The sequence below is a fragment of the Streptomyces sp. NPDC004629 genome (assembly GCF_042873595.1).
Taxonomy (GTDB): Bacteria; Actinomycetota; Actinomycetes; order Streptomycetales; family Streptomycetaceae; genus Streptomyces.
In genome coordinates, this window is record NZ_JBIALO010000020.1 from 57,672 (window position 1) to 114,249 (window position 56,578).

46 protein-coding genes and 6 pseudogenes (2 of these 52 only partly in view) are annotated in these 56,578 nt (G+C 69.7%); 23 read left to right on the plus strand and 29 right to left on the minus strand.

Going from position 1 to position 56,578, the window contains the following annotated elements; all coding sequences use genetic code 11:
- Together ACFYTE_RS27705 and ACFYTE_RS27710 are read right to left on the minus strand one after the other, a co-directional pair.
- A protein-coding gene (locus tag ACFYTE_RS27705) for an ABC transporter ATP-binding protein (RefSeq protein WP_388715837.1) crosses the window boundary here: on the minus strand, window positions 1–11 show its 5' portion. Its footprint begins 964 nt before the window's first position; 11 of the gene's 975 nt are visible here — the first part of the coding sequence; it begins with the start codon at window positions 9–11; the stop codon falls past the left edge of the window.
- Between the two features lie 5 nt (window positions 12–16).
- Window positions 17–631: pseudogene (locus ACFYTE_RS27710) on the minus strand (ABC transporter permease); the annotation flags it as partial.
- Between the two features lie 352 nt (window positions 632–983).
- Here ACFYTE_RS27710 and ACFYTE_RS27715 point away from each other — a divergent pair.
- Complete coding sequence (locus ACFYTE_RS27715; RefSeq protein WP_388715841.1) at window positions 984–2,042, plus strand: phosphatase PAP2 family protein; 1,059 nt, start codon at window positions 984–986, stop codon at window positions 2,040–2,042.
- Here ACFYTE_RS27715 and ACFYTE_RS27720 read toward each other — a convergent pair.
- Entirely contained in the window at window positions 2,027–3,664 is a 1,638-nt protein-coding gene (locus tag ACFYTE_RS27720; protein WP_388716102.1) for a FadD7 family fatty acid--CoA ligase, read from the minus strand. The two genes, ACFYTE_RS27715 and ACFYTE_RS27720, sit on opposite strands and share 16 nt — an antisense overlap.
- Before the next feature lie 142 nt (window positions 3,665–3,806).
- Here ACFYTE_RS27720 and oxc point away from each other — a divergent pair, with 142 nt between their 5' ends.
- The 4 genes from oxc to ACFYTE_RS27740 all read left to right on the plus strand — a co-directional run bounded on the left by oxc (window position 3,807) and on the right by ACFYTE_RS27740 (window position 8,850).
- The gene (oxc, locus tag ACFYTE_RS27725; protein WP_388715844.1) at window positions 3,807–5,552 is read left to right on the plus strand and encodes an oxalyl-CoA decarboxylase; all 1,746 of its coding nucleotides are present in this window, start codon (window positions 3,807–3,809) and stop codon (window positions 5,550–5,552) included.
- A gap of 44 nt (window positions 5,553–5,596) precedes the next feature.
- Window positions 5,597–6,853 (plus strand): formyl-CoA transferase, encoded by a 1,257-nt coding sequence (gene frc, locus ACFYTE_RS27730; RefSeq protein ID WP_388715847.1) that lies wholly within the window; start codon window positions 5,597–5,599, stop codon window positions 6,851–6,853.
- A 537-nt stretch (window positions 6,854–7,390) separates the two neighbouring features.
- A complete protein-coding gene (locus tag ACFYTE_RS27735) occupies window positions 7,391–8,176 on the plus strand; it encodes a hypothetical protein (protein WP_388715850.1) in 786 nt (261 codons plus the stop codon).
- 56 nt (window positions 8,177–8,232) lie between these two features.
- Window positions 8,233–8,850: an HdeD family acid-resistance protein gene (locus ACFYTE_RS27740; RefSeq protein WP_388715853.1), complete on the plus strand. Its 618-nt coding sequence runs from the start codon at window positions 8,233–8,235 to the stop codon at window positions 8,848–8,850.
- 763 nt (window positions 8,851–9,613) lie between these two features.
- Here the strand turns inward: ACFYTE_RS27740 and ACFYTE_RS27745 are convergent.
- The 7 genes from ACFYTE_RS27745 to ACFYTE_RS27775 all read right to left on the minus strand — a co-directional run bounded on the left by ACFYTE_RS27745 (window position 9,614) and on the right by ACFYTE_RS27775 (window position 17,405).
- Complete coding sequence (locus tag ACFYTE_RS27745; protein ID WP_388715856.1) at window positions 9,614–9,898, minus strand: recombinase family protein; 285 nt, start codon at window positions 9,896–9,898, stop codon at window positions 9,614–9,616.
- 375 nt (window positions 9,899–10,273) lie between these two features.
- Window positions 10,274–11,287: a cytochrome d ubiquinol oxidase subunit II gene (locus ACFYTE_RS27750; protein ID WP_388715860.1), complete on the minus strand. Its 1,014-nt coding sequence runs from the start codon at window positions 11,285–11,287 to the stop codon at window positions 10,274–10,276.
- Between the two features lies 1 nt (window position 11,288).
- On the minus strand, window positions 11,289–12,731 hold the full coding sequence (locus ACFYTE_RS27755; RefSeq protein ID WP_388715863.1) for a cytochrome ubiquinol oxidase subunit I: 1,443 nt from the start codon (window positions 12,729–12,731) through the stop codon (window positions 11,289–11,291).
- 19 nt (window positions 12,732–12,750) lie between these two features.
- The gene (locus tag ACFYTE_RS27760; protein WP_388715866.1) at window positions 12,751–15,099 is read right to left on the minus strand and encodes an FdhF/YdeP family oxidoreductase; all 2,349 of its coding nucleotides are present in this window, start codon (window positions 15,097–15,099) and stop codon (window positions 12,751–12,753) included.
- Window positions 15,096–15,851: a YoaK family protein gene (locus ACFYTE_RS27765; protein ID WP_388715869.1), complete on the minus strand. Its 756-nt coding sequence runs from the start codon at window positions 15,849–15,851 to the stop codon at window positions 15,096–15,098. Before ACFYTE_RS27765 ends, ACFYTE_RS27760 begins: the two co-directional genes overlap by 4 nt.
- A gap of 49 nt (window positions 15,852–15,900) precedes the next feature.
- Window positions 15,901–16,506 (minus strand): Dps family protein, encoded by a 606-nt coding sequence (locus ACFYTE_RS27770; protein ID WP_388715872.1) that lies wholly within the window; start codon window positions 16,504–16,506, stop codon window positions 15,901–15,903.
- Window positions 16,507–16,571: 65 nt separating this feature from the next.
- A complete protein-coding gene (locus ACFYTE_RS27775) occupies window positions 16,572–17,405 on the minus strand; it encodes an alpha/beta fold hydrolase (RefSeq protein WP_388715875.1) in 834 nt (277 codons plus the stop codon).
- 343 nt (window positions 17,406–17,748) lie between these two features.
- Between ACFYTE_RS27775 and ACFYTE_RS27780 the strand changes: the two genes are divergently transcribed.
- Complete coding sequence (locus ACFYTE_RS27780; protein ID WP_388715878.1) at window positions 17,749–18,408, plus strand: response regulator; 660 nt, start codon at window positions 17,749–17,751, stop codon at window positions 18,406–18,408.
- On the opposite strand, the gene ACFYTE_RS27785 is transcribed toward ACFYTE_RS27780, so the two are convergent.
- Window positions 18,398–18,760, minus strand: coding sequence for a response regulator (locus ACFYTE_RS27785; RefSeq protein ID WP_388715881.1), 363 nt, complete (start codon window positions 18,758–18,760; stop codon window positions 18,398–18,400). The two genes, ACFYTE_RS27780 and ACFYTE_RS27785, sit on opposite strands and share 11 nt — an antisense overlap.
- 394 nt (window positions 18,761–19,154) lie before the next feature.
- Window positions 19,155–19,982 carry a formate dehydrogenase accessory sulfurtransferase FdhD gene (fdhD, locus tag ACFYTE_RS27790; RefSeq protein WP_388715883.1) on the minus strand — a complete coding sequence of 276 codons (828 nt, stop codon included), beginning with the start codon at window positions 19,980–19,982 and terminating at the stop codon, window positions 19,155–19,157.
- A gap of 489 nt (window positions 19,983–20,471) precedes the next feature.
- Between fdhD and ACFYTE_RS27795 the strand changes: the two genes are divergently transcribed.
- Window positions 20,472–21,989: an MFS transporter gene (locus ACFYTE_RS27795; protein WP_388715886.1), complete on the plus strand. Its 1,518-nt coding sequence runs from the start codon at window positions 20,472–20,474 to the stop codon at window positions 21,987–21,989.
- 304 nt (window positions 21,990–22,293) lie between these two features.
- On the opposite strand, the gene ACFYTE_RS27800 is transcribed toward ACFYTE_RS27795, so the two are convergent.
- Together ACFYTE_RS27800 and ftsH are read right to left on the minus strand one after the other, a co-directional pair.
- Entirely contained in the window at window positions 22,294–23,691 is a 1,398-nt protein-coding gene (locus ACFYTE_RS27800; protein WP_388715890.1) for a CHASE3 domain-containing protein, read from the minus strand.
- 208 nt (window positions 23,692–23,899) lie between these two features.
- On the minus strand, window positions 23,900–25,843 hold the full coding sequence (ftsH, locus tag ACFYTE_RS27805) for an ATP-dependent zinc metalloprotease FtsH (protein ID WP_388715893.1): 1,944 nt from the start codon (window positions 25,841–25,843) through the stop codon (window positions 23,900–23,902).
- Window positions 25,844–26,411: 568 nt separating this feature from the next.
- On the opposite strand from ftsH, the pseudogene ACFYTE_RS27810 reads away from it, so the two are divergent.
- The 6 genes and pseudogenes from ACFYTE_RS27810 to ACFYTE_RS27835 all read left to right on the plus strand — a co-directional run.
- Window positions 26,412–27,119 (plus strand): annotated as a pseudogene (locus ACFYTE_RS27810) (MFS transporter); the annotation flags it as partial.
- A 154-nt stretch (window positions 27,120–27,273) separates the two neighbouring features.
- On the plus strand, window positions 27,274–27,639 hold the full coding sequence (locus tag ACFYTE_RS27815; protein WP_388716110.1) for a hypothetical protein: 366 nt from the start codon (window positions 27,274–27,276) through the stop codon (window positions 27,637–27,639).
- A 27-nt stretch (window positions 27,640–27,666) separates the two neighbouring features.
- Window positions 27,667–27,841: pseudogene (locus tag ACFYTE_RS27820) on the plus strand (AAA family ATPase); the annotation flags it as partial.
- Window positions 27,842–28,043: 202 nt separating this feature from the next.
- Window positions 28,044–28,880: a PrsW family intramembrane metalloprotease gene (locus ACFYTE_RS27825; RefSeq protein WP_388715896.1), complete on the plus strand. Its 837-nt coding sequence runs from the start codon at window positions 28,044–28,046 to the stop codon at window positions 28,878–28,880.
- Window positions 28,881–29,189: 309 nt separating this feature from the next.
- Window positions 29,190–29,378, plus strand: a pseudogene (locus ACFYTE_RS27830) (hypothetical protein); the annotation flags it as partial.
- 56 nt (window positions 29,379–29,434) lie between these two features.
- Window positions 29,435–29,572, plus strand: a pseudogene (locus tag ACFYTE_RS27835) (ArsR family transcriptional regulator); the annotation flags it as partial.
- 356 nt (window positions 29,573–29,928) lie between these two features.
- Here the strand turns inward: ACFYTE_RS27835 and ACFYTE_RS27840 are convergent.
- The 4 genes from ACFYTE_RS27840 to ACFYTE_RS27855 all read right to left on the minus strand — a co-directional run bounded on the left by ACFYTE_RS27840 (window position 29,929) and on the right by ACFYTE_RS27855 (window position 32,637).
- Entirely contained in the window at window positions 29,929–30,384 is a 456-nt protein-coding gene (locus tag ACFYTE_RS27840) for a WhiB family transcriptional regulator (RefSeq protein ID WP_388716105.1), read from the minus strand.
- Window positions 30,385–30,720: 336 nt separating this feature from the next.
- Window positions 30,721–31,290 (minus strand): hypothetical protein, encoded by a 570-nt coding sequence (locus ACFYTE_RS27845; RefSeq protein ID WP_388715899.1) that lies wholly within the window; start codon window positions 31,288–31,290, stop codon window positions 30,721–30,723.
- 240 nt (window positions 31,291–31,530) lie between these two features.
- Window positions 31,531–31,935 (minus strand): SsgA family sporulation/cell division regulator, encoded by a 405-nt coding sequence (locus ACFYTE_RS27850; protein WP_388715902.1) that lies wholly within the window; start codon window positions 31,933–31,935, stop codon window positions 31,531–31,533.
- A 189-nt stretch (window positions 31,936–32,124) separates the two neighbouring features.
- Window positions 32,125–32,637 (minus strand): DUF308 domain-containing protein, encoded by a 513-nt coding sequence (locus ACFYTE_RS27855; protein WP_388715905.1) that lies wholly within the window; start codon window positions 32,635–32,637, stop codon window positions 32,125–32,127.
- 828 nt (window positions 32,638–33,465) lie between these two features.
- Here ACFYTE_RS27855 and ACFYTE_RS27860 point away from each other — a divergent pair.
- Window positions 33,466–36,318, plus strand: a complete 2,853-nt coding sequence (locus ACFYTE_RS27860; RefSeq protein ID WP_388715908.1) for an AAA family ATPase — start codon at window positions 33,466–33,468, stop codon at window positions 36,316–36,318.
- 93 nt (window positions 36,319–36,411) lie between these two features.
- Here the strand turns inward: ACFYTE_RS27860 and ACFYTE_RS27865 are convergent, their stop codons facing one another.
- Genes ACFYTE_RS27865 through ACFYTE_RS27875 form a run of 3 tightly spaced genes read right to left on the minus strand, consistent with a single transcriptional unit; the run spans window position 36,412 to window position 39,498 of the window.
- On the minus strand, window positions 36,412–37,794 hold the full coding sequence (locus tag ACFYTE_RS27865; protein WP_388715911.1) for an APC family permease: 1,383 nt from the start codon (window positions 37,792–37,794) through the stop codon (window positions 36,412–36,414).
- Entirely contained in the window at window positions 37,791–38,681 is an 891-nt protein-coding gene (locus tag ACFYTE_RS27870; protein ID WP_388715914.1) for a carbon-nitrogen hydrolase family protein, read from the minus strand. Before ACFYTE_RS27870 ends, ACFYTE_RS27865 begins: the two co-directional genes overlap by 4 nt.
- Before the next feature lie 58 nt (window positions 38,682–38,739).
- Window positions 38,740–39,498 carry a hypothetical protein gene (locus ACFYTE_RS27875; RefSeq protein ID WP_388715917.1) on the minus strand — a complete coding sequence of 253 codons (759 nt, stop codon included), beginning with the start codon at window positions 39,496–39,498 and terminating at the stop codon, window positions 38,740–38,742.
- Window positions 39,499–40,011: 513 nt separating this feature from the next.
- Here ACFYTE_RS27875 and ACFYTE_RS27880 point away from each other — a divergent pair.
- Complete coding sequence (locus tag ACFYTE_RS27880; protein ID WP_388715920.1) at window positions 40,012–40,908, plus strand: LysR family transcriptional regulator; 897 nt, start codon at window positions 40,012–40,014, stop codon at window positions 40,906–40,908.
- A 387-nt stretch (window positions 40,909–41,295) separates the two neighbouring features.
- On the opposite strand, the gene ACFYTE_RS27885 is transcribed toward ACFYTE_RS27880, so the two are convergent.
- Entirely contained in the window at window positions 41,296–42,243 is a 948-nt protein-coding gene (locus ACFYTE_RS27885) for a LysR family transcriptional regulator (protein WP_388715922.1), read from the minus strand.
- Between the two features lie 83 nt (window positions 42,244–42,326).
- Here ACFYTE_RS27885 and ACFYTE_RS27890 point away from each other — a divergent pair, with 83 nt between their 5' ends.
- The 5 genes and pseudogenes from ACFYTE_RS27890 (at window position 42,327) to ACFYTE_RS27910 (ending at window position 45,119) form a co-directional block, all read left to right on the plus strand.
- Complete coding sequence (locus ACFYTE_RS27890) at window positions 42,327–43,088, plus strand: sulfite exporter TauE/SafE family protein (protein ID WP_388715925.1); 762 nt, start codon at window positions 42,327–42,329, stop codon at window positions 43,086–43,088.
- A 57-nt stretch (window positions 43,089–43,145) separates the two neighbouring features.
- Window positions 43,146–43,688 carry a hypothetical protein gene (locus ACFYTE_RS27895; protein WP_388715928.1) on the plus strand — a complete coding sequence of 181 codons (543 nt, stop codon included), beginning with the start codon at window positions 43,146–43,148 and terminating at the stop codon, window positions 43,686–43,688.
- 80 nt (window positions 43,689–43,768) lie between these two features.
- Window positions 43,769–43,906 (plus strand): hypothetical protein, encoded by a 138-nt coding sequence (locus ACFYTE_RS27900; protein WP_388715931.1) that lies wholly within the window; start codon window positions 43,769–43,771, stop codon window positions 43,904–43,906.
- Between the two features lie 300 nt (window positions 43,907–44,206).
- A pseudogene (locus tag ACFYTE_RS27905) lies at window positions 44,207–44,479 on the plus strand (IS256 family transposase); the annotation flags it as partial.
- 256 nt (window positions 44,480–44,735) lie between these two features.
- Complete coding sequence (locus ACFYTE_RS27910) at window positions 44,736–45,119, plus strand: transposase (RefSeq protein ID WP_388715934.1); 384 nt, start codon at window positions 44,736–44,738, stop codon at window positions 45,117–45,119.
- A 110-nt stretch (window positions 45,120–45,229) separates the two neighbouring features.
- Here the strand turns inward: ACFYTE_RS27910 and ACFYTE_RS27915 are convergent, their stop codons facing one another.
- Entirely contained in the window at window positions 45,230–46,354 is a 1,125-nt protein-coding gene (locus ACFYTE_RS27915) for an FAD-dependent monooxygenase (protein ID WP_388715937.1), read from the minus strand.
- A gap of 102 nt (window positions 46,355–46,456) precedes the next feature.
- Between ACFYTE_RS27915 and ACFYTE_RS27920 the strand changes: the two genes are divergently transcribed.
- The 3 genes from ACFYTE_RS27920 (at window position 46,457) to ACFYTE_RS27930 (ending at window position 48,755) form a co-directional block, all read left to right on the plus strand.
- Window positions 46,457–47,083, plus strand: a complete 627-nt coding sequence (locus tag ACFYTE_RS27920) for a TetR/AcrR family transcriptional regulator (RefSeq protein ID WP_388715941.1) — start codon at window positions 46,457–46,459, stop codon at window positions 47,081–47,083.
- Between the two features lie 357 nt (window positions 47,084–47,440).
- On the plus strand, window positions 47,441–48,358 hold the full coding sequence (locus ACFYTE_RS27925; protein WP_388715944.1) for an endonuclease/exonuclease/phosphatase family protein: 918 nt from the start codon (window positions 47,441–47,443) through the stop codon (window positions 48,356–48,358).
- 115 nt (window positions 48,359–48,473) lie between these two features.
- Window positions 48,474–48,755 carry a hypothetical protein gene (locus tag ACFYTE_RS27930; RefSeq protein ID WP_388716113.1) on the plus strand — a complete coding sequence of 94 codons (282 nt, stop codon included), beginning with the start codon at window positions 48,474–48,476 and terminating at the stop codon, window positions 48,753–48,755.
- A 75-nt stretch (window positions 48,756–48,830) separates the two neighbouring features.
- Here ACFYTE_RS27930 and ACFYTE_RS27935 read toward each other — a convergent pair whose 3' ends face one another.
- The 6 genes in view from ACFYTE_RS27935 to ACFYTE_RS27960 are tightly spaced (at most 34 nt apart) and all read right to left on the minus strand, a layout consistent with a single transcriptional unit that may run on beyond the window.
- Window positions 48,831–50,087 carry a cytochrome P450 gene (locus ACFYTE_RS27935; protein ID WP_388715947.1) on the minus strand — a complete coding sequence of 419 codons (1,257 nt, stop codon included), beginning with the start codon at window positions 50,085–50,087 and terminating at the stop codon, window positions 48,831–48,833.
- Window positions 50,088–50,121: 34 nt separating this feature from the next.
- Complete coding sequence (locus tag ACFYTE_RS27940; RefSeq protein WP_388715950.1) at window positions 50,122–51,150, minus strand: C45 family autoproteolytic acyltransferase/hydolase; 1,029 nt, start codon at window positions 51,148–51,150, stop codon at window positions 50,122–50,124.
- A complete protein-coding gene (locus ACFYTE_RS27945) occupies window positions 51,147–51,743 on the minus strand; it encodes a GNAT family N-acetyltransferase (protein ID WP_388715953.1) in 597 nt (198 codons plus the stop codon). Before ACFYTE_RS27945 ends, ACFYTE_RS27940 begins: the two co-directional genes overlap by 4 nt.
- Window position 51,744: 1 nt before the next feature.
- Window positions 51,745–52,002, minus strand: a complete 258-nt coding sequence (locus ACFYTE_RS27950; protein ID WP_388715956.1) for an acyl carrier protein — start codon at window positions 52,000–52,002, stop codon at window positions 51,745–51,747.
- Window positions 51,995–53,494, minus strand: coding sequence for an AMP-binding protein (locus ACFYTE_RS27955; protein WP_388715959.1), 1,500 nt, complete (start codon window positions 53,492–53,494; stop codon window positions 51,995–51,997). The genes ACFYTE_RS27950 and ACFYTE_RS27955 overlap by 8 nt, the downstream gene beginning before the upstream one ends.
- On the minus strand, window positions 53,491–56,578 hold the 3' portion of the coding sequence (locus ACFYTE_RS27960) for an amino acid adenylation domain-containing protein (protein ID WP_388715961.1). Its footprint extends 215 nt past the window's final position; the window shows 3,088 of its 3,303 coding nt (coding positions 216–3,303); its start codon lies beyond the right edge, outside the window; it ends in the stop codon at window positions 53,491–53,493. Before ACFYTE_RS27960 ends, ACFYTE_RS27955 begins: the two co-directional genes overlap by 4 nt.

Consider the following 56,578-nt stretch of genomic DNA (forward strand, 5'->3'; position numbering starts at 1 on the left):
TCGAGCAGCACGGCCGTCACCTCAGCTTCGGGTCGAGGGCGTCGCGCACCGCGTCGCCGAGCATGATGAACGCCAGGACGGTGATCGCCAGGGCGCCGGCCGGCCAGAGCAGCATGTGCGGGGCGTTGCGGATGTACGGGGACGCCGCGGACAGGTCGATGCCCCAGGAGACGGTGGGCGGCTTCAGACCGACGCCGAGGTAGGACAGCGTCGCCTCCAGGGCGATGTACGTGCCGAGCGCGATGGTCGCGACGACGATCACCGGGGCGACGGCGTTGGGCGCGATGTGCCGCAGCAGCAGCCGGGTGTTGGAGGCCCCGAGGGCGCGGGCGGCCTGCACGTAGTCGTGCTGCTTGGCGGTGATCACGGAGCCGCGGGCGATCCGGGAGATCTGCGGCCAGCCCAGCAGCACCATGAACCCGATGACGGGCCAGACCGTGTTGCCGGTCACCACGGACAGCAGCACCAGACCGCCGAGCACCACGGGGATCGCGAAGAAGATGTCGGTGATCCGGGAAAGGACCACGTCCCACACCCCGCCGAAAAACCCGGCGAGGCCGCCGAGGACCGCGCCCAGGACGGCGACACCCAGCGTGGCGAGGACACCGACCGTCACCGACGTGCGGGCACCGTCGCCACGAGCGCGACCGCCGCCGCTCCCGCGGCCCATCTGGCGTGCGTCGCTCCGTACATGCAGTGCCTCCTCGAAATGCGCTGTGCCGTAGCCGTCGGCACGGAACGCCTCGAAAGATATGCATCGGCGTGTGAACGGCACATCGCATGTTCAAGCGAGAAAGACACAACTGATGTCAGGCACGGGACGTGCCGTGCAACAGGGCAGTGTCAGCGACCTCAACGCAGTAGCGCGTCTGTACACTCAAGCCCTCGTGCACCGAGTCATATACGCACATGACTTGCCTGAGCACGGGACATGTACACCCGAACGTCCGGGACTCACACCGACACAGATGCAGGGACTTGCCATGCTCGGACCACGAACGGCCCTGTCACTGCGCAGCCGCTTCCCCACTGGGGCCGGGCAGCAGTCCTTCGTCCGCCGGGTTCAGGTGCGGTTGCAGGTGGCCGTCGCCGTCGCGTCGGTGCTGGTGGTCGCCGTGTACCTGGCCTTCGTCGGAACAGCGACCGGGCAGCGGTGGGAGAACGCGGTGCTGGCCGGGCGCCTCCAGGACGAGACGCTGGCCGCCGCCCATGAGGCGGACCGGAACCTGGACGCTGTCACCACCTCCTCGCTCGGCGCGGCGGTGGCGGTCCTCGCCGTGATGGGTCTGGTGCGCCGCCGGTACGCCCTGACGGCAGTCGCCGTCAGTACGGTCGGTGTCTCCCTGCTGTCGGCCGAGGTGCTCAAGCGGTACGTGCTGTGCCGTCCCGATCTGGTGGGCGCGCCCGGCTCTCTGCTGCGCAACAGCTTTCCCAGTGGTCACACCACCATCGCGATGAGCGTGATGTTCGGCCTGCTCATCGTCGTGCCGCTCCGGTTGCGCGGTGTCGCCGTCGGCCTGTGTTCCCTGTGGGCGACTTTCGTCGGTGCCTACACGGTGGCCGCCGGCTGGCACCGCCCCAGCGACACCATCGGCGCCGACCTGCTCGTCCTGGCTGTCGCCTGTGGGCTCACCGCCGCCCTGGCCCGAACGGGCCGGGTACGTCATGTGCGCGAGCGCCGTCATCGGCTGCGCGCACTGCTCGTGCTCGCTCCGCTGTCCTGCACGGCGCTGCTCGGGCTCGGCGCCGGCACGGTACTTCTGCTGTACTCGATGTTCCGGTTGGCGCCTGGCGACCCCGCTGTGCCGCTCTGGGCCTACCGGGCCGGACATGCGCTGGCCGCGGGCGCCAGCGCGGCGGTCACCCTCGTGCTGCTCACGCTGTTGCGTGACGTCGACCTCGGGCGCTCCCCGGCGCCGTGGACGCCGCATCCCTGCGGTGCGTCACGTGTCGAGCCGCCGGGTACGGCGGGCCGACGGCTCGGCACGTCCCGGCTGATCGGTCGCCTCCGTCCCGCGGCGGGCCGTCATCGGGAGCCGTAGAGGTCGGCCACCGCCCGCCTGTTGAGTGTTCCCTTGGCCGTGTGCGGCAGGGACAGCACGATGGCGAGGCGGTCGGGCACTTCGTAGGGGGCCAGCCGGCTGCGGCAGTGGGCCAGAAGGTCGTAGTCGGTGGAGGTGCTGCCACGGCCGAGCACGACCGCCGCGCCGACACACTGGCCGTAGAGGGGATCGGGCACGGCGAACACCGCGGCCTCGGTGACGCCGGGGAAGGCGGTGAGGACCTCCTCGACGAGTTCCGGGGAGATCTTCTCTCCGCCGCGGTTGATGAGGTTCTTGAGTCGGCCGGTGAGCAGCAGCCGGCCCTCCGGGTCGAGGCGGCCGAGGTCGCCGGTGCGGAACCAGCCGTCGTGGAAGGCGGCGGCCGTCGCCTCGGGATCAGTCAGGTAGCCCCGCGCGACCGTGGGTCCCTGCACCCAGATCTCCCCCTCCGTGCCCGGCGCGCACGGCCGTTGGGCGGCGTCCAGGACACGGACGCGCACGGGGGCCGGCCGGCCGACGGAGCCGGGCGTGCGGCCGGGGGGCGCGGACAGCGGTTCGCTCGCCGCCTGGTGGGTGGATTCCGTCATGCCGTACGCGGACAGCACCGGGGCGTCGAGCAGGTGCTCCAGGGCCCGGGCGGTGGCCGGGGCCAGCGGTGCGCTGCAACTGCGCGCGAACCGCAGCGGCAGGACCCGGGAACCGCAGTACTCCTGGGGCGCGCGTTGCAGCAGGATGTCGTGGATCGTGGGCACGGCCGTGTACCAGGTGGCGGAGGCTGCCCGCATGTCGTCCCAGAACGTGTGGGCGGTGAACCGCCCGCGTTCCGGCAGTAGTACGCAGCCGCCGCTGGCGAGCGTGGTCAGCAGGCCGGCCAGCAGGCCGTGCCCGTGGAAGAACGGCATGGCCGCCACGGTGGCGTCCTCGGGGGTGAGTCTGTAGCAGGCGGCGATGGAGCGTACGGAGGCCGCCACGTTGGTGTGCGTCAGCGGGACCGTCTTGGCCCGGCCCGTCGTGCCGGCTGTGAACAGCGCGAGCGCGTCCTCGCCGGTCAGTTCGGTGGCGGCGCCGTGCGCCGCCCCACCGGGGAGGGGGGCTGCGCCGGCTGCCAGGGTGACGGCGTACTGTCCGTCGTTCCCGCGGGCGACGGTCAGCGGCCAGTACGCCGGGCCGCCGAGGGTTGCGGCCGGGACCTCGGGGGACGCGGGCCGCTGGATGGCCGCGGGCGGTCCGGTGAGCACCGCTTGGACGCCCAGTGCCGTGTAGCAGGCCTGCCGCTCCGGCTCCGGGAGGGTCGGGTCGAGGGGGGCGACGACCAGGCCGGCGCGGGCCGCGCCCAGCAGCGCGACGACGAACTCCAGGTTGTTCCCGCTCACCAGGCCCACGGGGCGGCCCGGACGCAGCCCCTCCGCCCGTAGCTGCAGGGCCAGTTCGCCCGCCAGCGCCGCGAGCGTCCCGTACGACACGGGGGCGCGGTCCGCGCCGACCAGCAGCGCCCGGGCCCTCGGCCGTCGGCCGGCCTGCGCGTCGATCAGATCGTGCAGGCCGGTGACAGCCGGCGGACGGTAGCCGTCCGCATGACCGTGGTGGGGCGCGGTGACGAGACATGTCTCCTCCAGAACTATCTGAGCCTAAGAGTCAATACTCAACTCACCTTATGTCAGGCATTGATTAGCCGTCGCAACCATTGTCGCGCACCTTTCCCGACTTGATGTCATCATGTCGAAGTCAAGTGTTTTGTGAGACAGGTGGAGGGGTCTAACAGTCGTGAGTGACACTATTCCTGAGTCCGGACACATCTCGGCCCGGCCCGACGCCCGGACGGACGGCGCTCATCTCGTCGTGGATGCGCTCAAGTTGAACGGCGTCGAGACCATGTACGGCCTGGTCGGCATTCCCGTGACGGATCTGGCGCGACTGGCTCAGGCGTCCGGCATCCGGTTCATCGGCTTCCGGCACGAGAGCAGCGCCGGCCGGGCGGCGGCCGCGGCCGGCTTCCTCACCGGCCGCCCCGGCGTGTGTCTGACGGTATCCGCCCCCGGGTTCCTCAACGGGCTGGTGGCACTGGCGGAGGCGACCACCAACTGCTTCCCGGTGGTGCAGATATCCGGCTCCAGTGAACGGCACATCGTCGACCTCAAGCAGGGCGACTACGAGGAACTGGACCAACTCGCCGCCGCCAGGCCCTTCGTGAAGGCCGCCTACCGCGTGGACCGGGCCCAGGACATCGGCCGTGGTATCGCACGGGCCCTGCGCACGGCGGTATCGGGGCGTCCCGGCGGGGTCTACCTGGACATCCCGGCCTCCGTGCTGGGCGACACCCTGGACGCGGCCCAGGGCGAGGCGCCCCTGTGGCGACTGGTCGACCCGGCCCCACGGCAGCTGCCCGCCCCCGAGGCCGTGGACCGGGCGGTCGCCCTGCTCGCGGGCGCCGAACGCCCGCTGGTCGTCCTCGGCAAGGGGGCCGCCTACGCACGGGCGGACGACGTCGTCCGGGAGTTCATCGACACCACCGGCCTGCCCTTTCTGCCGATGTCCATGGCCAAGGGGCTCATTCCGGACGACCATCCGCAGTCGGCGGCCGCGGCCCGGTCCCTGGCGCTGAAGCGGGCCGACGTGGTCCTGCTGGTCGGGGCACGGCTGAACTGGCTGCTGGGACACGGCGAACCGGGGCAGTGGAGCCCGGACGCCAAGTTCGTCCAGGTCGACATCGAGCCCGCCGAGATGGACAGCAACCAGCCGATCGCCGCCCCGCTGGTCGGCGACATCGGCTCGGTGATGGGCGCTCTGGTGGAGCGCACCCGCCCGGGGCAGATCATCGTGTCCCAGGCGTGGCGGGCGGAACTCGCGGAGCGCACCCGGCACAACGCGGCAAAGATGGCGGAGCGGCTCGCCGCCGACCCGCACCCCATGAGGTTCTACGGCGCCCTGCGCGAGATCCGGGATGTGTTGCACGAGAATCCGCACGTCTACCTGGTCAACGAGGGTGCCAACGCGCTCGACATCGCGCGCAACGTCATCGATATGCAGGTGCCGCGCCACCGCCTGGACAGCGGCACCTGGGGTGTCATGGGCGTCGGCATGGGTTACGCCATCGCCGCGGCCGTGGAGTCGGGCCGGCCGGTCGTCGCGGTGGAGGGGGACAGCGCGTTCGGCTTCAGCGGCATGGAACTGGAGACCATATGCCGCTACCGGCTGCCGGTGGTCGTCGTCGTCCTCAACAACGGCGGTGTCTACCGCGGCGACGGGATCAACCCGGCGTCCCACGATCCCTCCCCCACCACGCTGGCCCCGCACGCCCGGCACGACCGGCTGATCGAGGCGTTCGGGGGCCGCGGCTACCACGTGGAGTCGCCCGCGGCGCTGGCCGCGGCGCTGCGCGAGGCCCTGGCCGCCGGGCACCCCGCGCTCATCGACTGTCTGATCGACCCCACCGCGGGCACCGAAAGCGGCCACCTCACCCGCCTCAACCCCAAGGGTCTGACGGTGCAGCCGCCTTCCGCCGGCCGCTGACCACCGACCTGCACCACCGAGTTCTTCAGAAAGGCTGCACCACCATGTCAGAGCTGCCCCTCGAAGGCATCAAAGTCATCGACTTCACCGGCGTCCAGGCGGGCCCGGCCTGCACCCAGATGCTGGCCTGGTTCGGCGCCGACGTACTGAAGGTGGAACGTACCAACGGCGGTGACGTCACACGCCACCAACTGCGGGACATCCCGTACGTCGACGCGCTCTACTTCACCATGCTGAACAGCAACAAGCGGTCCCTGGCCATCGACACCAAGACACCCGAGGGCAAGGAGGTCATGGAGAAGCTGGTCCGGGACGCCGACATCCTCGTCGAGAACCTCGCTCCCGGCGCCCTGGACCGCATGGACCTGTCGTGGGAGCACTTGCAGAAACTCAACCCGCGACTGATCTTCGGCTCGGTCAAGGGTTTCAACGACGACTCTCCGTGGGCCGACCTCAAGGTCTACGAGAACGTGGCCCAGTGTGCCGGCGGCGCGGCCTCCACCACCGGTTTCTGGGACGGTCCGCCGACCGTCAGCGCCGCCGCGCTGGGCGACAGCAACAGCGGCATGCACCTGCTGATCGGCATCCTGACGGCGCTGCTGGACCGGGAGCGCACCGGCCTGGGCCAGCGTGTCGCGGTATCCATGCAGGACGCCGTACTCAACCTGTGCCGGGTCAAGCTGCGCGACCAGCAGCGGCTGGAGCGGGTGGGCTACCTGGAGGAGTACCCGCAGTACCCGGGCGGCACGTTCACGGACGTCGTGCCGCGCGGCGGCAACGCCGGCGGCGGCGGACAGCCCGGCTGGGTACTCAAGTGCAAGGGCTGGCAGGAGGACCCCAACGCCTACATCTACTTCACCGTCCAGGAGCAGGACTGGGGGCCGACCTGCCAGGCGCTGGGCAGGCCCGAGTGGATCGACGACCCCGCGTACAGCACGGCGCAGGCCCGTCAGCCACACATCTTCGACATCTTCGCCGAGATCGAGACCTGGCTGGCCGACAAGACCAAGTACGAGGCCGTGGACATCCTGCGCAAGCACGGTGTGCCGTGCTCCCCGGTGCTGAGCATGAAGGAGATCGCCCACGACCCGGCGCTGCGCAGCAGCGGCACCGTCGTGGAGGTCGAGCAGAAGGAACGCGGCACCTATCTCACGGTCGGCAGCCCCATCAAGTTCACCCGGTTCCAGCCCTCGATCACCGGCGCCCCCCTGCTGGGCGAGCACACCGACGACGTTCTCCGCGCCTTGGGCTACGACGCGGACCAGATCGCGGCGCTGCACGCCAAGCGAGTCGTGGTCTGACGGCACACGGCCGTGTCGTCGGTGCCGGCACCGACGAGGTGGCCTCGGCGCACGGCGGCCTCGGCACACGACGGCTTGGCGCACGGCGGTACCGGTGGCGTGGGATCCATGCCCGCACCACCGGTACCGCGCTGCGGTGGACATGCCGAAGACCCGGCCTGTTCCGTCGGCGACGACGCCTCCCCCTGTGGCGGCAGGGGGACAACTCACCACCTCCAGCGCCGCGTCGGGACCAGGTCCGCGAGCCGTCCGCAGTCGGCCGACCCCGGCCACCGCCGACGGCTCAACCCCTTCCTGGCCACGCCCGAACAAGCCACGGCTGCTGACTGCCGATCACATGGATGAGTGATGTCATGTGTGCGCGGTGGTGTCAGCCTGTTCACCGTCTTCCCTCGCCCTCGCCCTCGCCTTCGCCTTCGCCTTCGTCATCGTCGTCGTCGCGAGGACCATCTGGAGCTGACCATGCCGTATCCGTCGCCGACAGCGCCCTTCGAGCCCACCGCCGCAACACGTCCGCGCCGCGCAAGGCCGCGCCTGATGCTCACTCTCGTCGCCGGCGTTTCGCTCGCCGTGACGGCCTGCGCCGCACCGCGGCCAGGCCCGAGGACGGAGGTGGAGACGGCGGCCGGCGCAGCGCCGAGAACCACCTCACCGGCCACCGCTCTCACCGTCGGTCAGGCCCGGCAGGCGCTGCTGACCGAAACCGACCTGGGCTCGCAGTGGACGAGGTCCCGGGACACGGCCGGCGGCTATGACGACCTGCTCCGCGCCACGGTGGACGGGCACGCCTACCTCACGCACCGCCGGGACGCGGCGGCCTGCCAGCGGTTGCTCGACCGTCTGAGGCTGGACGGGCTCCTGGACGAGCCGGGCGGCCAGGCACACGCATCGGCCGTGTTCGACGCCGAGGACGGCGGCCGGCTGCGCTACACGGTCGGCACCTACCCCACCGCGCAACTCGGCGGCGTCCGCGCGTGGCTGGGCACGCTGCCGCACAAGTGCAACGCCTTCCAAGCCACGCGGCCGGACGGCGGTACGGAGAATGTCCAGGTCAGCGTCCTGGACGTGCCGAAAGCGGGCGACATGCGGCAGGCCCTGCTGGTGGTGGTGAAGGGACGCACGGACGGCGTTCCCTTCACGCTCTCCCTCAATGTGGCGTTCGTGACGGCCGGGACCAGCAGCGCGATCACTTTGATCAACGGAGGTCTGGGCGGCGCCTCCGCCGACAGCACCGCACAGGCCGTCCGACTGGGAGCCCAGCGGCTGGCCACGGTTCTGGCGGGTGGTACTCCCCCGGTCTGGCCGCAGGGCCAGCAGGACTGATGCCCGGCGTTCACCACTCGAAGCACGACCCACTACCGACAAGGAGTGTCAGGACAATGACTTTCTCAGCGATGGGATCTCACACCGGACCTGCGGACAAGGCGTCGGCCGAAACGCGGCTGGCGATGCTCCTGGGCACCTCCGCAGGACGGGTGGCGACGGCCGGCGGAGCCGTCGCGGTGGTGGTGGGGGTGCTCGCCCTGGTGTGGCCGGGCCTCACACTCGCGGTCGCAGGGCTGCTCTTCGGCGTATTCCTTCTGTGCTACGGCATCACGCAGATCGTGGGTGCCTTCGGACCTCACGCCGGCGTCGGCTCTCGGGGCCTGCTCGTCGTCAGCGGCACACTGAGCGTTCTGTTGGGGCTGATGTGCTTTCGCAGCCTGGCGCAGTCCCTGCTGCTGCTCGCGGTCTGGGTCGGATTCGGCTGGATCCTGCGTGGGGTGACGCTCGCCGTGACGGCCTTCGACGAGGCCCGCGGGGGCCGGCGAGGACTGCGGCTGGCGCTGGCGGCCGTCTCCGTGCTGGCGGGGCTGACGGTGGTGGTCTGGCCGTTCTCCTCCATCGCCACGCTGACGTTGGTGGCGGGCGTCTGGCTGATCCTGACCGGTGTGATGGAGATTTCCCACGGCGTTGCGCTGGGGCGAGGCCCGGCCGGCCCGCGCCAGGACGGCTGACCGTCCGCGCGGGCGGGACCTGCCGCCCACCAGTACTACTGGGATCGCGAGAGACGGCTGCGCCGGCGGGAGGGCACGGCCCCGCCGGCGGCCCCGCTGCGGTTCGGCTCTCCGTATGACACGGACGCGCACCACTGCGTCACACGCGATGTCGAGTGGAGCGAATACCGGGTTCAGACGAGCGGGTTCAGACGAGCGCATCGCAATAGGTAACCCGGAGTGGGGTCGGGTCTGGCAGAGGGAATGGAGTGCCGAATGCGCTCTTGGGGACGGATGTGGTCTGTGCGCGCTCGTGCAGCCGGGCCAGGAATTCCCAGGTTCTGGGCGAGTTGAAGGTAGGCCCGCTGGTCGACGAGCTGGGCTGCCATGGCCTCGATCGAACCGGCTGGTGAGGCTGCTGTGCTGGGCCCCCAGACGGGGGCACATTCGCGCAGTTCCTCTAAGGTGACGAGTTCTTCCTGGTAGCCGCCAGACCAGGTCCTCGAAGGGGCGGGCGCCCGCAGCGGACGGCTGGAGCAGACCTTGCCGTGGGGCGGCTCCCAGCGCGGGAACCGGGATCTCGCTCCATTCCTCCCGTGGCCTCGCCCGGGTCCCGACCTGTGCCGGGATGCTCCGCCCCGCCAGTGGCGAGGTCCGGTTGAGCCGTGCCGGTCCGGCGGACTGCCGCTTGCCGAAGGCGGCCCGCCCCATGTGCGCAGCATCCGGCCGAGTGTGCCCGCGTCCCACTCCGGCCGGCCCTGCGGTGAGGGCATCCGGACCGCGGTCAGCTCGGCGGCGAGGCCCCGCATCGCAGTGCCGCCGGCGTGGCGGCTGAAGATCCGTGCCACCACGGTGCCTCCGTCTCGACGACGCTGCAGGCGGCCTCTCCGCACTCCGCGCGGGAGAAGTACGGGTAGCCGTGGGGAGCCCGGCCCAGCACGCTGACCTCCCCGGCCCCGGCCCGGTGGCGCTTGCCCCACCGGGTGCGCTCGGCGGTCTGGGCCCGCTCGTACTCGGCGATCATGCCCTGGACCTGCACCATCAGGGCCTGCTCCGGGGTGGTGGCCACCGGGATGCCGACGAAGACCCTCTCGGTGCCCGCCCTGTGAACTCCTTGATGAGCAGCACCCGGTGGGCATAGCTGCGGGCCAGTGGGTCCGGGCACAGGGACGAGGATCTGGTACGCGGCGGCGAGCCCGGCCGCGCCGAACCCCCCGGTGGTGGCGAGCCTGGCCGGACGAAGACCCGGCGTGCGAGCTGCGAACGCTGATCGACGCGGGGACTGCCGGACTCCGTCATCTGAGCTGCCGCATCCGACGAACCAACCGGCAACTGAGTTCTCGCTGCCAGGTGTTGCTGAGTCGACGCGTAGCCGGCCCCTCGGCGCCCCGCCCGTCATCGGTGCCGTGCCGCGCGCCCGGCCGGACGGGACCGCCGGAGAGGATCATGAGGTGCGGCGCGGAGGCTGGTCGCCGATCCTGCCGCGGCCCGCCAGCCGGAAGAGCAGCACCAGTGACGGAAGGATCACTACGGCCGCCACGCATGCGACGCCGACGAGGACGCCGAGGGTGGCGTGCGGCGCCGCCGCGTCCTGGACCGACAGGTGGGTGCCCAGCAGATAGGGGTACTGGGACACCCCCCAGCCGCAGACGATGAGGGCGACGGCCGCCGCGGCGATCTCGCGCAGTCCCCTGGTCCGCTCGGCGCGCAGGAGGGCAAGGCCCAGCAGACCGCAGACGGCCGCCAGCAGGGCCAGCGGCAGCGACCGGTGGCTGAGGTGGTGGAACAGCCGGGGCGCGTCCGCGCGCAGGATGAAGACGCCGGCGATGCTGACTGCGCCTGTCACCGCGCCCGCGGCGAGGGCACGGTCCCGGAAGTACCGCAGCAGTTGCCACTCCTCGCACCGCCGCGCCGCCACCGTCAGATAGGTGGCAGCGAGGTAGGCGCAGGTCAGCACGGCGAGAACGCCGCCGAGCACGCTGGAGGGGTTCAGCCAGCTGGTGATGGCGTCGCCGTGGCCCTGCGCGGGCACGCGGCCGGAGGCCAGGGCGCCGGCGATGGAGCCGAAGCAGTAGGGCGTCACCACCGACGAGAGGGCGAACGCCGCCCCGTACACGCGTTGTTCGTCGGTGCGCAGGGATGTCTTGCGGAAGGCGAATCCGGCCCCGCGCAGAACGATGCCGAGCGCGGCGAGCCCGAGCGGGAGGTACAGCGTGGTGGTCATGGCGGCGAACGCCTTCGGGAACCCGCTCCACAGGATGACCAGACAGTAGATCAGCCAGGTGTGGTTCGCCTCCCACACCGGCGCGAGGGAGGAGTCGATCAGGGCGCGGGGTTCCCGGCCGCGCCGGACGCCGCCCGCGACGAGGTCCCAGAACCCGGCGCCGAAGTCGGCTCCGGCCAGCAGGCTGTAGGCGATGACGCCGACGAAGAGGAAGACCGCGATCAGCTCCGCCATGTCAGGCCCCCTTCCCCTCGTCGAGGCTCTCGGTCCGTCGCCCGGGTGGGGGCTGCGGACCGTAGGGCACCAGGACGGCTTCCTCGCCCTGCTGCCGCCATCGTCGTTTCATGGATGTCAGCGCCCACAGGGCGGCGGCGCCGACGGCGAAGTAGATGGCGAGCACAGCGCCGAAGAAGGGCCACAGGTTGCCTTCGGTGGCCACTGCGTCGCGCGTCAGAAGGTGCCCGACCACGATCCAGGGCTGGCGGCCCACCTCGGTGACGATCCAGCCGCTCTCCAGGCAGACGATCGCCACGACGCCGCAGCCGGAGGCCGCCCGCAGGAACCAGCGGCTGGAGGCGAAGCCGGCACGGCGCCGCCACCACAGCAGGGCGAACCACCCGGCCACGGCCAGCATGAGGAAGGAGGTGCCGACCATGGTGTCGAACGCCCAGTGGACGACGGTGGCCTGCGCGTCGGTCGGTCTGACCTCGGCGGGAACGGCGTCCAGGCCTTTGATGGTGGTGGAGGGTTCGAACCCGGCCAGCAGGGACGCCATGTCCGGCACCTTGATGCCGTATCTCACCTTGCCGTCGACCAGCACTCCGCCCAGCGTCTCCGACACATGGCCGCCGGTCTCGGGGAGCAGTTCGATGGAAGCGAACTTGGCGGGCTCGTCGTTGAAGACCTGCCGGGCGATCGTGTCACCGACGAGGATCTGCACCGGCAGGGCGCAGGCCGCGGTGACGAACCCGACGAGGAAGCCGACCCGGTGGTAGCGGTCGCGGCGTCCGCGGAGCATGCCCACCGCGTAGACGCCGGCCACGACGAAGCCGGCGACGATGTACGCCGCGATGAGCATGTGCAGGAATTCCATCCAGAAGGCGCCGTTGAAGAACACCTCGGCCGGCCGGACGGCGACCACCTCGCCGCCTCGCACGGTGATGCCGCCGGGCTGGTTCATCCAGGCGTTGGCCGCGACGACGGAGGCCGTTCCGCCGATGCTGGCCAGGGAGACGGGGACGCCGGACCAGAAGTGCGCCCAGGGCCGCATCCGGTCCCATCCGTAGATGTAGATGGAGACGAAGATGGCTTCGAGGAAGAAGAACAGCCCCTCGATGGCGAACGGGAAGCCGAAGGCCGAGCCGTAGTTTCCCATCAGGCCGGGCCACAGGATGCCCAGTTCGAAGGAGAGCACGGTGCCGGTGATGGCGCCGACCGCGAACAGCACGGCGGCCACCTTCGACCACCGGCGCGCCAGCAGCAGCGCCTCGGTGTCGCCCTTGCGCAGCCCGCGGTAGTGCGCGACGAGCATCAGGGTGGTCAGGGCCACCCCGAAGGGCACCAGGATGATGTGGAAGCCCAGCGTGAAGGCCATCTGTTCCCTGGCCGGGAGGAGCTGTTGCGGATCTCCCGCGGCGGCCAGGGCGAGGTGGTGCGCGAGCGGATGGATTGTGGTCATGGCCGGTCCTCGTCGTACGTCACTGCTCGGGGCTCGGTGTGACGCGCACCTTGATGTTCTTCATCAGGGGCTGGTTGCTCTGGCGGCTGTAGTCGGCGGCGGCGACCAGGACGTTCATCTCCGGCATGTATCCGGCCGCGCAGCCCCGGGGCATGTCGTAGGCGATGGCCCGGTAGCGTTCGAGGTGGCGCCTGCTGCCGTCCCGGGCGGTGGCGGTGATGTCGACGAGGCTGTCCGGCGCGATGGAGCGGGCACGCATGTCGTCGCCGTTCATCAGGATGAGGGTGCGCAGATTGCTGATGCCGCGGTAGCGGTCGTTGTCGGAGTAGATCGTGGTGTTCCACTGGTCGTGGCTGCGCATGGTCTGCAGGATGAGGACGTCGTCCTGGGGCGGGGCCTCGGGCAGCGGCGCGGCGGAGAACTCCGCGCGTCCGGACGGCGTGAGGAAGACCAGTTCGCGTGCGGGCTGGCGGATACGGAAGCCCAGCGGGAGCCGCACCCGCCGGTTGAAGTCCTCGAACCCGTCGAGGACTTGCGCCATGGTGTCGCGGACGCGGTCGTAGTCCTCGATGTAGGACTCCCATGGGGTCTCGCTCTGCGGGAGGGCGGCGCGCGCCATGCCGGCGATGATGGCCGGTTCGGACAGCAGGTGTGGGGAAGCGGGCTTCTTCATGCCGACGGAGAGGTGCACCATGCTCATGGAGTCCTCGACGGAGACGGACTGCAGTCCGCGCCGCTGGTGGTCCTTCTCGGTGCGGCCGAGGCAGGGCAGGATGAGTGCCTTCTGTCCGTGTACGAGGTGGCTGCGGTTGAGCTTGGTGCTCACGTGGACGGTGAGGGCGCAGCGCCGCAGTCCCTGCGCGGTGTACTCGGTGTCGGGCGCCGCCAGGACGAAGTTGCCGCCCATGCCGACGAACACCTTGACGCGGCCCTGGTTCATGGCTTCGATCGTGGCGACCGTGTCCATGCCGTGCTCGCGCGGCGGGTCGATGCGGCAGATCTCGGCGAGCCGGTCAAGGAACGTCTCCTGGGGCCGGTGGTCGATGCCGCAGGTGCGGTTGCCCTGGACATTGCTGTGCCCGCGCACCGGGGAAGGTCCGGCGCCCTCGCGGCCGAGGTTGCCGCGCAGCAGCAGGACGTTGACGATCTCACGGACGGTGTCCACACCGTGTTCGTGCTGGGTGAGGCCGAGGCACCAGCTGATCAGGGTACGGTCGGAGCGGGAGTAGACGCCGGCGGCCTTGAGGATGTCTGCGCGGGACAGTCCGGACTGCTGCTCAAGCTCCTCCCAGGAGGTGGCTTCGCACAGGGCGCGGTACTCCTCGAAGCCCTGGGTGTAGCGCTCGATGAACTCCTTGTCGAGGGCCTTGGGATCGGTGCGGCTCTCCTCCAGGACCGCCTTGGCCATGCCGCGCAGCAGCGCCATGTCGCCGCCCGCCCGCACCTGGAGGTTGAGGGTGCTGGTCCGGGTCGCCTTGAACAGCGCCATGTCGGTGAACTCGTGGGGCACGATCGTGCTGGTCGCGGCAGCCTCGACCAGCGGGTTCACATGGACGATCTGGGCGCCCCGGCGGTATGCCTCGGCGAGCGCGGTGAGCATGCGGGGTGCGTTGGACGCGGCGTTGACGCCCATGATGAACAGGGCGTCGGCGGTCTCCCAGTCCTTGAGGTCGGCGGTGCCCTTGCCGGTGCCCAGAGCGGCTTGGAGGGCACGGCCGGACGCCTCATGGCACATGTTGGAGCAGTCCGGCAGGTTGTTGGTGCCGAACTCGCGGGCCATGAGCTGGTACAAGAAGGTCGCCTCGTTGCTCAGCCGCCCCGAGGTGTAGAAGGCCGCCTCGTCCGGGCTGTCGAGCGCGCGCAGTTCATGCCCGATGAGGTCGAAGGCGTCCTGCCAGCTGATCGGCACATAGGCGTCGCTCGCCGCGTCGTAGACCATGGGCTCGGTCAGCCGGCCCTGGTCCTCCAGGGCGAAGTCGGACCACTGCGCCAGCTCGGAGACGGTGTGCTGGGCGAAGAACGCGGCGCCGACTCGCTTGCCCGTCATCTCCCAGGTGACATGTTTGATGCCGTTCTCGCAGATGTCGAGCTTGAGGCCCTTGGTGTCGTCGGGCCAGGCGCAGCCGGGGCAGTCGAACCCGCCGTTCTCGTGGTTCATCTTGAAGATGGCACGGGGCCCGTCGAGGAGCGCGCGTTCTTTTATCAGCACCCGGGAGACGCTCTTGGCGGCGCCCCAGCCGGCCGTGGGGTGGTGGTAGGGGCGGTGGGCCGGGGGCTTGTCGCTGGCCGGACCGTCGCCGCCGGTGGCCGTGCGGCCGACGGTGCCGTCGTCCGGGGTCGGCGGCTGGTTCGTTTCCGGTGCGGTCATGTCGTTGCTTCTCTCTGCGGTGAGCGGTTTTCCGAGCGGCGGTTCTCAGGGCGCCGGCGGGGCGGGAGCCCGGGCTGTCGCTCCGGGCGCGCCCACGTCGCCGCGAACGCGGCGGTGACGAACAGGGCGGGGACTACGGGGGCGCTCTCACGCAGCCAGTGGTAGGCCGCGCCGCCGATGACCGCTCCGGTGATGAGGATCAGCACGACAGCCGCGTTGCGTCCTTGCAGGCGGCCTCGGGTGACCAGTGCCACGGTGGCCGAGGTGACCAGTCCCGTCAGGTAGGCGGTGGTGACGTCGCCGCCGGCCGTGGCCCTGACGCCGCCGTTCTGGCAGCCCATGGCGACGGCCAGCAGGAACAGCAGGAGGATGCGTCCGGCGGCGCCCGGATGCTCGTGCCACCACAGCCATCCGCCCGCCACCAGCCAGAGCACGAGGGTCTCCAGCGCCAGAGCGCCCCGGATGCCCAGGGCGGCCCGTCCGCCCCGGACGGCCGCGAGGAGGCTGCCGGCCGTGACGCCGAGGAGGTAGCCGAGGAGCGCGACGGTGACGGAGCGTACCGCGGCCAGGTGCCCGCTGCCCAGGTGCAGGCCCAGCAGCACGGAGTTCGCCGTGACGACGCTCGTGAAGACGCCCGTGGCCAAGAAGCCGAAGGCGTTCGCCGCCCCGGCCGTGAGGGTCAGCAGCACCCGCGTCGTGCCGCTCCGCCCCGGCCAAGGACTCCCGGCGGAGCCCTTCGCCACGTCCGGCATGCTCTTCTCCCTCACTCCTGGTCCTGTCCGCGGACCGTCCGGCGGCAGGTCAGCCGTGGTGGTCGTCGACGCGCACGAGGGGGGTGTCGACCAGGTGCTCGGCAATGAACCAGCACTGCAGCTCGCCCGTGCGGATGATCTGCGAGACGAGCACGTCGTTGGTGCCGTCATCGCCCAGTTCCGCCGTCCGGGCGGCCGCCTCGTGGGCCTGGACGAGGATGGTCTCGTGGGCTTCCAGCAGCCGGGAGAGCATCGCCGGGACCTCCTCGACGCCGTCCGGAGGCCGGGGCACGCCGGTCAGTTCGGCCGCGTGCCGCACATCGCCCACGGCGACACCGCCCAGCGTCTGGATGCGCTCGGCCAGCACGTCGACCAGTTCCAGCTGTTCGGCGGCGTGCTTGTCCAGCAGCAGATGGAGCTGGTAGAACGATGCTCCACGCATCAGCCAGTGGTACTTCTTGTACAGGTGGTAGAGCATCTGTGTGTCGGCGAGCACGTGGTTGAGCCGCTGGCAGGAGTACCGGCGGCTGTCGGCAGTCAGCCCGATGGGGAACTGCTTGACGGTGCCGAACTCCTGGATGACGGGGCCCCTTTGGTGCAGCAGCGGCTGACTGCTGCGGTGCTGCGGGTCCGCCCCTTCGGTGATGGTGGCCATGGCAGGGCTGTCCTTTCGGTCGATCGGGGTCGCACGGCGGGTGGTCCGGCCGGCGCCGGACAAGCTCACTTGCCCAGGAAGTCCAGCAGGGCCTTGTTGACTTCCTCGGGGTGCGTCCAGGCGATGTTGTGCGGGCCCCCCTCGACCGTCACGAACGTCAGATCCTTGATCAGTCCCGGCAGCCGCTTCGCCGTGTTCTCGTACGGAAGGATGCGGTCCGCGTCGCCGTGGATCAGCAGCGTCGGAACATCGATCTTCGGCAGGTCGGCGCGGAAGTCCTCCAGCCAGGTGCCCACGCAGGCGTACGCCGCCCACGCCGATGCCGAGACCGCCACGTTGAAGCTGTTCTGCCACGCCTGGTCGCTGATGCGCGTCCCGGCGTACATGTCGACGTTGTAGAAGTTGTCCAGGAAGTCCTTGAAGTAGGCCGGCCGGTCCTTCAGCACCGCGGCCTTGATCCCGTCGAACACCGAGGCGTCCACACCTTCGGGGTTGTCCGCCGTCTTCAGCAGGAACGGCGGGATGGCACCGAGCAGCGCCGCCTTCGCCACCCGTTCCGAACCGTAGCGGCCCAGGTATCGCGTCACCTCGCCGGTGCCCATCGAGAAGCCGACCAGCGCCACGTCCTGTAGATCGAGGTGGTCGAGCAGTGCCTTCAGATCCGCCGCGAACGTGTCGTAGTCGTAGCCCACCGTCGGCTGGCTCGACTGCCCGAACCCACGACGGTCGTACGTGATGACCCGGTAGCCCGCTTCCAGCAGCACTCGCTCCTGCTTCTCCCAGGAGTGTCCGTTCAACGGGTAGCCGTGGATCAGCACCACGGGACGGCCGCTGCCGTGGTCCTCGTAGTACAGCTCGATCGCATCGCTGTTCTCCTGACCCACCGTGATGAACGACATCACACACCACATCTTTCGTTTCTTGTGCCTGCTCGCCGTTGTGTGGCGCTGCGGGCCCATCGGGTTCGTCTGTCCTGCGTGTCTCATACTCGGCGCCCGTTCACCGATCCGCATCACACGAACGTGCTAGTGCGGCATCGGACAACATCCGCCGTGGGCGGTGGTTGTTCTTGTCGGAGCACAAGGGCGATTTCCGAGTGCGCTGTGCCGGCGCAGGACTCTGCGTGGGCGCGTGAGAGTGAACTGCGCGGCCCTGACGGCAACCGGCTGCGGACCGGGTCCGGGACGTGATCCGCAGTTTCAGCCAGACGGGGTGTCTGGCGCAGCACCGTAGAATATTGTCATGAACAAACCTCTGCGGGCAGTGCTCGGAGAAGATCAGGCCCTCGTCCGTGAGGGCATCGCGACCATTCTGCGCAGAGCCGGCATCACCGTTGTCGCGGCCGTCGGCAACGCGGTGGACCTGGTCCGCGTGACCAAGGAGGAACGGCCGGACGTCGTGATCACCGACATCCAGATGCCGCCGAACCTGACCGCCGACGGCCTTGAGGCGGCGCAGGAGATCCGTGCCACACAGCCGGAGACTGCCGTCATCGTGCTGTCCCAGTTCCTCGATGCCTCCTACGCCCTGGATCTGGTCGGCGACGACCCGAGCGGGGTCGGCTATCTCCTCAAGGAGAAGGTCGCCAGTCCGCAGGTCCTGACCGACGCCGTCGAGCGGGTGGTGGCCGGCGAGTCGGCGCTGGACCCCGACGTGATTGCCACGCTTGTCGGGCGCAAGCGCAAGGAGGACCCTCTGGCGGCGCTGACGCCGAAGGAGAAGGAGGTACTGGCGCTGATGGCCGAGGGACACTCCAACACCGGCATCGCGGACAAGCTCTTCGTGACCGTCCCTGCGATCGAACGCCATGTGACGGGGATCTTCATGAAGCTCGGCCTCAATCAGGCCACCTCCGGCCAGCACCGCCGGGTCCTGGCCGTCCTGCACTATCTCAAGCAGTAGTACTGAAGATGCCCTTGAGATCGGCGTCGAACAGCCGGTCCTTGGCGATGAAGGACTCGATTCCCGCCTGCTCCAGCTCCTCCTGCGACCAGTACGTCTGCTCGGTGGAGGTGAGCACGATCAGCGGCGGCCGCGCCTCCTGACTGATCATGTGCGCGACGGTCATCCCGTCGTCGTCGAGCAGGTGCAGGTCGAGCAGCAGGCCGTCCGGCCGGTGTTCACGCACCGCCGCCAGCGCCGCTGCGCCGCTCTCCGACTCCGCGACGACGCGCAGCCCTCGCGCCGCCAGCAGCGTCCTGGCCATGCGGCGGAATCCTGGATCGTCATCGACGACGACAATGTTGACGGACATGCATTCCAGGGTGCCCGCTGTGTCATCGGGCAGACCATGGGGGAAACCCCACGGTTTGCCGCTCAGCGCACACCGGGATTGTCTGCGCGCACGATGCCCTTGGCCCTGCGAGCCGACGGCGGGCAGGCTGTCGAAGGCCGCGGCCCGGTCCACGAGCCCGGTGAGGCCACCGCCGGTGGTGTCTGTCGACACCCTCCGGGTGCCCCCGTCGGCCGCTTCGGTCCGCGAGGCAGATCGTCAGCCCGATGGATGTGCGGGACGCGTGCATGTTTGACGCCGTTCGTCAACACCTCGCGAGGGGCCGGCCGGGGATGCCGGCGGCGTCGGGCAGCGGATCCCGGGTGAGCCTCAGCCCGGTCGGCCGTGTCACCGCTGACCGGGTAACCAGCCGTCTTCACAAGGCGATCCGCCGGCTGCCGGCGTAGACGTTCATGGAGTCGCCGCGCAGGAAGCCGACGAGGGTCATACCGCTCTCCTCGGCGAGGTCGCACGCCAGCGACGAGGGCGCGGACACCGCGGCCAGCACCGGGATGCCCGCCATGACGGCCTTTTGCACGAGCTCGAAGGAGGCCCGTCCCGACACCATCAGCACGCTTCGGGACAGCGGCAGAAGACCCTTGCGGAAGGCCCGTCCGACCAGTTTGTCCACCGCGTTGTGCCGGCCCACGTCCTCCTGGAGGTCCAGCAGTTGGCCCCGCTCGTCGAAGAGCGCGGCGGCGTGCAGCCCGCCGGTCCGCTCGAACACCCGCTGCCCCTGTCTCAGCGCATCGGGCAGCGTGGCGAGCACCTGCGGCGTGAGGGAGAACGAAGGGTCCTCCGGCATGGGCCAGCGAGCCGTGGTGCGTACGGCGTCGAGGCTCGCCTTGCCGCACAGGCCGCAGGAGGAGGTGGTGTAGAAGTTGCGCTGGAGCGCGAATTCGTCGGCCGTGACACCGCGGGCCGTCCGCACGTCGACGACGTTGTACGTGTTGCGTCCGTCTTCGGTCGCACCGGCGCAGTAGGTGATGGTGCGCAGGTCGTCCACGGAGGCGAGCACGCCCTCGCTGACCAGGAAGCCGGCGGCCAGCGCGAAGTCGTCGCCGGGCGTCCGCATGGTGATCGCGAGCGAGCTGCCGTTGAGACGTATCTCCAGCGGCTCTTCCGCGGCGAGGGTGTCGGCCCGCGCGGAGACGTTTCCGTGGCGCACTCTGATGACTCTGCGGCCTACTGCGGCTCGTCCCATGATTTCAGCCTTCACCGTGTGTCGGACGGACAAGTCCCCGAGGTCCTGACGGAATCTGCCGGGAAGCCTGGCCGAGGAATGAGATGCCGGACCGGGCGGGCCCCGCCGGGAACGGCAGAGGGCCGAAAGCGGGCTCGGCGGTGTGCGGCGGGCGCTTGCATGCGGACCTGCCGCACTGGTGACCGCAGCTCTTGGCCGGACCGAGAGGCCGTGGCGAGGGGAAGCATAACGCGCGCATCTGCCCGTCTCGTTTCCGCGGAGTTCCCAGTCGCCACGCCACCCCCGTGCCTCGCGACGCGGCGCGCGCCGTGCATGTGCGTGCTACCGAGGCCCGTCCGGGACGAGCGTCGGCCGTCCGCCCCGAAGGTTCCGGCGGCCCGCCGCCCACATCGTCGGGGCGTCCGCTTGCCTTTCCGAAGCACATGTTCGTGCGATGTCCGGCGGGCCGGCCGGGCCGCACACTCCGAGGCACAGGTGAAAGGAGCTGCGGTGAACCCCCTGTCCCGAACCGGCAGCGAGCCGGACGTCCACAGTTGTCCCGGGTCGCCGGATCCCGACCGCTGGCATGCCCTCGGGGTGACCCTGGCCGCCGGCTTCATGATCCTTCTGGATGTGACGATCGTGTCGGTGGCCCTGCCGTCCATGCAGCGTGATCTGGACGCGTCCGCCTCGGCCGCGCAGTGGGTCGTGTCGGGGTACGCGCTCACCTTCGCGCTGGCCCTTGTGGTGGCGGGCCGGCTGGGAGACGCCGTCGGCCGCCGTCGGATCTTCCTCATCTCCCTGTCCGCCTTCGTCCTGTGCAGCGCGGCGGTCGGCGCGGCGCCCACGATGGCACTGGTCGTCGTGGCGCGGCTGGCCCAGGGAGTGTCGGCCGGCTGCCTGGCACCGCAGAACTCGGCGCTGATCCAGCAGTTGTTCCAGGGGTCCGAACGTGCCCGGGCCTTCGGTCTCTTCAGCGCCACGGTGGGCATCTCCAGCGCCGTCGGCCCCATCACCGGTGGCACCATCCTCACCCTGGCGACGGGTACGGACGGCTGGCGCTGGATCTTCTACATCAACGTGCCCGTCGGGGCGGCGGCTCTCGTGCTCGGCTGGCGCCTGCTGCCCCGGGCGGTGCCCGGCGGGCGGACACACCTCGATCTGGTCGGGGTGAGCCTGCTGGGGGGCGGCGTCCTCGCCCTGATGTTGCCGCTCGTCCAGGCCGACTCCGGCGGAATACGGCACCTGTGGTGGCTCTTCCCCGTCGGCACGCTGCTCCTGGCGGGCTTCGCCTGGTGGGAGAGACGATGTTCGGCGCAGGGGCTGGACCCTTTGGTGGATCCCCGGCTCATCACCGGCGTGCGCGGCTACGCGGCCGGAGTTCTCCTGGCCACCGTCTACTTCGTGGGCTTCAGCGGCATCTGGCTGGTCTTCGCTCTCTACTTCCAGGACGGGCTGGGCTATTCGCCGCTGGAGTCGGGGCTCGCGGTCGCGCCCTTCGCGGTGGGCTCGGCCGGAGCCGCCGTGGTGGCGAGCCGGCTGGTGGAACGCACGGGCCGGCTGCTGACGGTGCTGGGGCTGACCGCGGTGGCGGTGGGGCTGGGAGCGACGGCACTGCTGCTGTGGCTGGTACCGCCGCACACCGCAGTCTGGACGCTGATACCGGCACTGCTGCTGAGCGGTATCGGCAGCGGCTTCGTCATCTCGCCGAACGTGACGATGACGCTGCGGGAGGTGCCCACGCGGATGGCGGGAGTTGCCGGGGGCGCCCTCCAGACGGGCCAGCGGCTGGGCGCCGCGGTGGGAACGGCGGTGCTGCCGGGGTTGTACTACCTGGCGCTGGCCGATCAGGACGCATATCCGGCCGCGGTCGCCTTGGCCGTGGGCGTCGGCGTCCTCGCGGTTCTGGTGGCCCTGGGGCTGGCGTTGGCGGACTGGCGCACCGACCGCAGGACGGCCTCCTTGGACGCCCTGCCCCGTGCTCCGCACCGAGCTGAGGAAACGTCCCGCACCGGGGCAAAACCGTGAGGTCGCCTCGCGCGTGTGAACACCTGCTCTGCGCGGACACCGTGTTCCGCGTCGGGAGCCGGGGTTGCCTGCGGGCCGGTGCCGACCTGGCGCGTGTGGTGAGCCTCACGGGCGGACGCGGGCCGCCTCGACTTGGTGCGAGAAGCGTGCGGTGGCTTCCCTCTCCTCGTCGCAGGAATCGGGAAGACCGTCCGCGGCACGGCGCGCTGCCGGCCGGCCCGCCCCCCACGCCCCTGCCGGGCCGGCCTTCCGGGGCGCGGGGTGACGCCGGGCCGGTTGCCGCCGCTCACCGGCGCCGGGTGCTTCAGGCCGGTACGGGGATCCGCACCAGGATCGAGGTACCGCCGCCGGGAGGTGAATCGATGGCCAGCGTGCCGTCGAAGGCGGCCACACGGTCGGCCAGCCCGGTCAGACCGCTGCCGGCCGTGGCCTCGCCCACACCGCCGACGCCATCGTCCACGACGAGTATCCGCAAGACGTCCGTAAGGTCAAGGGAAATATCTATCCGGGACGCTTGGGCGTGTTTGACCGCATTTGTCACGGCCTCGGCCACAACGAAGTACGCGTTCGTTTCCACGGCAGAGGCGATTCTCCGGTCGTAGGTGCTCTCGACGACGGCGGGGACGGGGCACCGGGCGGCGAGGTCCCTCACCGCCGCCGCCAGGCCCTTCAGCGTCAGCACGAGTGGGTAGATGCCCCGTGCGAGTTCCCTCAGCTCGTCGATCGCTGTCTGCGCGTCGGCGATCGACTGGTCCAGCAGCTCTGCCGCGGACGTTTCCGTGTCGGTGAGCAGTTCCCGTGCGAGCCGGAGCCCGATCATCAGGCTGACGAGCCGTTGTTGCGCCCCGTCGTGCAGGTCACGGGCCGTGCGCCGTTGCACCGCCTCGACACTCTCCATGGTGCGTCTGCGGCTGTCCTGCAACGAGGCCGCCATGGTGTTGAAGGATGCTCCCAGCGCCCCGACCTCCGCCGTGCTACTGGGGGGAATCCGCACGGTGAGGTCGCCGCCGGCCAGCCGTTTCGCCGCGTCCGCCGCCTGGCGCACCGGCCTGACGACGGCGCGGTGCTGGAACACCGTGAACGCAGCCACCAGTGCCATCGACGCCGCCAGTCCCACACCTGCCGCGATCACCGCGCATTGTCCGTTGTCCCTGGCCGCCTCTTCGCGCCCCGCGAGCCTCGCCCGCTCAACCGCCGTGTACCGGTCGAACTGGGCCCGCAGCGCATCGACGCGCCGCTTGCCCTCGGCCACCGTCGCCAGGCTGGACGCTTCGGGATCACCTCGCCGGACCTCGTTCACCAGCGGGATCGAGTAGTCGTTGAGCAAAGACTCCATGCCTTGCGTGATCTGTCCGGCAACACGCCGCTGCTGGGGAGAGGCCGCGGCCTCGGTGAACCGCCGCGCGCTGGTGGGGAGTTTCTGCTGCGCCGACCGCCACGGCTGGAGGTACTCCTCCCGCTCGGTGATCACGAAGCCGCGCTGCCCCGTCTCGATGTCGAGGAGCAGTTGTTCCATGCCCACGGCCTCGACAAGGGCCGCCCGGGAGACGCGTCTCGCCGAGGTCGCGTCGTTCGCGTCTTCGATCGCCCACAGCAGGACGGCGAACATGGCACCTATCAACAGGGCGAGCAGGCCACTGGCCGCGATGGTGAGGCCCGTCAGCCTCAGTCGCCAGCCTCTGTACCACGGTCGTACACTCATGCTCCGCCTAGCGATCAAAAGAAACAGAACGACGAGCAATGTAGCCACATGTGAACAGAAAAGTTCAAGCAGGCATGAATAGGCACCGGCTTCGGCGTCGTCCGGCTCCGGCCGGACGGTCCTTCGTCCGCCCCGCGCCCGGGTGAGCCGCGGTCCGTCATCACCGGTCTCGCGGGGCTCGGCCGCGGCGCGCGGACGGAGGGGGTGCTCAGCGTTCGTCCTGCGTCGGGGCGGACGTGAGGCCGGCGATGCGGTAGATGTCCGCCTCCTCCAGCGTCTCCCGCTCCAGCAGCGCGACCGCCAAGGTGTCGAGCAGGTCGCGGTGAGCGCGCAGGGTCCGGCACGCCTCCTCGTAGCACTCGTCGACGATACGGCGCATCTCGCCGTCGATCACGTCCAGCGTCCGCGGCGCGGCGGACAGGCCGTACGCCTGCTGGGCGTCACCCGGAAGGGCCGACAGCCGTCCCACCTTCTCGCTCATCCCCCAGCGGGCGACCATGCCCCGGGCGATACCGGTGACCTGCTCCAGGTCGTTCTCCGCGCCGGTGGTGATGACGTCGTAGACGACCTGCTCGGCCGCCATGCCGCCGAGCGCGCCGATGATGCGGCCGCGCAGATATGCCTCCGTGTAGGCGTACTTGTCGGCGTCCGGCGTGGACAGCGTCACGCCGAGGGCCCGTCCACGCGGCACTATGGTGATCTTGCGGACCGGGTCGGCGCCCGGCTGGAGCATGCCCAGCAGGGCATGGCCGCTCTCGTGGTATGCCGTCCTGCGCCGCTCCTCCTGCGGCATCACCAGCGGCCGCGCCGCGCCGAGCTGCACCTTCTCCAGGGCGTCGGAGAAGTCCTCGCCCATGACCCGGTCCCGGCCGTGCTTGACCGCGAGCAGCGCGGCCTCATTGGCCAGGTTGGCCAGCTCCGCGCCGGTCATGCCGGGGGTGGTGCGGGCGAGCCGGGCCAGGTCGACGTTGGGGGCGAGCGGGATGCTCCGGGTGTGGATGCGCAGGATGGCCTCCCGGCCGCGCCGGTCCGGCGGCGAGACGTTCACCACCCGGTCGAAGCGTCCGGGCCGGGTCAGCGCCGTGTCCAGGACCTCCGCCCGGTTGGTGGCGGCGATGACGACGACACCCTCCGAGCCCGAGAAGCCGTCCATCTCGGTCAGGATCTGGTTCAGCGTCTGCTCGCGCTCGTCGTGGCCGCCGACACTGGAGCCTGCGCGGGCCCGGCCGATGGTGTCGATCTCATCGATGAAGACGATCGACGGCGCGACCTTGCGCGCCTCGGCGAACAGTTCCCGCACCCGGGAGGCGCCCACCCCCACGATCATCTCGATGAACTCGGAGGCCGAGGCCGAGAAGAAGGGCACGCCCGCCTCGCCCGCGACCGCGCGCGCCAGCAGCGTCTTGCCGGTGCCCGGCGGGCCGGCCAGCAGCACGCCGCGGGGCATCTTGGCGCCCATCGCCCGGTAGGTGTCCGGGTGCTTCAGGAAGTCGACGACGTCGTTGAGCTCGCCCTCCACCTCGTCGATGCCGGCCACGTCCGCGAACGTCGTACGCCCGTCTCCCGGCTCAAGCGCGACGGGCTTGGGCGTCTTGCGGCCCAGCACACCTCCCGCGCCGCCCAGTGCCCCGCCGCCCATCCGCCGCGTGACGATCACCCACACGGCGATCAGCAGCACCGTCGGCAGGAGCGACACCAGCAGCGACTCGCCCAGGCCGGGCCCCTGCGCGACCGGTTCGGCAGTGACCGCGACCTTCTCCTCGGTGATCCGCGCCCAGAGCTGCTTGTCATCCGCGAAGTCCGGCTCGTAGGTCTTGAATCGCGTGTACGTGTCGCGCTTGCCGCCACCGGGCACCTGCCTGGGCCTCTTCAGCGTCCCCTGGATCTGGGAGCCCCGCGAGTAGACGCTTTCGACGTTTCCCGCGTCCAGTTGCCCGACGAAGACGGTGTAGTCGACGGACGTGGTGCCGTCACCGCGTACGTTGCTGTACAGGAAACCGGACGCAACGTACACGAGAAGTACGATTGCGGCCTGCATCAGGCAGCCGCCCCTGAGACGCCGTCCGTTCGGCGACGCCGGCGATCCGCCCGGAACTCCTTCGGTACGCCAGGCCCGGTGCGGGTCATGACGCGGCGGAACGGGATCAGACATCTGGTTACTTCTCCTCAAATGGGGCGCGGCTGTTCACGGCACGGAGCACGGTTCACAGGAGTTCGTAGCGCTCACGCATCTCGACGGCGTCGGGATGGCTTGCGCTCCTGCGCCCTTGCGCGGCCCGGCGGACTGGCACTCACACACCATCGGCCAGGCGGCCGACAGGAGATCTCATGCTGGCGCGCACGCCGGGGACGGGCCATCGCACAAGTGAGTGACATCCGCGTCGAGATCACCGCCCGGGCACCGAGTCCGGCCGGCGCACAAGCCGTCGTCGCGCGTAAGACACAACGTTTGTCAGGCTCACCAGCGGGGCGGCGGTGTTGGCGGGTGGTGTCGGTTACGGTGGTGCCTTCAGCCGCTCGGCGAGCAGCGGGCCTGTGCGTCCGCTCAATGCGGCGTTCTCCGGCAGTTCTGCGGACAGCTCCACTCTTCCGGCTCCCGCATCCTCCCCTTTCCTTGAGCAGCAGCGACTCCTGTCCTCAGGGGCGCCCTCCGGCTGCGACCTCCCCCTCCGTCATCAGCACCTCAACCGCCGCACGGCCGTGCGGCGGCGTTGGCGCCGATGCTGCCCTTGCAGCGTGAGGAAGGAGGCCGGGCCGTTGTGACACCGACACTCGCCGCCCGACGATGGGCCCTGCTGGCCATCTCCGTGGGTGTGTTCTGTATCCAGCTCGACTCGTTCGCCCTGAACCTGGCTCTGCCACAGATCGGCCGTGATCTCCATGCCGGAGGCGACGGCCTGCAGTGGGTGATCAGCGCGTATCTGCTGTCCACGGGGACGTTGATGCTGGGTGCGGGACGCCTTGGCGACCTGTTCGGACGACGGCGGCTGCTGATCCTGGGCCTTGCCCTGTTTGGCGCGTCGTCCCTGGCCTGCGCGCTCGCCCCGACACTGCCCGTCCTGGTCGGTGCCCGGGTGGCCCAAGGAACGGGCGCCGCGATGATCATGCCAGTGGGCCTGTCGCTGCTGACCAACGTCTACCCGAGCGAACTACGGGGCCGTGCCACCGGCCGGGCGCTGGGCATCGGCGGAATCGCCACCGCCTGCGGCCCGTTCATCGGGGGCGCCCTCACCGACACGGTGTCCTGGCGGGCGGTGTTCTGGCTCAATGTCCCCCTCGCGGCGCTCGCCGCGGTATGGGCTTCCCGTACCGCCGAGAGCTGTGCCGCCAGCACGCACCGTAGGGTCGATTGGAGCGGGCTTTTCGCTGCCACGGCCGCGCTTGCGGCCCTCGCCGTCGTCGTCGACCGCGCCCGGCACTGGCAGTGGCCCGTCGGTCTGGCCGGCCTGATCGTCGTGGCAGCCCTGCTGACCTGGTTCGTACGGCATGAACGGGTGGCGGCAAGCCCGCTGGTCGATCTCACGCTCTTCCGCAACGGGCCCTACGTGGTCCTGACGCTCGCCGGGGCGGTGGCCAGTCGGTGTGATCCTCGGGACAGCCAACTCGCTGACCCTCATCGCCACTCAGGGCGTGATCAGACCGGAGCGGGCCGGGGAAGCATCAGGAGTCACCAAGACGGTCATCACAGTGGCGGCCGGCCTCGGCGTGGCCTTGGCCGGGGCCGTCACCAACAACAACGGCGGCGTGGGTTCGCAAGCAGCCTCCGAAACGGCACTACAGATCATCGCACTGGGCTGCATGGCTTCCTGCGTGATCCTCGCCGTGTGGATCGGGACACGTCAGCGACCGCGGCAGAACACATGTCTTGCGGACCACGAGGAGCCGGACGTGCACAGCGGCATCGTCGGTGCTCACAGGAACGAACGTCCGCCTGTCCGAGGAGACTGATGCAGCGCCGTCCGCCGCACGGTGAGGGTCCTGTTCGACGAGACCGAGAGACCCACCGGACGTCTTCAACACCCTGCTGCAGATCCCGGACGACGGCCGCCCCATTGACTCCCACGGCCGTACGGCGGACTTCGCGAACACCGTCGTCATCATGACGTCCGACCTCGGCGCCGACCGCATTCTGGCCGCCGGGGTCGAGGACGCCGCGCAGCCCAGGACGTCTCCCTGGAGATCACCGACTCCGACGGTGCCATTGTCGTCCGGCCCGGACCGGGCCCGGCCGGCCCTGACCGTCGCCGCCGACGTCCTGCCCGGCCGCCATGTTGACACGAATGTGTGATGCGGGCGGCCGGGCGACGAGGCACCGTCGGCTCCATCCGTCATCAGGGGAGGAATCCGTGCCCATGTCCCTCACACAACAATCCGTCCCGTTCGACCGGAGCGGGTTGGGCCACTGGGGCCGTCGCTGGGGGTGGCTCGCCGTCCTGGCGGTCGGCCTGCTGCTGTTCTGGCTCATCCGCTCGGCACTGGTCTCCACGCTAAATCCCAACCTGATCCCCGCTCTGATCTTCTTCGGGGCGGCCCTGATGCCCGCGGCCTTCGTCGCTTTCGTGGCCGGCCGTCAGCTCGATTTCGGCCTCGGCATGGGAACCGTGGCAGTCACCGCCCTGGCGGGCGGCGCCATCGGTGTGACCACGGCCGGATTCCTGGAGTACCGGACCCTGCTGCTCATGGACTTCCTGCCGATGGTCGCCGTGGGCCTGATCGAGGAGACGGCAAAGCTCATCGTTCCGCTCCTGCTGCTCCTGGTCGTCCGCGACCGGCACCCCGGTGACGGACTGCTGATCGGCGTCGCCTCCGGCGCCGGGTTCGCCGTCTTCGAGACGATGGGCTATGCCTTCGTCGAACTCATCAACTCGGGTGGCAACCTGACCGCGGTGGACGACCTGCTGGTGTGGCGGGGCCTGCTGAGCCCGGCCGCCCACATGGCGTGGACGGGACTCACGGCCGCGGCCCTGTGGTCCGCCGCCCAGCACCGGTGGCGCGGCCGCTCGGCCGCCGTGTTCGTGCTGGTCTATGCGGTCGCGGTCGCTCTGCACACGGCGTGGGACACTCTGGCCGGCGACCCCGCCTACGCCGTGCTCGCGGCGGTCAGCCTGTCCCTGCTGGTCTTCACCACGCACCGGCTGGCTTCCCCGCGCCCGGCCCACACGCACCTGGCACCGCCTGTGTCGGCCTGACATCCTCCCGGACCACAGGCGCGGGAGGCCCGCCTGTTCCCACCCGGGCTGTGTGGGTTGCTTCGGGTGAGTTCCTGCATCACCGAGCTGTGCGGGCACGGGCGCCCGTCCCACCTGCGTTCCACAGGCCGACACCGGCCGGGCCGGCGGCCCGGCCGGTGTTCACGGCCGCGCCGGCGTCCCACTACCTCCGCCGACGCTAAGCGGACCGCCCCACCGTGCCAGAGCCACGTCCACGTATACGCAGACACTCCCCCACCGAGAAACTGTCAATCCGTGAACTGTCGCGCCGCTACGGGGTCCACCGGCGGCTCGTGGACCGAAACGTTCACCGACCCCCGGCTCTGGGCGGCCATCGTCGACCGCCTGACCTTCGGCGGCAACCTCATCCGGACCGGCACCGATTCCTCTCGCATGGCCCTCTCCCAGGCCCGAGCCATGCAGGACACCACGAGACACTCGTGCTGTTCGGCGGCCGTCGGGGCATCGCGGGCATGAGGCACATCGTGATGCGCGGCGCGGCTCATCGGGCGGAGAACCGGCTCTGGAGGCGCTTGCCCAGGGTTTTGCGAAGTAGCCGAGTTTGCGGCCGGCGCGGCTTCGGCTCCGGCCTGTGTTCGTTCCACCTGCGCCAACTCGCGCGCTGCGGGCACATCGAAGAGGCCCCGCACGCCGGTGGCCCTCATCGCCCGGCTCTTCCCCCTCCTGCCCGACACGAAGAGCAAGGAAGACTCAGACCAGGGCCGAGCCGCACAGGCGACTGCCCCGCCGCCTGCGCGCGGATTTCACCGGCCGCGCGAACCGGGCGCTCATGCACGGCCGGTTGGTCACCCTCGTACTGCGCGGGCTCGTGCGGCGGCGTTCCGCTCCCGGTGGTTGGTCAAGGGCAACATCACCCAGCACAAGCGCCCGCACCAAGTGCGGGCAGCCGTGGGCGCGGCTGGACAGTACAGCTCCGCGCCCACGGCGAGGGCCAGAGCAGGCCAGATGCGCTTCGCCCCCGGCCCGAAGGCCGGGGCACTCTCGCAAGATCAGAGGCAGCCCTTCGTCAGGCCGCCGGCTCAACGGTATCCGTGTCGGGCACGCTCAGAATGTGGCGGCGCTCCCTCGCGGACATTCCTCCCCACACTCCGTGCCGCTGTTTGGAGTCCAGTGCCATGGCGGCGCACGGCTCGATGACTTCGCACGACCGGCATATCCTGCGGGCTCGTTCCTCGCGCTCATCGCGCTCTTTGCCCCGTTCCCCTGTGGGGGAGAAGAAGGTGGCACTGTTCATACCGCGGCAGGCGGCTCGCTCCTGCCACTCCCAGTCACTGAGCAGTGGCAGCAGTCTGGTTCGCATCTTCTTCCTCCTTTTCCCCCGCACGGCTATCAACGCATTCATGCGGGAAACGAACACCCTGTGTCCCCATGCTCTTTTCCTCAGGCACTCCGCGGCATCAGTCAAATGAGTGACATCGATGAATTGCACCGTCCGACAGCCGCGTAACGGCCAGGGGCCCATGACGAGACGGCTGGTTGCTTCAGCCGCTCTCACGCGGCCGGCAAAGCCCGAGAACGGATCCCCGGGCAGGACATGTGCTTCGCTGCGAGGGCCGCACTCACCTACCGCAGTGGGAAGCTCGGCGCCCACACCCACCGGGGTGCACAGCCGGTACGTACGTCGGCTCGCCGATGCCGCGGCCGGCAGGGCGTCCGGTGGTGATCGAGTTGCAGGCGCGGCGGTTTCGCCGCGGTCAACGGCCCTGCAGGCAGGCAACGTTCGCCGGGCAGGCCAACGGGCTGTCCGTCGGCCGCGGCCGAGGCGGCGCCGGGCTGCAACTGTCCGGCCGAGCCGGCCTCAGCTCGCCCCGCACTCGGATGCTTCCTGATCCTGGCCGCCGTCGGAACGGACGTAGAACACAGCATGCCCTTGCTTGATGCGCTCGGCATTGCTCCTGGCGACGAGTCCTTCGAGAGTGGTGCGCACGACGGTCGTCTTGAAGGCGCGGTCCGGATGCGCAGCGCTCAGCGCCGTCGTGACTTCCGCCGCGGAACAGGGCTCGGACTGCTCAGCCAGGTAGGCACGGATCAGTCCGACCAGCGTCGGCTTGGTCTGCTTCCGCCTCAAGGCGCCGGCACTGGCACTGGCACTGGCACTGGCACTGGGCGGGCTGTACTTGAGGTCAGCTCTCAGGTCCGCGTCGGCAAGCGAGGCCGACACCTGCTGGAGGGGAATGCCGCTCTTGAGCGCGTGCTGCATGGTCGCGAGTACGGCGTAGTCATGTTGCAGAGACAGCAGGCGTTCCTGCATCTCTTCCATCTCACGCCGGATCTGATCCTGCTCCTGCTTGTTCCGCTCAAGGTCGTTGTTCAGCTGAGAGCTGTAGTGCGTCACCAGCTCGCTCGTGCTCACCTTGGCTTTGGACATAGTACAGATACTACGCCTGCGGCCTCTGCTGCCTGCGACACATGGCGACAGCACATGACTAAACCTTGGTATCACTCTCGCTCGCCCCGCTGAACCCATGAAGGCTTCGCGTGACGCCGACTCACTCGGCCGGTCCGCCTGATGACACCGCCGACGGCCTCTCCAACCGACTGCCGATGAGGCTTGACACGGTCGTATGACCGCGGGCTGGTCGCAGCTCATGAGCCGGCAGGCCTCGCGCTATTCGGTCAGCTGAGTCAATTCGTCCCAGTCCACTGCCGGCAGTTCTTCTCCCCTGGGCACCAGGGCATAGGAGTGGGCGAGCCACTTCGCGACCGGCAGGGCAGGTATCTCGAACAGTGCCGTCCGGGGAGCACTTCCCACTTCGATCCACACGGCCGATGGGCCGCCGAGACGGTGTTCGGGCCACACCATGACATCGCCTTGCCCGGTTCTCGCCGTGAGGCCGTCGGCCAACAGGTCTCGGGAGAACACCCACCGGACCGGCCAGTCCCCCTCGGCGTCGAAGATCAGTGTGACGGCATAGGGGTCTCGGGCGCTGTACGAGAATTCGCAGGTGATGGACAGGGGCAGCCACCTGCCGGCCCAGTGGACGATTTCCTGTGCAAGGTGACATCTGTGCATGTGTTGCCTCCCGGTGTCCGAGTTTCAAGATTCGCCGTCGCCTGTTTGCCCGGTGGACGCCTCGCCGGGCCGGACGGGCGGCCCAAGCCGCGTCTCACGCGGCGACCGCGGAATACGGGCCCGGCTCACCAGCGGCAGCTGGCCGTCTGCCTGACCATGCCACCCGCGGGTGCACACCGAGCGGACTCTTCACTCAAGTGTGCGCAGCGCCTGCGGACGTCGCCGCGACGCGCAGAAGGCCTCCACCGATCCGCCAAAGACCAGTACGTAACCGGTGATGTCCGTCAGCTGGGAAAGCGACGAGAAGGGGAAAGCGGTCATGAAGAGGCCGGACGAGACAATCACCGCGTTCAGGAGGTCGTCGTACACGAAGTCGTGGCTGACGGAGCCCGGTATCGCCGAGACGGCCATGGTGAACCCCCGCAGAAGCCACCCGAACCCCGTCCACAGACCGAGCAGGAACACGGAATCGGCATGGCCCCGGAAGAAGATCGTCGACAGGAAGAGAACGACGAGGCCGCCCGCGACCAGTAGCCACCGCACGAACGCCGGAACCTTCGCCTCCCGGCTGACCAGCAGCTGGAGGACTCCCTGGGCGGCTAGTTGCACACCGAAGAGAACCCCTACGGCAGTCAGGGTCAGTCCGGGCAGCAGGAGCATGGTGATGCCCACGCTCGCGGAGACCAGAGCCCCCGTCAGCATGGCGGTGCGGGTGGTGGGACGGGCCGGCCTGCGGACTGTCCGGGTCCGCCGGGCTGCGCCCGTCTTCGTCCGGTGATGAACAGACCGGCCTTCGTAGTGCGTGGTCTCCAGTTGTGCCATCCGTTCGCTTCCCATTCGTCGAGACCGGGTGCGTCCAACGCCCCGGCACGCCTGTTCATGCTGCTCGGACCGGGCCCGCTTCCTTGTACGCCGTCCGGCCCGTGCGGGTGTGCCCTGCCGACGGCCGTACGCGGGGCGCCGCCTGGCGAGGCACGTGCGCCCTGGCAGGGGGCAGCCGGCTGGAGAAGGCGGGGGTGGACAACCGCCGTCCGGCGGCCGGGCCAGGTCCGTTCGTGTCACCCTTGTTCCCGCAGGGGGTGCGGCCCGTGGCCGCGGTGCCTCGTGCGAGCCGGGTGGACCCGGCCCGATGTGCGACCAGTCTCCCCGCCGGCCCGGCCGCGGGCTGTAGTGCAACCTCGACAGCCGCGTCGGGACATCCCCGCGCCCGCCGTAGGGCTGTCCCCATGAGGTTTGCGGGAACCGGCTGGTCACTTCGTCTTTCCTCGGGCCGTCCCTGGGTGGGCCGCACGGCCGGAAACCGTGGTGGGGCACCGGTTCGTGGGGTTGTCCCGACATCGGGCCTGGGGAAGACCCGGAGCACCTCTCAGGCAGCCTCGACAGCCATACGGCCGCCAGTTGCCCACCATGTGTGACGACGGAAAGTGCCGGGCGGAAAGCACCGTGCCCCGTGCCCCGACCGGCCCGGCGCCGGAGTCGCGCAGTTCGGCACCTTCGTTCGTGACAGTGGATGAGGACGTGGAGGTTGTCTTGAGCCAGGCGATTGGCATTCCGTTGACGATGTTCGATACCGCCGATGAGCTGGTGCCCGTCACGGTGCGCGGACGCAGGGCCGAGCAGGAACACCTCACCCAACGCGTCCGCCGTCTCGTCCACCACAGCGGCGGCGGAGTGCTGTGGATCGACGGGCCGGCCGCTGTCGGCAAGTCCCGCATGCTGGCCTTCGCCGCCGATGAGGCCCGTCGTGCCGGCGCACGGGTACTCGTCTGCGCCGGAGTGACGACGAGCCCGATGACCCCTATGGCTCCGCTGCTTGACGCCCTCACGCGTGACGCCGAACCCGGTTTCACGCACGGCCTGCGGACCCGCTCCCCCCAGCAGAGCGACCCGTACTGGCTGCTGCACGAGGTCAAGGAGCGTCTGCGGACACTCGCCCGGGAACGGCCGCTCGTCGTGGTCATCGACGACGTGCACCACTGCGACGACCTCACCCAGCAGGCGGTGCGCACGCTCACCGTGCAACTCGCCGACCTGCCGGTGCTGTGGGTGCTTGCGACGCGGCCCCACACCGGCACGGCAGCGGTGGAGACCCTGCGCCGCGACCTGCTGAACGGGCGGGCGACCCACCTGGAGCTGGCACCTCTCGACCCGGACGCCGTGCGGCAGATGACCGAGGACCTGCTGGGACCGAATGCGGCAGCGGCGGCTGCGTACCTCGACTGTCTCGACGGCCTGCCGGGGGCCGTGCGGCAGGTGTGCGCGCACCTGAGAAGCGGCCTGTCGGCCGTGCCGCACGGCTCCCCCGGCGCCACGAGTGCACCGACCGACACCCGAGCGGTCATCGGCCCGGTCGTCACCCGGCGTCTGGACCAACTGAGCGAGGAGGGCCGGGAGGTCACGCTGATCGCCGCCGTGCTGGGCGACCGTCTCACCGTCCGCCATCTGTCCCGGGTTCTCGGCCGACCCGAGTCCGCGCTGCTCAGGCCGCTGCGCGAAGTGCTCGCCGCCCGGCTGCTGCACGCCGGGCCCGAACAGCTCGCCTTCCCGCATCCGCTGGTGCGCGAGATCCTCGCCGGCACACTCCCCCGGCCGGTGCGCCTGTCCGTGCGCAGACGCTCCATCGATCTGCAGATCAGGGCGGGTGTGTCGGCGGTGTCACTGGCACCCGGGCTGGTCAAGACAGCCGAACCCGGTGACGACTCGGCCGTCCAGCTCCTGCGGGCAGCCGCCCGCGAACTGGCCGCCCTGTCCCCGGCGTCCGCGACCGTCTATCTCCAGCACGCGCTGTCCCTGACCCAGGACACCTCCCCCCGGCACGTGCGGCTGTCGGCCGAGCTGCTTCCGCTGCTGTGGCAGACGGGAGACATCGCCGGGGCCCGGGACCTGGCACACCAGGTCGTCCAGTCCTCGCCGGATCCCCTCACGCACGCCCAGACATGTCTGCAACTGGCCCGCATGAACAGTCAGTTCCTGGTCGCCCAGCCAGAACTCCACGTCCGCCGCGTCCACAGCCGCCGCGACGTCCCTGTCTTCCTCAAGGACCAGTTGCTGTCGGTCACCCTGCTGAACCGCCTGCTGGCAGGTGACGCCGACTGCCTCGCGGCCGACTCGCTTCCCCGCACACACGGCGGGCATCCGGTCAGCCGACTGACCTACCGCACGCTGCAGTCGATGGCTGCTGGCCACCGGCAACGCTGGAGCGATGCACTCCAGCACAGCGAGGCCGCTGCGGCCGATGCCGCACAGCTGGACCCGGCCGACGCCGCGCCGCTTGCCGAGGTGGCCGTCTCGACGAGCTGGTGTGCCTCCCTGCTGAGTCTCGCCGGAAAGGACCGCAGCGCCGGGGAACTCGTGGACAGCGGCCTGACGGAGGCCCAGCAGCACGGACGGCAGGCATTCGTCCCGCTGTGGCGGACCGCGCGTGCCCGTCTCATGCTGGACAGCGGACGGCTGGCCGACGCCGCGAAGGAACTCACCGCTGCCGAGGCCGCGGCCGCGGCGACCAGAACGCCCTGGGCGGCCGAGGCCGCGGCCCTTTACGCCCTGGCGCGGGTGGCTTTCCACACCGGCGACGACGCGGCGATCGAGATCTGCGCGACGAAGGCTGCCGCACACCTGGCCGGCGACCAGCCACAGTCACGGCACATCGGCGCATGGATCGCCGTTCTCACCGCGGTCTACCGCGCGGAACACCTGTCACAACGCCAGCTCGACGCCGCCCTCGGCTGCTTGCGGCGCGGGCTGGTGCACTCCGCCTGTCTCGACCCGGGCGACGTGGTCCTCCTCGTCCGCGCGGCGCTCGGCCGCGGCCTGCGCGAACCGGCTCTCTCCGCCGTGCGGTTCGCTGAGGACCGTGCGCAGCGCAACCCCCGGTTCCCGCTCTTTGAGACGACCGCCGTACATGCCCGGGGGCTGCTGGAGGGCGACCGAGCCCGGCTTGAGGCCGCGGCCGAGCGGTACGGACAGGCTCGGCCCCTGCTCAGAGCGCACGCCCTGGAGGACGCCGGCGAGCTGATGGCCGCGGGCGGCGACACGACGGCATGTACCCGTCTCGAAGAGGCGTGGGAACTGTACGAAGCGTGTGGCGCCCACCGGGAGAGCCGGCGTACGCAGAGCAAGCTGCGCAAGCTCGGCGTCAAGCCGGCCACGGCCGGCCAGGTGCCGGACGAGAGATGGCGCGGGCTGACCCCGTCCGAACTGAGTGTCGTGCAGCTGATCGCGCACGGGGCGACCAACCGTCAGGCGGCGGAGCGGCTGTTTCTCTCGCCGCACACGGTGAACACACACGTGCGGCACACCTTCGAGAAACTGGGTATCCGGTCACGTGTGCAGCTGGCCCGTCTCTACCTGCGGGAAGTGGACCAACCGGCCGAAGCAGCATGACTGCCTCGCACCCCCGCATCCGCGGGCTCCGGACCACGCCCGTCCATCCACCGAGGCTGCCGCGCGCGGGTGCTTCGAGCTGTTCAGCCGGCGTTACACGGTGACGGCATCCGGGGCCGGTTCCTCGCTACCGTCGTCGAAGGTCATCCCCGGCGCGGGCCGCCGGAAGCCCTTCGTGAGGCAGGCCAGGTAGACGACGCCGATTGCCAGCCACACGCCGCCGATCCTCAGCGCGACGTCACCGAGCTTGGTGAGCAGGTAGACGGAGACGCCGGCTCCGATCAGCGGCATCACCAGGTACGAGATGAGGTTCGGGCTGCGGCCCTGCCCGCGCTCGCGGATCAGATGCGCGATCACGCAGACGTTCACCAGGGCGAAGCCGAGGAAGGCGCCGAAGTTGATGAACGAGGTGGCCGTGGTCAGGTCCAGCTTCATCGCGATGACACCGGCGACCGCGGTAAGCAGCAGGCCGAGGACCGGCGTCCCGGTCTTCGCCGACAGCGTGCCGAAGACGGCTTTGGGCAGGACGCCGTCGCGGCCCATGACGTACATGAGGCGGGCGGCGGAGGCCTGCAGGGCGATACAGGAGGCGATCGACCCGGCGATGGTGACGAAGTTGATGATCTCCGCGTACGTCTCGCCGCCGACCTGGACCTTCAGGTGGTAGGCGGCCGCGTCCACGTCGGCGAACTTCGCGCCCGGGTGGACCAGTTGCATCACGAACGACAGCACGACGAAGATCGCACCCGCGGCGACCACGCAGCCGATGATGCCGCGCCCGATCGTCTGCGCCCCTCCCCTGGCCTCCTCGCCGAGCGTGGAGACGGCGTCGAAACCGAGGAAGGAGTAGGCGGCGATGGCGGCGGCCGCGGTGACGGCGCCGAGGGAAGTGCCGGGGTTCCAGACGGAGTCGGCGACCGGGGCGGCGGAGCCGTGCTTGCCGAGGAAGACGACACAGAGCGTGGCGAAGAGGATCAGCGAGCCGACCGCGATGAACATCAGGGCTTTGTTGACGCGGTCCGCGAGCTTCATGCCGAAGACGTTGATGCCGGTGGTGAGGCCCACCGAGACGATCAGCCACACCCACTTGGGCACGTCGGGGAACTGTGCGTTGAAGTAGATCGCCGTGATCAGCCAGCCGACCATCGGGATGAAGAAGTAGTCGAGCAGCATCGCCCAGCCGGACAGGAAGCCGATGCGGCTGTCGAGCATCTTGCGGGCGTACGTGTAGACGGAACCGGAGCCCGGGACGGCGCGCGCCATCTTCGCGTACGACAGACCGGTCAGTAGCATCGCCGCGGTGGCGACGGCGAACGCGGTCGGGGCGACGCCGCCGCTGGTGGCGGCCACCACGCCGAACATCGTGACGACGATACCCGGAGAGATGTAGGCCAGGCCGAACAGGATGACGGACAAGAGGCTGAGGTCGCCCTTCAGTCGCGGGTCACCCTGCACTCTCGTGTTGTTCTCACTCATCGCGGGGGCTCCTCAGTGGCATGGGCGGTGGCGTGGGCGGGGTTCCACGTGGCGGGGTCGATACGGCCCCCGTACAGCGGAAGTTCGAGGGCGGGGTCGCCGGGGCGGAACTGCTCCCAGATCCGGTTGAGTCCGGCGGTGCCGTAGCGGCGGACGTTGCTGACCTCGTCGAGGTCGATCACGTCGGTGAGGGTGGCGTCGCCGTCGTCGACGGTCTCGGTGCGCAGCGTGCCCTGCGGATCGATGAGGAGGCTGCGGCCGACACCCGAGGGAGCGGCGGAGTTCACACTGGCGACGAAGACCTGGTTGGCGATGGCGTTGGCGCGGTTGAGGACGATCTCCTGCGCGCGATCGCTGGTTGAGGTGCGCACCACGTTGACGATCAACTCGGCGCCCATCCACGCCAGATGGCGGGAGATCTCCGGGAACCAGGAGTCGTAGCAGATGGAGAGCCCGATCCGGCCGACCCCGGGGAGTTCGACGACCTCGAACCGGCTGCCGGGCGTGGTCGTCTCGTACGGGCGCCACGGGCAGATCTTGCGGTACGCGGCGAGGCGCTCGCCCCGCGGTGAGTAGACCGGCGTCGTGTTGTAGACGCGGCCGTCGGTGCCGCGCTCGTAGAGGCTGCCGGGTACCAGCCAGATGTCCAGGTCGCCCGCGAGTTCGGCGAGGACCGCGTCCCGCTTTCCGTCGAGGGGCTCGGTGGCCCCCTCGGGGGCGGCCACGACGCCGGGGCCGCTCTCGCCCAGGTGCAGTTCGGGGTAGACGACGAGGGCGCCCGGCGCGCGCAGTTTCACGCGCCGCTCCACGTCGGCGGCGAAGCCCGCGAGATCGTCGGCCGGGCGGCCGGGCGCCTGGGCGAGGATCAGGGGCAGAGGGCGGGACATGCGGGGGAACACCAGCCAATCAAGCACGAAGGGTACGGAGAATGGGGTTGATCGGGCGTCAGATACCGGGGGTGCGCTCGGCGGCCGGGAGCTTGTGCAGCTCGGACACGGGCCAGCCGTAGACGTACTCGAAGGCGTCGGAGAAGTAGTAGTAGGTCGCGCCGTTGGGCAGCATCACGATCTCGTTGCCGCTGACGCCGGACATCGACGGCACCCAGAAGTCGGTGCCGTCCGCGTACCCGTACTGGGCGAAGGCCGGGTTGGACGCCTGGTAGTGGGCGGCCCAGGTGCACTGGTTGTAGTGGAGGTGGCTCAGGCCGGAGGAGGCGCACGGCAGGCCCCGGTCGTCGGGGTCGCGCTGCAGGGCCGCGCGCAGCGAGGCGCGGTGCAGGAGCTGCCGCCCGTCTGCCCGGCCGAGGGCCACGTTCAGGAACCGGGAGATCTTCGCGGCGTCGTCGCGTGTGAAGAACAGGCCGTAGCCGCCGATCGGTTGGCCGCTCGGGCTGTTGTCGGTGCGCATGCACTGGGCGCGGAAGCCCGCGCTGAGCCCGGCGGGCCGGTACACCTCGCGGTCCATGAACTCCCACAGGTCGGCGTCGTCGCCCTCCTTGCTCTTCAGGTAGGCGGTGAGCGCGAGGGTGGCGATGTACGTGTCGGAGGTGCGGTAGTTCCAGTACGTGCCCGGCTCGGCGGAGTGCGGCCAGTCGAAGGCGAGTCGGGTCTTGGTGGCTTCGGGCTCGGCACCGATGAATCGGTCCATGAGCGTGCCGTTCTCGTCGGTCTCGTATCCGGCGCTCGTGTAGTTGCCGGTCGCCATGTCGAGCGCATTGTCGATGGTCCATCCGGGGCAGCGACTTGAGCGCCGCCGCGTACGAGGCCTGCGAGGTCAGCCCCGCGGTGTCCTTGAGGACGGTCCAGTCGCCGCTGGCGTCCTCGGCGGCGAGGGTGAGCGTGCCGGAGAAGGTGTGGTGCGGCCGGGCGGCACCCTTGGGCATGGCGAAGGCGGAGTCGTCGACGGGCGCGGTGGCGTCGCCGTCTCGTAGCTCATCGGCGGTGAGGACGGTACGCTCGGCCGGCTGCCGCGTGCGTGGGGCGGCCCACGCCGGGACGGAGAGGGCTGCCGGGGCCAGAACTGCGGTGGTTCCGAGGAGGGTACGGCGGCTGAGGGTCACGGCGAGCGCCTTTCATCGGGGATTACCGCGAGGTTCATCGGGATTACCGCGAGATTCTGGAAGAGCCGAACGATGCTGTCCAATACTTGCTTCATACGGGCTCTATGCTTTGGAGGCATACCTTCTCAGGCGGACAACAGGAGTACAGGAGCAGCCCCATGGATCTGCGGCACGTGCGCTACTTCCTGGCCGTGGTCGACACCGGCTCCACGGCCCGCGCCGCCCAACAGGTGCATGTCGCCCAGCCGTCCCTGTCGCGGCAGCTCAGGACGCTGGAGGCGAGCCTGCAGGTCCAGCTCTTCCAGCGGGCCGGTGGCCGCCTCCGGCTGTCCACCGCGGGGCGCCGCTTCCTGCCGGTCGCCCGCGACCTGGTGGCCCGCGCCGACAGCGCGTCCTCCCTCCTGCGCGCCCTCGCGGACGGCGAGCCGCCCCGCCTCACCATCGCCGCCCCGCCCGCGACGGTTGCCGATGTGATCGCCCCGTACGTGGCGTCGGCCGGGCCCGACGGCCCCCTCACGGACGCGGTCGAGGCGCGCGGCGAGGCCCCCTACGCGGCGCTGGCGCGCGGCGCCGACATGGCGGTCTCCTCCTCTCCCCCGCCCAGCGGCCTGACCACCCGGACGGTGGGCCACCCACCGCTGTGGGTGTACGCGCCCGAGGACCACCCCTGGCACCGGGACACCGGCCGCACGACCGTGGACCTCGCGGAGCTTCTCGCCCAGCCGCTGCTTCTGCTGCCGGTCGCCGAGTACGGCACCCGCCGCATCCTGGACCGCGCTGCGGAGGAAGCGAACCTCGGCTACTCAGAGGTGTTCGAGACGACGACGCCGCCGCTCGCGCAGGCCCTGGCCGCTGCCGGACACGGTGTCGCCGTGGCCTCGGAGGACCAGCGACACGCCATCGAGCCGCTGCGCCTGCGCGGCCCGGACGGCTCTCCGCTGACGATGACGCTCACCGCCGCGTGGGAGCCGACCCACTACGCAGCCGACCATCTGGCCGCGTTCGCGGAAGGGCTGGCCGCGTACTGCGAATCCGCGTACCCGCCCCACCGCTGAGCACTGCCCCGCGTCAGTCGCGGCGCCTGCGGTGCCGGGCCGCCACGGGCGCCGAGACCGAGGCCGAAGATCGCCGCCGGCAACCAGATCACCGTGCCGTGTGTCACCGTGCCGGGCAGGTCGCCGCGCATGCGTCGTACCGGAGTGCGCGAAGTCAAGCCCTCGGCCGCCACCACCTGGCCACCGCCGTCGCCCTCACGATCCCGGGAGCACACCGGCATGAAACGGATGGTCCAGGTCGTTTCTCCGTCGGCGAGGTCGTGCTTCGTGTACCCGAGCTTCCGCAGCTTCGAGCCGATCGCCGTCGCATTGATCGGGCGGCAGCGCCGCGGCATCGGCCGGTTTCGGCTTGCCGTATCCGAGCAGCGGGTCCGGCTTACCCGCCGGTCAGCCGTCGTGGAAGAGCCGCCGGCCGACGGGGTCTTGGTGTGCGGAGGGGGAGAAAGGCTCGGACAGTGCCGCCTGGCGGAGGTGTTCGGCCAGCGCCGCGGCGGCCGGCGAGGTGCGGTCCTTGACGCCCCAGGCCAGCAGATGGTGGCGGCGGGCCCAGGGGTCCTGCAGTTCGCACACGTCGAGCGGCTGCTGGGGGTCGACGGCGCGACGCGGTACGACGGCGAGCCCGGCACCGGCGGCGACGAGGGTGACGAGGACGCCGAGGTTGGCGACGGTGGTGCGGTAGCGCACCACCGGTGCGTGCGGCCCGAGGTGCTTCTCGATCCAGCGGCGCAGCGAGGAATTGGCGTCGAGCCCGACGAGAGGGTGTTCGGCGACCTCGCTGTAGGTCAGCGCGGTCCGTCCGGCGATGATCCCTCCGGCCTGGCCGATCACGACGAGGGAGTCGTCACCGAGAGGCTCCATGCGCAGACCGCAGTCGCGGGCCTCGTCGTCGAGGACGACTCCCAGGTCCGCCTCGCCGTCGGCGAGCATCCGCACGGTCCAAGGAGTGCGGCTCTCGGACACCGTCACGTCGACGTCCGGGTGGACGCGGAGGAACGAGACCAGGGCCCGTGGCACGAGCCGGTGCATCGCGGAGCCGCCCCCCAGCAGGGTCAGCGGAGCGGTCGGGGACCGGGTGTAGCTCGCGACGGCGTTTTCGAGCCGCGCGGTCCGGTCGAGCACGTCGCGTGCATGGCGGGCCAGGGTCGTCCCCGCCGGCGTGGGCCGCACGCCCCGCCTGCCGCGGATCAGCAGCGTCACGCCGGCATGGTGCTCCAGCGAGCGCACCCTGGCGCTGGCCGAGGGCAAACTCAGGTGCATCCGGTGAGCGCCCGCCGTGATCGACCCCTCCGTCACGATGTGGAGAAAGAGCCGCAGGTCGTCCAAGTCATAGCGCACCCTCCTAGCCTAAGGTTCAGCCTTAGGCTGAGTACACCGATTACGCATTGTGGGCCCGCTGGTCACGGAGCGATGCTCGGCGTGTGTCCGAGCTATTTCTCGTCCTGCTGGCCGGTGTTGCCGCCGGAGTACTGAACGCCGTGGGCGGCGGCGGCACGTTCGTGGCGCTGCCCGCACTCGTCGCGTTCGGCCTGTCACCGGTGACGGCAAACACACTGTCGCGGATCGCCCTCGTGCCCGGGGCCGTGACCAGCGCGTGGGTGTACCGACGTGAACTCACCCCGGTCGGGGCGACGTCCACGAAGGCGCTCACCGCAATCAGTGTGATCGGTGGCGGAGTCGGTGCCGGCCTGCTGCTGGCACTGCCGGCATCGTCGTTCGACGCCGCGGCGCCGTGGCTGCTCGCCTTTGCCACGGTGATCCTCGCCTGCGGACGCCGCCTCTCCCAGCTGCTGAGCAGTGCGCTGGGCCGCTCGGTCCACATGAGTCCCCGAGCTGTCCTGATCGGACAGTTCTTCCTCGCCGTGTACGGCGGATACTTCGGTGGAGCCGTAGGCATCATGATGCTGGCCCTGTGGAGCATCGGCCTCGGACTCGACGCAGCAGTCAGCAACCCGATGCGAATCGCGCAGCTCGCGGCCGTCTATCTCAGCGCGACCGCTCTGTTCCTGGTCGCCTCGGACGCACTGAGCGCTCCGCCACTTCTCACGACCATGCTGATCGGCGCCGTGGTCGGCGGCTTCGCAGGCGCCCATCTCGCCCGCCGCCTCCCTGCCTGGCTGCTGCGGGGCATCCTCCTGACCACCGCCGTGACCATGACCGTCCTGTACTTCCTGCGCGGCTGACCCTGCGGGGAAGCCGTGCTTGATCATCCCCATCGTCGGGAGCTGAGGCTGACTGACATGACCGAAAGTGACACGGGAGCCACTGCACCGTACACGGATGCGGCCCGAGCGAGGCTGGTGATGGCCTACGAGGCATGCGAACTGGCCGACCTTGCACGTGCAGCCGTCCCCATCGGCGAGCAGGAGCTGCACCCCGACGGCACCAGCCATTCGCCGGGCACCGTGCTGGCCGACGCCACCCGCGTGCTCGCTGCCGCACAGCGGTTCTTCGAGGCCGCGGCCGTGTTCGAGCGGATGGGCGGTGCCGACTGGCAGCTCATCGGCGACATCCTGCAGGTGTCTGCGCATACCGCGCGGGTGCGCTTCGCGATGGCCGAGGCCGTCTTCCGGGAACTGCTCTGTCCCGAAGGGGCCGACGCCGCCAGTGAGGTGAGTCGGTTGCGCGCCTACATGGCCAGGGAACCGCTGGAAGTGGCCCTCGACCTCGACGACTGGGTACTGCGCCACGAGGACGGCGACAGCGACCTGGGCACCACGCCCGTCTCCGGCGGTCTGGCCCGAACGGACCGACGAGGACAGGCCGAGAAGCACCCCTCCTGACTCACCGGAAGGAAAGACGAGACGTGGACACATCGTCATCCGACGTGGCTCGGCTGCTCCGATTGCCCGCTGTGCGCGCGGTGGCTCTCGCACTTCTCGCCGGTGCCACGGGCCAAACACTGCTGACGCTGATCTGCGCGCTCACCGGTCTCGGGCTCCTCCTGGTACCGGTCGACTCGACGGCGGACCGCCGAGCGGACCAGAACGCGACGATTTGAGTGGACGGTTCGTAAGGTGATGCCCGTTTCTGGCTGAGGTGGGAGCACGGACGCTGGGGAGGCTCTGTCGGCTATTCCGCAACCAGATGACCGTCAAGGACTTCGAACAGCTCCCCGACCCGCGTCCCGTGCTGCGCACGGTGCACGTCCCGTCGCTGATCCTGCGCGGCCAGTGCGACTTCGTCAAAGCCGAGGTCACTCAGGAGTACCGCCAAAGGTCCGGGGCGGCAGGGTGCTCGGGTTCTCGCGGTGCTGATGCGGGTCTACGGAGACGTCATGGCCGCACCGGAAGGCACGTCCGTGCTCAGCGCAGTGAATGACGACGGCAGCACCGCCAGCGGCTCCTCGTTGATCGATGAGATCGTCCGGGAGGGTGCCCCTAGGATGCCGGCCGCCGCACTGGAGGCCGAAGTAAACGTCTAGGCAGCCGAGTTGGCTGACCAGCGCGACGAGCGCGGGCATCGGCTCGTGGTCCGCAACGGCTGTCACCAGCCGCGGAACGTCACCACAGCGGCCGGCGTGGTCGAGGTGAAGGCGCCGCGCGTGAACGACAAACGCGTCGATGAGGCCACGTGCGTGCTCGGGAACTCGATCTACAAGCGCTTCAGCAGGTGGGCCGCGGACGGTACCTGGGAGAAGCTGCTGGGCGAGGCGCACAAGCGCGCGGAGTCGGCCGGGGACCTGGACTGGGTCGTCTCGATCGACTCAACCATCGCGCGGGTGCACCAGCACGGTGCGATCCTGGCACGCCACACAGGGGGCTCCACCGAACTACAAGAATCTGCCCGGCGCGGCGAACTGCACGAATCCGGCCGAGCCGCCTGACCACGTGATCGGCCGCTCCCGCGGCGGCCTGACCTGCAAGGTGCACCTGGCCGCGGACGGTAAGGGCCGTCCGCGGTCCTGGGTGCTCACGGCCGGGAACATCAACGACACGATGATGACCGCCGTCCTGGAGGGCATTCGCGTGCCCCTGCCCGGGAAGGGCCGGCCCCGGACCCGGCCCGAGCGGGTGCTCGCGGACAAGGGCTACCCGTCGAAGGCGAACCGGGCCTGGCTGCGCGAGAGGGGGATCGCTGCCACGATCCCGAAACTACCGCGCTGCGGTCGCCCTTGCCGCCACACTGATATGGCTACGAAGCACCTTGATCAAACAGACCTGGCACTCAGCGACTACACCGCAGACGGCATCTGCCTCACCGCCGATGAATAGGCGCCAGCAGCGGACATCGTCCGTCCGTGACCGCCGAAGTCAGGTGTTGATGGGCGGCGGTGACTCCCCCGGCGATACCACCCGAGGAATGTCAGGTCGCGGACGCGGACTCATTCAGCACCTCCGATGTCCGTCGCCATGCCGCGGAGGCGCGCGTTGCGGAGTTCGAGGGCTTCCTGTGTGGCAGGCATGACGAGGTCGCCGCCGAGCCTGGCGAAGGCCTGCGCCTTGTCGACGGAGGGTCGATGGAGGACCTCGTACTGCTCGTAGACGCTGTCGAGGTCGTCGGGGTGGTCGCGCAGGGCCTGCGCGAGCCGCCACGCGCCGAGGACCGCAAGCGATGCGCCCCGCCCGGAGAGGTTGGACGCACAGTGCGCGGCGTCGCCGACGAGCACGACCCGGCCCTTGGCCCAGTCGTCCATGTGGATTTGGCTGACGGAGTCGAAGTAGAGCTCGGGGTCGCGCGCCACGGCGTCGAGGATCTCCGGGACGCGCCATTCGTGGTGATCCCCGAAGGCGTCGAAGAGGATCTGCTTCTGCACGTCGAGGTCGTGGTAGTCGTAGTCGATCCAGTCGTGCCGGAAGTTGAGCACTCCTAGCGCCTCGTTCTTGTACCGGGCGATGCCGATCATGTGGCCCGGCCAGTTCAGGAACGGATTGCTCCCCGCCTCACCTCGCGCCGAGGGCAGATCGGTCAGCGCCACGTAAAAGCCGAGATGCTCAAGGTAGTCCTCCTCGGGGCCGAACGTGAGCCGCCGGGTTATGGAGTGCATGCCGTCTGCGCCGACGACAAGGTCGAACCGGTCGGTCTTTCCGGAGGCGAACACGACGTCGATGCCCGTGCCGTCGTCGTGTAGGGACCGGATGGACTCGCCGAACACGACGGGCGTGTGCTCGTCGAGCCCGGCGTGCAGGATCCGTGCGAGGTCCTCGCGGGCGATCTCGATGTCGTCGTCGGTGTCGTTGATCTCGTGCACAGGCAGGGCTGCGATCACGTTCCCGGCGCCGTCGATGAACTCGGACAGGTCAGTGGTCGACACCCGGCTGTCCTGGAGCTGCCGCAGAATCCCCATGTTCTCCGCGACGTCAAGGGCCTCGCCGCGGATGTCGATCGGCGACCCGTTCGTGCGCAGGTGCTGGGCGCGTTCGATGACCGTGACGTCGTGCCCGGTCGCGGTGAGGTCCATACCGGTGGCGAGTCCTGCCATGCCGGCTCCGGAGACGAGGATCTTCATATCCGTTCCTTCCAAGTGGAACGGCTCCCGCGTCTCTTCATCGCCCGCACCGCCGTTCCGGCCGTGGTCGCCCGTTGAGGAAAACAAACTATACTGTTCAGTGTGAAAAATGCATCGGATGTCGCCTCGCCCGCAAGTTCCTCCCGGCAGATGCGGCCAAGTTCGGCGCGGAAGCGCGCGGCGATCATCGACGCCGCGAGAGGGCTCTTCCTCCGCGAGGGGTACGAGCGCACGAGCATGGACGGGATCGCCGCCGCGGCGGGGGTGTCGAAGCCGACCGTGTACGAGCACTTCGGCGACAAGGAGGGGTTGTTCTCCGTGATCGTCGGGGCCTCGGTGGAGGCCCTGGTGCAAACGATCGACCTCGCGGCGATCGAGGAGTTGGCGGCTGATCGGCCGCTTGCGTCGGCGCTGCTGGGATTCGCCCGGCGCGTCGTCGGCGACGCGATCTCATCGTCTGACTACACGGTGGTCCGCGTCCTGCTGGGTTCCGAGCACCCCGTCGCCGGGTTGGAGCGACAGTCCGAGGAGGCCTCGCAAGCGGTGTTCTCCCACCACTTCGCCGCACTCGCCGACGCGGGGCGCATCGTCACGCGGAATCCGGGTCGGGCGGCCCAGCACTTCGTCGCGCTGACCCTCTTCCTCGCCACCGAACACGGATCCGACGACGACACGGACCAGGTCCTCAAGGACGGCGTCGACGCGTTCGTGCGCGCCTACAGCCGGTGAAGAAGGATCCCCTCGACCGCGGCCCGGTGATCCGTCCACGGACAACCCGCCGTCTTCACCGCCGGCGGCAACGGCTCCAGCGCGAAGTTCCCCCTACGACTTCCCGGCCGAGCACCGATCGAGTCGGCCTTCTCCACGGCTCTGCTCCGGACCACCTCATCGCCCTGGTCCGGGCCGGAGCCCGCTTCGAACGCGGCCAGTTCGTCGAGCGCCCCCGGCCTCAGCGTCGCTTGAGCCGCCTCAACTGATCCACAGAATTCGACAATGACTCGGTGTTTGGTACCCGTGACTCATATCAAGTTGAGGGTAATCTCTGCGTCTCCTGCAAGAGGATCAGGCTAGCCAAGGAGTGTTTGCATGGAAGATTCACGTCTTTTCACCCGCCGTATGGGCCGGAGAGCTGTATTAGCAGCGGCTGTCGTCGCACCTCTCGTCAGCACAACTCTGATCGCGCCGACCGCAGCGGGTGCTGTAGCAGACTCTCCGGTACTGCAGATCATGACGTACAACCTTGAGGGTCGGGGCACCGCCGGGCCAAGCTGGAAGAACCGCAGGCCGGTCGAGCGTGCGATGTTGCGGCAGGCACAGCCGCAGATCGTCGATACTCAGGAAGGTGACCACACGCAGGTGAAGCAGGTCGCCGCTGACCTCGGTGAGAACTACGGATGGATCGGTAAGGGTCAAAACGGCGGCCACAAGGGGATCATCAACGCAATCTTCTTCGACAAGCGCCGTCTGAAGGTCCTCGGGCACAACACGTTCTGGCTCTCAGCCACACCCAACAAGGTCGGCTCGAACACGTGGGGTGCCAAGCACATCCGCACCGCCACCTGGATCCACTTCCAGGACAAGCAGGACAGTGGCCGCGACTTCTACGTCCTCAACACCCACTTCGACAACGGAAAGGGACAGCACGCTAACGACGTACGCCTGAAGAGTGCCACCCTCGTAGGCAGGTGGATCGCCCGCCTCCCCGCCTCCACACCAGTTCTGGTGTCCGGTGACTTCAACTCCGCTGCGGAGAAGACTCAGGTCTACACCAGACTGCTCAACCGCAGCGGACTCGTCGACACCTGGAAAACCGCCGCCACACGCGCCAATGAGTACGGCACGCACACAGGGCACAAGGCACCCAAACCGAACGGCGACCGTATCGACTGGATCCTCTCCGATCCAAAGGTCACGACCGATCACACGGAGACCAACATCTTCTCCAAGGACGGCCTGACCCCCAGCGATCACCTACCCGTGCAGGCATGGGTCCGCCTGCGATAGGCAGGGCCGTCCGACTGACTGCGGCTCAGCAGGGTTGCGATCGCTGAACTTCTTCCGGAACAGCTGTCCACCGAGCAGCGGCGTGACCGGGTCGTGCCGATTCTGCATGATCAGGATGTTCGTCTACGAGGCCACCTCGTCGGCTGTCGTCTGTGCGCCGGGGGTTGCTGCCATCAGCCTGTTGACCGCGGTCTTGTCGGAGTCCTTGATCGCTTCCCAGAGTTGCACCGGCATCCTCCTACTGGGCCAGGTCGCCGAGCACGCCGGCGGAACCGTCCGCAAAGCCCTGGCCGACCAGGGCTTCAAGAACCAGGTCGTCACGCACGGCGCCGGCCTGGGAATTGCCACCGGCGCGAACGCCCCCGCCTGGCGCGCCGCGCAGGCGGTGGCAGCGTGAACATCCGGCCTATGCTCGACGCCCTGGACCTCCAGCAAGACGCCGCCCGGGACCTGGCCGACGGCCTCCGCCCACTCAGAGCACCAATTCCTCCACCTCGGCCGAGACCGGTTCGAAACGCACCGGCAGGCTGCTGATCCCGGTGAGGAGGTTCGAGTAGATCCGGCGGACGGGCCCGGCTGTCTCGAACCCGGCGGTGAAGTCGCGGAGCGCCAGCAGCACTTCGGAGATCTCCAGCCTCGCAAGGTACGCGCCGATGCAGTAATGCGGACCGTGCCCGAACGCGATGTGCTTGTTCGGCGACCGATCGATGAGGAACCGTTCCGGGTCGGCGAAGACGGTCTCGTCACGGTTTCCCGAGACGTTCCACACGGTCACCACATCGCCCCGCTTGACCGGGGTGCCGTGGATCTCCGTGTCCCGTACCGCGGTGCGGCCGAAGTGCATGGTCGGTGAGGCCCAGCGCAGTACCTCTTCCGTCGCCAGCTTGACGGACACGTCGCCGCGCTTGAACGCCGCCCACTGGTCCGGATTGGCACTGAAACTGTGCACGGCGTCGATCATCGTGAGACGGGCAGTCGCGTCCCCGCCGAGGATCAGGCTGTAGCAGTTGAGGACGATCTCGGCCTCGCTGAGGAACTCGCCGTCAATCGTGCTGCCGGCCAGCACGCTGACCACGTCTTCCCGTGGCGCGGCACGGCGCTCTTCGACCATGTCGAGGAAGTACTGCAGGATGTTGTTGCGGGCGGCGTCGGCCGCGGCGGAGTACTCCGGCCGGTCGTCCGAGCTGATCGCGGACTTGGTCAGGCCGAGCAGGTACTCCCGGTCCTGGCTCGGAACGCCGAGCAGGTCGCTGATGGTGATCATGGGGATCTTGCTTGCGATATCCAGCGCGAAATCGCATTCACCACGGTCCACCGCTGCGGCCAGCAGCGTTCGGGTGGTCCGGCGGACGTGCTCGCCGATCCGGCTCAGCACGCGCGGCGAGAACGCCTTCAGCAGCACATTGCGCAGTTCCTTGTGGCGGTGCCCGTCGGTCACCGGGACCATCAGGCCGGCCGCCGAGTCACCTTCGCCCAGCAGCGTGATCAGGACATTGCCGCGCTCCGAGGTGAAGGCGGTGTTGTCCCGGTAGAGGGCGACGATGTCGTCGTACCGGCTGAGTACCCAGAAGCCGGGGCTGTCCCCGACCGCCGGATGCCGGTAGAGCGGCTGGGTCGCCCGCAACGTGCGCCAGTAGTCGCTCAGGTCGTAATCCGCGAACGTCTGGGGGTCCCCCAGGTTCACACGGGTCAGGTCCTCCGGTGTCGCACGGATGGGCAGGGCTTCCACGGGGTTGACCTCCAGTTCGGACCGGTGAAACGGATCAGAGGGTGAAGGACCGGGTTCTCGACAGCCGGGGATCGCCCGGCCGCAGGTGCAGCGTTCCGTTCTTCGTATCGAGGACGACTGCGGCGACGGTGCGCTCCCGGCGGATGTCACCGTCGTCGGCGACGCAGATCGGCGGCTGCGACAGCACCGCGAAATGCTCATCGGGCGCCGCGTCCGCGGGCAGGCCTTGCAGACCGGACTCGGCCGTCCGGAGCCGATGCAGCGAGGAGTTGCGCGCGAAGACGTTCAGCTCGTCCCGGCTGATGAAGTCCGGAGCGAGGAAATGGTTGGTGTGCACCGATTCACGCGCCGCCATCACCCGGTACTGGTCGCCGATCACCTCCACGCAGGCGGTTTCGACGGCGTCGGCGAGCACGATCGTGCGGGAACTGGCGAAGGGCAGCGACCGCAGCGCGGCGACCGCCGACTCCACCGAGGTCGCGGTGTCGAGGAGGTGGCGAATGACCAGATACGGCGGTACGCCCGGACCCCAATGCCCGCCGAGGACCAGGTTCAGACCGACCGCGAGGCCGCGGGAGTTGACGCCGAGATAGCCGAGCAGTCCGGCGAAGCTCAGCACGAGGGCCCTGCGGTCGCCGCGGCCGACTTCGAGGACCGCGATCTGGTCGTCCAGATTCCCGTTGAGGTCCACGGTCTGGGCCAGCACGCCCGGCCGGGCGTAGACGGTGCAGTCGCCTCGGCTGGGGATCCGCTGGTATCCCGCGATCTCGCGGCGCAGTTGCAGCAGGGTGGCCTCGTCCAGGGTCAGCGCGGCGCCGGCCGCCAGTCCGGCGATCTCGTCGGCCAGCCGGGGCGTCGACCGGGTGATCTCCGCCCGGTGAGCGGCGATGTCGCCGGACAGGCCGGCGATCGACACGGCAGCGGGCAGCAGGTGGTTGAGGCGCGCGACGCCGTCGTCGAGGAAGGCGCGTAGCCGCTCCTTGAGGGCGGTGCCGTGCGCGAAGCCGATGTCGTACGGTTCGCCGTCAGCGACGACATGCGCCACTGCGAAGGGCGGTGTCACCGCGCGTCCGCCATGGCCGTGAGCCGGTCGCGTACCGAGGGCCATTCGGGCTTGAGGATGCTGTAGTAGACGGCGTCGCGGCGAGTGCCGTCCGGCATCGGGTTGAAGCTGCGCAGGATGCCTTCCTCGGTTGCGCCGATGTTGCGCAGGGCGCGGCGGGCCTGCTCGTTGCGCCGGTCGGTCTTGAACTCCACGCGCTCGGCGCCGAGCCGCTCGAAGGCGTTGTGCAGCAGCAGCAGCTTGGCGTGGCGGTTGACCCCTGCGCCGCGGAAGTCCTGGCCGAGCCAGGACCAGCCGATCTCCAGCCGCCGGTCCGGTTCGGACAGGTTTCCGTAGCTCATCGACCCGGCGGTGCGGCCGGTGGCGAGGTCGGTGATGTGGAAGACGACCCGTCGGCCGGATGCCTGATCGGCGATCATCGTGTCGAAGAAGGCCTTGAAGGACGCTTCGTCGGTGACCAGCGCCACGAAGTAGCGCCAGATGGCCGGATCCATGGCCACCGAGCGGATCCCCTCCCGGTCGGACTCGGTGATCGGCCGCAAGCGGACGACGTCGTCGTCCAGGACGGTCGCGGCGCGCTCGTGCCAGCTCATCTCAGCTCACCTCGGCATGCCGGGAGAGCGCGCTGACGACCTGCCCGAGCGTGCGCATCGCGGCGAGGTCGTGTTCGGTGAAGTGGTGCAGTCCGACCTGGACCCGGTCGCACACCGATGTCAGGAACAGCACCTTGTTCAGCGAGGTGAGGCCGAGGTGGTCGAGGTCCGCGTCGGAATCGATGGCCTCCGGCGGCAGGTCCTGCGGCAGGACCTCGGCCAGTGCGGCGCGGGCCGCCCATTCGATGGCGTCAGGCACGGATTCCCTCCTCGGGGTCGATGACGAGGCTGCGGTAGCGTGCCTCGATCTGCTTGCGACGGGGTTTGAACTGGGAGCTGAGCAGCCCGTTGTCGACGGTGAACCGGTCCGCCAGGATGGCCTTGGCGATCTGTTCGTCGTGGTCGAGGGCGGCGTTGGCCTGCCGCAGCGCCGCCGCGATCAGCTCGGGGTCCGCCGGGTGCACCGCGGGCGAGACGATGGCGACGAGCTGCCGCTGCGACGGGTTGGTCACCAGGCAGTCCTCGATCGCCGGACAGACCTTGAGACGTTCCTCGATCCGCCGTACGGCGATCTTCTTGCCGTTCTCCAGCACGATCACGTCGTCGGCGCGGCCGTGCACGAACAGGTAGCCGTCTTGGTCGAGATGGCCGAGGTCACCCGTGCGCACGATACCGCCGGGCCGGAACATCTTCTCCGAGTCGCCCGGCTCCGCGTGCTCGTAACGGGTGGCCACGGGCAGCTCGCTGCGGACGTTGATCACTCCGTCGGAGTCGATGAGTACCTCCTTTCCCGGCAGCACCCGGCCGACGCTGCCGGGCCGGTACGCGCCGGGGTGGTTCTTGGCCACGATGCAGGTTTCGTTGAGCCCATAGCCTTCGAAGACCGGCAGGCCGGCATCGGCGAAGTACCGCAGCGTGGCCGGGTTCGCGGGCGCGGAGCCCGTCCACAGGTAGCGGATCCGGCCTCCGAAGACCTCGGCGGCCGCCTCGGCCGGGGAGGCCCCGGTTCGGGCGGCCCTGGCCTGCAGGTGAGCGCGCGTCGTCTCGTAGAAGCCGGGCACGCCCATCACCACCGTCGGCCGTGCCGTGCGCAGAGTGGCGAACGCGGCTTCGTAGGTGCTGATCGTGACGTCGTGGCCGAACACGAGCGCCGAGTACACCCAGTACCGCTGCTGGAGCAGGGACAGCGGCAGGAAGACGAAGAGGTCGTCGCCGGGGCCGTGCGCGAACATGTCCTGCACCGCAGCGAGCGAGCTGTCGATGCTTCCCGCGCTGGCCAGCAGCGACTTGGCCGGGCCGCTGCTGCCCGAGGTGAACTTCAGCGCGGGTGCCTCGCCGGGTTTCCACGGCGTCGTCGGCAGGTCGGTGTCCGAGGGTGGGAGCCCGCGCAGGGCGGTGATCGGGCGCACCCGTTCGGCTGTCTCGTCCTGGTCGGTGAACAGAACCGTGAGGCCGTAGCGGGCGATGAGCTGAGCCCCGGTCGCATCGAACTTGCCGGGGTCGAATCCCGCGGTCACCGCCTTGATCCGCAGCGCCGCCAGATCGAGCAGCACCCACTCCAGCGAGTTCGCCGCGACTATGCCGATCCGGTCACCTGGCCGGACGCCGAGACCGAGCAGGTACGCGGCGACCCGGCCCGACATCTCCCAGACCTCGGTGAGATCCCACGCCTCGGTCGCGCCCAGCCGGGCCACGGCCAAGCGGTTGCCCGGCCGCGGCGGACCACCGATGACCCGGTTGATCACGCTCATGCGGCCCGTCCGATCCGCTCGGCCATCGCCCGCACCGTGTTCACCCGGACCAGCTCCGACAACGGGATGGTGACCTTGTACCGCTTGCGCACCCCGACCAGGATGCGCGCCGCGGCGAGCGAGTCGGCGCCGAGATCGGTCAGCGGGGTCAGCGCGTCCACGTCGGGCAGCTTGAGCACACTCGCCCACAGCTCTGCCAGCTCCCGCTCGATGCCTTCTGCCAGTGCGGCGTCGCCGGACGGGGTGGGCTCGGCCTGAGGCACGTCGTCCGCGGCCAGCCGCGACCGGTCGATCTTGCCGTTCGCGGTCAGCGGCAGGCTGTCGTGCCACACCACGGCGGACGGAACCATGTACTCCGGCAGCTGCTCGCGCAGCGCCGAGCGCAGTTCCTCCTCCAGGCGCCGCCGCTCGCCGTCGGACGCCGGCTGGTCCCGTTCGCCCGGCACCAGGTGCGCGACCAGCAGGTCGCCTCGGCTACCCGGTCGGCGGACCACCACCGCCTGCGCCACGCCGGGCAGCGTGACCAGTCGTGTCTCTATCTCTTCCGGTTCGATGCGGTAGCCGTTGAGCTTGATCTGGAAGTCCGTCCGGCCCAGGATGTCGATCTCCCCGGACCCCAGGTAGCGCCCGCGGTCGCCGGTGCGGTACAGCCGTACGCCTCGTCGTCGGTCGTAGCAGAACTTCTCGCCGGTCGCCTGCTCGTCCTTCCAGTACCCGCGGGCCAGGCCGGCTCCCGAGGCGAAGATCTCGCCGGGAACCCAGTCCGGCAGGTCCACGCCGTCCTCGTCGAGCACGTACGCCTTGTTGTTGTCGTTGGGCCGCCCGTACGGGATCCGCTGCGAGCCGTCGTCGTCCGGACCGATCGGGTGGACGACGTTCCAGACCGTCGTCTCGGTGGGGCCGCCGAGCGCTACCACATCGAGCCGGGGCAGGCTCGCTCGCAGCGCCGCCGGGAGTTCCGGGGGGATCCGGTCGCCGCTCATCATCACCAGCCGCAGGCCGGCGAGCGGGGAGAGCCCTTCCGCGCGTGCCTGGTCGTGCAGCAGCGCCACGATCTGTGGCACCGAGTTCCACACCGTGACCCCAGCGCGCTCGCACATCTCAAGCCAGTGCGCCGGGTCGGCGGCCTTGTCGTGGTCGGGCAGCACTAGCGCGGCACCGACGGACAGCGCGCCGAACACGTCGTAGACCGACAGATCGAAGCTGAACGCACTGACCGCGAACAACCGGTCGCGCGGACCGATGCCGAAGCGGCGGGTGCAGTCTGCGACGACGTTGGCCACGCTGCGGTGGCTGACCATGACACCCTTCGGCGTGCCGGCCGTGCCCGAGGTGGGCAGCACATAGGCGAGGTCGTCGGGATGCGCCCCGGCGACCGGGGTCGGCTCCGGCCCGCCGTCGGCTGCGGCGTCGCTGTCCAGCGCCAGCACCCTGCCCGAGCCCGTAGGGGCGCTCCGACCGGAGTTGGTGAGCACGCACCGTACTTCGCCGGCGTCGAGCAATTCCTGCTGTCGGCGGGCGGGCAGGTCCGCGTCGACCGGCAGATAGGCCGCACCCGCCAGCAGCGTGGCCATGATCCCGACGATCTGCTCGGGCCCCCGGGTCATGACCAGGCCGACGAGTTCATCGCGTCCGACCCCGTTGGCGCGCAGCCAGGCCGCCGCAGCGCGGGCCCTGCGGTACAGCTCGGCATAGCTCAGTTCACCGGCCGAGGTGATCACCGCCGGCGCCTGCGGAGTGCGGCGCGCCTGGGTCTCGAACGGCTGGTGAAGCAACTGCTGCGGCAGCGGCCGGTCGGTGTCGTTGGCGGCGCGCCTGCGCGCGCGCTGCTCGTCGGGCAGCAGGTCGAACCAGTGGCTGTTCCACTCACCGTCGTCGGCAAGCAGGTCGAGCAGACGCTGATACCCCTGTGCCATGTCGTCCAGCAGGCCGGGCGGGAACAGTTCGTCGACGCCGTCGAGCTGGACGACGACACCGCCGTGCTGTTCCATGGCGAACACGTTGAGCCAGGTCTGCGGCGTCTGGGAGACGGTGTGCACCTCGGGTCCGAACAGCTCCAGCGCGGAGCCGTCCGCCTCCGCGAGCGGATAGCCGATGGCGCTGTTGAAGGTGAAGGGCATGCGCGGCTGCCCGCCGCTGCGCCGGCCGAGTTCCCGCAGCACCTCGATGCCGGAGAAGTGCCGGTTGTCCAGGTCGGTGCGCAGCCGCTCCTGCACCGCTTTGGCCCGTTCGGCGAAGGTCACACCGCGGTCCAGCTCGACCGAGACGAGAATCGGATCGCTGTACTGCCCGATCGACTGCAGGGTGCGGGGGTGGACAGGCGGCCGGTTGGCCACCGTGGTGGTCAGGGTGAACCGAGGGCCGGCACCCCAGCACGCGAGGGTCTCGGCGTAGGCGGCGAACAGCAGTCCGGACGGGGTGACGCCGACCGCGGCGGCGTGCTCCTTCAGCACCGCCCACCGCGGCGCCGGCACCCGGACGACGCGCTGGGTGAAGCGTGGCGTCGCTATCGCGGAGGGGTTCTTGACCAGCGGCAGCTCCGGGTGGCCCCACAGGGTGCCGCCGTCCAGCCGCTCCAGCCAGTACGCCTTGGCGCGGGCGTAGGGCTTGCGGCTGCGGGCGGCCTCCAGCGCGGCCACATAGGACTCGAAGGAGGCTTCCTCATCCGCCGGTGGCTGTTCCCGCTCGTAATGCGCCCACCACTCGCGGAAGAACAGGAACATGCTGATCCCGTCCATGACCAGGCCGTCGTGACCGACGTGCAGCACCATCCGGTCCCCGGCCAGAAGCGAGACCTCGGCCGCCAGCAACGGCGGATGGGCCGTCGGCAGCATCCGGTGCGTCCAGCGCGCGCGTTGCGCGGCCAGCCCGGTGCCGTCGTCGTCCCGCAGGTCGGCCCGGTCGATCCGGACGTGCACCTGCGGCTGCCGGACCTGGGACTGCGTCGGCGTGAACCGGGAACGCAGGCAGTCGTGCCGGGCGACCACAGCGTTGAGCGCGGCCTGGAGCCGGTCGATATCCCAGTGGCCCTCGATCTCGTGGTAGACGTAGCTGGCCACGTTGCCCAGCTCGAACACCTCGTCC

What these genes read in the sequence shown, in the direction of transcription:
- ACFYTE_RS27850 (WP_388715902.1), bottom strand. Translation starts at nt 31,935, where the DNA reads ATGCACAGATGTCACCTTGCACAGGAAATCGTCCACTGGGCCGGCAGG.
- ACFYTE_RS27715 (WP_388715841.1), top strand. Translation starts at nt 984, where the DNA reads ATGCTCGGACCACGAACGGCCCTGTCACTGCGCAGCCGCTTCCCCACT.
- ACFYTE_RS27915 (WP_388715937.1), bottom strand. Translation starts at nt 46,354, where the DNA reads ATGAAGATCCTCGTCTCCGGAGCCGGCATGGCAGGACTCGCCACCGGT.
- ACFYTE_RS27845 (WP_388715899.1), bottom strand. Translation starts at nt 31,290, where the DNA reads ATGTCCAAAGCCAAGGTGAGCACGAGCGAGCTGGTGACGCACTACAGC.
- ACFYTE_RS27925 (WP_388715944.1), top strand. Translation starts at nt 47,441, where the DNA reads ATGGAAGATTCACGTCTTTTCACCCGCCGTATGGGCCGGAGAGCTGTA.
- frc (WP_388715847.1), top strand. Translation starts at nt 5,597, where the DNA reads ATGTCAGAGCTGCCCCTCGAAGGCATCAAAGTCATCGACTTCACCGGC.
- ACFYTE_RS27800 (WP_388715890.1), bottom strand. Translation starts at nt 23,691, where the DNA reads ATGAGTGTACGACCGTGGTACAGAGGCTGGCGACTGAGGCTGACGGGC.
- ftsH (WP_388715893.1), bottom strand. Translation starts at nt 25,843, where the DNA reads ATGTCTGATCCCGTTCCGCCGCGTCATGACCCGCACCGGGCCTGGCGT.
- ACFYTE_RS27955 (WP_388715959.1), bottom strand. Translation starts at nt 53,494, where the DNA reads ATGAGCGTGATCAACCGGGTCATCGGTGGTCCGCCGCGGCCGGGCAAC.
- ACFYTE_RS27735 (WP_388715850.1), top strand. Translation starts at nt 7,391, where the DNA reads ATGCTCACTCTCGTCGCCGGCGTTTCGCTCGCCGTGACGGCCTGCGCC.
- ACFYTE_RS27775 (WP_388715875.1), bottom strand. Translation starts at nt 17,405, where the DNA reads ATGTCGTTCATCACGGTGGGTCAGGAGAACAGCGATGCGATCGAGCTG.
- ACFYTE_RS27825 (WP_388715896.1), top strand. Translation starts at nt 28,044, where the DNA reads ATGTCCCTCACACAACAATCCGTCCCGTTCGACCGGAGCGGGTTGGGC.
- ACFYTE_RS27740 (WP_388715853.1), top strand. Translation starts at nt 8,233, where the DNA reads ATGACTTTCTCAGCGATGGGATCTCACACCGGACCTGCGGACAAGGCG.
- ACFYTE_RS27870 (WP_388715914.1), bottom strand. Translation starts at nt 38,681, where the DNA reads ATGTCCCGCCCTCTGCCCCTGATCCTCGCCCAGGCGCCCGGCCGCCCG.
- ACFYTE_RS27770 (WP_388715872.1), bottom strand. Translation starts at nt 16,506, where the DNA reads ATGGCCACCATCACCGAAGGGGCGGACCCGCAGCACCGCAGCAGTCAG.
- ACFYTE_RS27930 (WP_388716113.1), top strand. Translation starts at nt 48,474, where the DNA reads ATGTTCGTCTACGAGGCCACCTCGTCGGCTGTCGTCTGTGCGCCGGGG.
- ACFYTE_RS27760 (WP_388715866.1), bottom strand. Translation starts at nt 15,099, where the DNA reads ATGACCGCACCGGAAACGAACCAGCCGCCGACCCCGGACGACGGCACC.
- ACFYTE_RS27780 (WP_388715878.1), top strand. Translation starts at nt 17,749, where the DNA reads ATGAACAAACCTCTGCGGGCAGTGCTCGGAGAAGATCAGGCCCTCGTC.
- ACFYTE_RS27865 (WP_388715911.1), bottom strand. Translation starts at nt 37,794, where the DNA reads ATGAGTGAGAACAACACGAGAGTGCAGGGTGACCCGCGACTGAAGGGC.
- ACFYTE_RS27755 (WP_388715863.1), bottom strand. Translation starts at nt 12,731, where the DNA reads ATGACCACAATCCATCCGCTCGCGCACCACCTCGCCCTGGCCGCCGCG.
- ACFYTE_RS27895 (WP_388715928.1), top strand. Translation starts at nt 43,146, where the DNA reads ATGACCGAAAGTGACACGGGAGCCACTGCACCGTACACGGATGCGGCC.
- ACFYTE_RS27750 (WP_388715860.1), bottom strand. Translation starts at nt 11,287, where the DNA reads ATGGCGGAGCTGATCGCGGTCTTCCTCTTCGTCGGCGTCATCGCCTAC.
- ACFYTE_RS27785 (WP_388715881.1), bottom strand. Translation starts at nt 18,760, where the DNA reads ATGTCCGTCAACATTGTCGTCGTCGATGACGATCCAGGATTCCGCCGC.
- ACFYTE_RS27880 (WP_388715920.1), top strand. Translation starts at nt 40,012, where the DNA reads ATGGATCTGCGGCACGTGCGCTACTTCCTGGCCGTGGTCGACACCGGC.
- fdhD (WP_388715883.1), bottom strand. Translation starts at nt 19,982, where the DNA reads ATGGGACGAGCCGCAGTAGGCCGCAGAGTCATCAGAGTGCGCCACGGA.
- ACFYTE_RS27855 (WP_388715905.1), bottom strand. Translation starts at nt 32,637, where the DNA reads ATGCTGACGGGGGCTCTGGTCTCCGCGAGCGTGGGCATCACCATGCTC.
- ACFYTE_RS27765 (WP_388715869.1), bottom strand. Translation starts at nt 15,851, where the DNA reads ATGCCGGACGTGGCGAAGGGCTCCGCCGGGAGTCCTTGGCCGGGGCGG.
- ACFYTE_RS27945 (WP_388715953.1), bottom strand. Translation starts at nt 51,743, where the DNA reads ATGAGCTGGCACGAGCGCGCCGCGACCGTCCTGGACGACGACGTCGTC.
- ACFYTE_RS27840 (WP_388716105.1), bottom strand. Translation starts at nt 30,384, where the DNA reads ATGGGCCCCTGGCCGTTACGCGGCTGTCGGACGGTGCAATTCATCGAT.
- ACFYTE_RS27875 (WP_388715917.1), bottom strand. Translation starts at nt 39,498, where the DNA reads ATGGCGACCGGCAACTACACGAGCGCCGGATACGAGACCGACGAGAAC.